The organism is bacterium, assembly GCA_040755755.1.
In the GTDB taxonomy this organism is placed as follows: Bacteria; SZUA-182; SZUA-182; order DTGQ01; family DTGQ01; genus DTGQ01.
This window is the reverse complement of the sequence record JBFLZW010000004.1, coordinates 1-57,671: the sequence shown is the minus strand read 5'-3', so window position 1 is coordinate 57,671 and position 57,671 is coordinate 1. Positions and strand designations below refer to the sequence as shown.

Annotated in this window: 52 protein-coding genes (1 of these 52 running past the window's edge); 29 read left to right on the top strand and 23 right to left on the bottom strand. The window is 47.4% G+C overall.

Annotated features, from left to right (window positions below; translation table 11 throughout):
• The 4 genes from AB1611_02135 to AB1611_02120 all read left to right on the top strand — a co-directional run.
• A protein-coding gene (locus AB1611_02135) for a CHAT domain-containing protein (GenBank protein MEW6378387.1) crosses the window boundary here: on the top strand, positions 1 to 650 show its end. The gene continues 1,588 nt to the left of window position 1, outside the view; the window shows 650 of its 2,238 coding nt (coding positions 1,589–2,238); the start codon falls outside the window, past its left edge; its stop codon occupies positions 648 to 650.
• A 62-nt stretch (positions 651 to 712) separates the two neighbouring features.
• Positions 713 to 2,740, top strand: a complete 2,028-nt coding sequence (locus AB1611_02130) for a hypothetical protein (GenBank protein MEW6378386.1) — start codon at positions 713 to 715, stop codon at positions 2,738 to 2,740.
• 26 nt (positions 2,741 to 2,766) lie between these two features.
• Positions 2,767 to 4,083 (top strand): hypothetical protein, encoded by a 1,317-nt coding sequence (locus tag AB1611_02125; GenBank protein ID MEW6378385.1) that lies wholly within the window; start codon positions 2,767 to 2,769, stop codon positions 4,081 to 4,083.
• Between the two features lie 1,266 nt (positions 4,084 to 5,349).
• Positions 5,350 to 7,041 (top strand): carboxypeptidase-like regulatory domain-containing protein, encoded by a 1,692-nt coding sequence (locus AB1611_02120; protein ID MEW6378384.1) that lies wholly within the window; start codon positions 5,350 to 5,352, stop codon positions 7,039 to 7,041.
• 42 nt (positions 7,042 to 7,083) lie between these two features.
• On the opposite strand, the gene AB1611_02115 is transcribed toward AB1611_02120, so the two are convergent.
• The 4 genes from AB1611_02115 to AB1611_02100 form a co-directional block, all read right to left on the bottom strand.
• Positions 7,084 to 7,782: an SAM-dependent methyltransferase gene (locus AB1611_02115; protein ID MEW6378383.1), complete on the bottom strand. Its 699-nt coding sequence runs from the start codon at positions 7,780 to 7,782 to the stop codon at positions 7,084 to 7,086.
• A gap of 48 nt (positions 7,783 to 7,830) precedes the next feature.
• Positions 7,831 to 8,349, bottom strand: a complete 519-nt coding sequence (locus AB1611_02110) for a DUF3368 domain-containing protein (protein MEW6378382.1) — start codon at positions 8,347 to 8,349, stop codon at positions 7,831 to 7,833.
• Positions 8,310 to 8,519 (bottom strand): hypothetical protein, encoded by a 210-nt coding sequence (locus AB1611_02105; GenBank protein MEW6378381.1) that lies wholly within the window; start codon positions 8,517 to 8,519, stop codon positions 8,310 to 8,312. Before AB1611_02105 ends, AB1611_02110 begins: the two co-directional genes overlap by 40 nt.
• Before the next feature lie 85 nt (positions 8,520 to 8,604).
• On the bottom strand, positions 8,605 to 9,132 hold the full coding sequence (locus tag AB1611_02100) for a GNAT family N-acetyltransferase (protein MEW6378380.1): 528 nt from the start codon (positions 9,130 to 9,132) through the stop codon (positions 8,605 to 8,607).
• A gap of 217 nt (positions 9,133 to 9,349) precedes the next feature.
• Here AB1611_02100 and AB1611_02095 point away from each other — a divergent pair, with 217 nt between their 5' ends.
• Both AB1611_02095 and AB1611_02090 read left to right on the top strand, forming a co-directional pair.
• Positions 9,350 to 9,688 carry a hypothetical protein gene (locus tag AB1611_02095; GenBank protein MEW6378379.1) on the top strand — a complete coding sequence of 113 codons (339 nt, stop codon included), beginning with the start codon at positions 9,350 to 9,352 and terminating at the stop codon, positions 9,686 to 9,688.
• Between the two features lie 349 nt (positions 9,689 to 10,037).
• Complete coding sequence (locus tag AB1611_02090; protein ID MEW6378378.1) at positions 10,038 to 10,952, top strand: formate dehydrogenase accessory protein FdhE; 915 nt, start codon at positions 10,038 to 10,040, stop codon at positions 10,950 to 10,952.
• A 1-nt stretch (position 10,953) separates the two neighbouring features.
• Here AB1611_02090 and AB1611_02085 read toward each other — a convergent pair whose 3' ends face one another.
• The gene (locus AB1611_02085; protein ID MEW6378377.1) at positions 10,954 to 11,457 is read right to left on the bottom strand and encodes a cupin domain-containing protein; all 504 of its coding nucleotides are present in this window, start codon (positions 11,455 to 11,457) and stop codon (positions 10,954 to 10,956) included.
• A gap of 254 nt (positions 11,458 to 11,711) precedes the next feature.
• Between AB1611_02085 and AB1611_02080 the strand changes: the two genes are divergently transcribed.
• Positions 11,712 to 12,173, top strand: coding sequence for a CBS domain-containing protein (locus tag AB1611_02080; GenBank protein ID MEW6378376.1), 462 nt, complete (start codon positions 11,712 to 11,714; stop codon positions 12,171 to 12,173).
• Between the two features lie 153 nt (positions 12,174 to 12,326).
• Here the strand turns inward: AB1611_02080 and AB1611_02075 are convergent, their stop codons facing one another.
• The gene (locus AB1611_02075; protein MEW6378375.1) at positions 12,327 to 13,217 is read right to left on the bottom strand and encodes a Clp1/GlmU family protein; all 891 of its coding nucleotides are present in this window, start codon (positions 13,215 to 13,217) and stop codon (positions 12,327 to 12,329) included.
• Between the two features lie 167 nt (positions 13,218 to 13,384).
• On the opposite strand from AB1611_02075, the gene AB1611_02070 reads away from it, so the two are divergent.
• From AB1611_02070 to AB1611_02050, 5 genes are all read left to right on the top strand, one after another.
• The gene (locus AB1611_02070; protein ID MEW6378374.1) at positions 13,385 to 15,322 is read left to right on the top strand and encodes a thioredoxin-like domain-containing protein; all 1,938 of its coding nucleotides are present in this window, start codon (positions 13,385 to 13,387) and stop codon (positions 15,320 to 15,322) included.
• 132 nt (positions 15,323 to 15,454) lie between these two features.
• Complete coding sequence (locus AB1611_02065; GenBank protein ID MEW6378373.1) at positions 15,455 to 16,051, top strand: RNA polymerase sigma factor; 597 nt, start codon at positions 15,455 to 15,457, stop codon at positions 16,049 to 16,051.
• A gap of 87 nt (positions 16,052 to 16,138) precedes the next feature.
• Complete coding sequence (locus AB1611_02060) at positions 16,139 to 16,609, top strand: zf-HC2 domain-containing protein (GenBank protein MEW6378372.1); 471 nt, start codon at positions 16,139 to 16,141, stop codon at positions 16,607 to 16,609.
• On the top strand, positions 16,609 to 17,118 hold the full coding sequence (locus AB1611_02055; GenBank protein ID MEW6378371.1) for a periplasmic heavy metal sensor: 510 nt from the start codon (positions 16,609 to 16,611) through the stop codon (positions 17,116 to 17,118). The genes AB1611_02060 and AB1611_02055 overlap by 1 nt, the downstream gene beginning before the upstream one ends.
• Positions 17,119 to 17,200: 82 nt before the next feature.
• Entirely contained in the window at positions 17,201 to 17,767 is a 567-nt protein-coding gene (locus AB1611_02050; protein ID MEW6378370.1) for a Spy/CpxP family protein refolding chaperone, read from the top strand.
• Positions 17,768 to 17,857: 90 nt separating this feature from the next.
• Here the strand turns inward: AB1611_02050 and AB1611_02045 are convergent, their stop codons facing one another.
• From AB1611_02045 to nuoE, 5 genes are all read right to left on the bottom strand, one after another.
• Positions 17,858 to 19,552 (bottom strand): VWA domain-containing protein, encoded by a 1,695-nt coding sequence (locus AB1611_02045; GenBank protein MEW6378369.1) that lies wholly within the window; start codon positions 19,550 to 19,552, stop codon positions 17,858 to 17,860.
• A gap of 206 nt (positions 19,553 to 19,758) precedes the next feature.
• Positions 19,759 to 20,220 (bottom strand): cyclic nucleotide-binding domain-containing protein, encoded by a 462-nt coding sequence (locus AB1611_02040; protein ID MEW6378368.1) that lies wholly within the window; start codon positions 20,218 to 20,220, stop codon positions 19,759 to 19,761.
• A 39-nt stretch (positions 20,221 to 20,259) separates the two neighbouring features.
• A complete protein-coding gene (fdhF, locus tag AB1611_02035) occupies positions 20,260 to 22,956 on the bottom strand; it encodes a formate dehydrogenase subunit alpha (GenBank protein ID MEW6378367.1) in 2,697 nt (898 codons plus the stop codon).
• A 16-nt stretch (positions 22,957 to 22,972) separates the two neighbouring features.
• Complete coding sequence (nuoF, locus tag AB1611_02030) at positions 22,973 to 24,820, bottom strand: NADH-quinone oxidoreductase subunit NuoF (protein MEW6378366.1); 1,848 nt, start codon at positions 24,818 to 24,820, stop codon at positions 22,973 to 22,975.
• Positions 24,817 to 25,341, bottom strand: a complete 525-nt coding sequence (gene nuoE, locus AB1611_02025) for an NADH-quinone oxidoreductase subunit NuoE (GenBank protein ID MEW6378365.1) — start codon at positions 25,339 to 25,341, stop codon at positions 24,817 to 24,819. The genes nuoF and nuoE overlap by 4 nt, the downstream gene beginning before the upstream one ends.
• A 567-nt stretch (positions 25,342 to 25,908) precedes the next feature.
• Here nuoE and AB1611_02020 point away from each other — a divergent pair.
• The 9 genes from AB1611_02020 to AB1611_01980 all read left to right on the top strand — a co-directional run bounded on the left by AB1611_02020 (position 25,909) and on the right by AB1611_01980 (position 36,867).
• Positions 25,909 to 26,508: a molecular chaperone TorD family protein gene (locus AB1611_02020; protein MEW6378364.1), complete on the top strand. Its 600-nt coding sequence runs from the start codon at positions 25,909 to 25,911 to the stop codon at positions 26,506 to 26,508.
• A gap of 523 nt (positions 26,509 to 27,031) precedes the next feature.
• Positions 27,032 to 27,856 (top strand): hypothetical protein, encoded by an 825-nt coding sequence (locus tag AB1611_02015; protein ID MEW6378363.1) that lies wholly within the window; start codon positions 27,032 to 27,034, stop codon positions 27,854 to 27,856.
• 41 nt (positions 27,857 to 27,897) lie between these two features.
• Complete coding sequence (locus tag AB1611_02010) at positions 27,898 to 28,062, top strand: hypothetical protein (GenBank protein ID MEW6378362.1); 165 nt, start codon at positions 27,898 to 27,900, stop codon at positions 28,060 to 28,062.
• Positions 28,063 to 28,289: 227 nt separating this feature from the next.
• A complete protein-coding gene (locus AB1611_02005; protein ID MEW6378361.1) occupies positions 28,290 to 29,597 on the top strand; it encodes a PqqD family peptide modification chaperone in 1,308 nt (435 codons plus the stop codon).
• Positions 29,584 to 30,780 (top strand): hypothetical protein, encoded by a 1,197-nt coding sequence (locus AB1611_02000; GenBank protein ID MEW6378360.1) that lies wholly within the window; start codon positions 29,584 to 29,586, stop codon positions 30,778 to 30,780. The genes AB1611_02005 and AB1611_02000 overlap by 14 nt, the downstream gene beginning before the upstream one ends.
• 35 nt (positions 30,781 to 30,815) lie before the next feature.
• Entirely contained in the window at positions 30,816 to 34,253 is a 3,438-nt protein-coding gene (locus AB1611_01995; protein ID MEW6378359.1) for a C25 family cysteine peptidase, read from the top strand.
• A gap of 45 nt (positions 34,254 to 34,298) precedes the next feature.
• Entirely contained in the window at positions 34,299 to 35,510 is a 1,212-nt protein-coding gene (locus AB1611_01990; protein ID MEW6378358.1) for a nucleotidyltransferase family protein, read from the top strand.
• 35 nt (positions 35,511 to 35,545) lie between these two features.
• Positions 35,546 to 36,076 carry a cyclic pyranopterin monophosphate synthase MoaC gene (moaC, locus tag AB1611_01985; protein MEW6378357.1) on the top strand — a complete coding sequence of 177 codons (531 nt, stop codon included), beginning with the start codon at positions 35,546 to 35,548 and terminating at the stop codon, positions 36,074 to 36,076.
• Complete coding sequence (locus AB1611_01980) at positions 36,073 to 36,867, top strand: TatD family hydrolase (GenBank protein ID MEW6378356.1); 795 nt, start codon at positions 36,073 to 36,075, stop codon at positions 36,865 to 36,867. The genes moaC and AB1611_01980 overlap by 4 nt, the downstream gene beginning before the upstream one ends.
• On the opposite strand, the gene AB1611_01975 is transcribed toward AB1611_01980, so the two are convergent.
• From AB1611_01975 to AB1611_01920, 12 genes are all read right to left on the bottom strand, one after another.
• The gene (locus AB1611_01975; protein MEW6378355.1) at positions 36,864 to 37,526 is read right to left on the bottom strand and encodes a hypothetical protein; all 663 of its coding nucleotides are present in this window, start codon (positions 37,524 to 37,526) and stop codon (positions 36,864 to 36,866) included. The genes AB1611_01980 and AB1611_01975 overlap by 4 nt on opposite strands.
• Positions 37,508 to 43,000, bottom strand: a complete 5,493-nt coding sequence (locus AB1611_01970) for a two-component regulator propeller domain-containing protein (GenBank protein ID MEW6378354.1) — start codon at positions 42,998 to 43,000, stop codon at positions 37,508 to 37,510. The genes AB1611_01975 and AB1611_01970 overlap by 19 nt, the downstream gene beginning before the upstream one ends.
• Before the next feature lie 131 nt (positions 43,001 to 43,131).
• Positions 43,132 to 45,033, bottom strand: a complete 1,902-nt coding sequence (locus AB1611_01965; protein MEW6378353.1) for an Ig-like domain-containing protein — start codon at positions 45,031 to 45,033, stop codon at positions 43,132 to 43,134.
• 439 nt (positions 45,034 to 45,472) lie between these two features.
• A complete protein-coding gene (locus tag AB1611_01960; GenBank protein ID MEW6378352.1) occupies positions 45,473 to 45,841 on the bottom strand; it encodes a YraN family protein in 369 nt (122 codons plus the stop codon).
• Between the two features lie 11 nt (positions 45,842 to 45,852).
• A complete protein-coding gene (rplS, locus tag AB1611_01955; GenBank protein MEW6378351.1) occupies positions 45,853 to 46,203 on the bottom strand; it encodes a 50S ribosomal protein L19 in 351 nt (116 codons plus the stop codon).
• A 15-nt stretch (positions 46,204 to 46,218) separates the two neighbouring features.
• The gene (locus tag AB1611_01950) at positions 46,219 to 46,788 is read right to left on the bottom strand and encodes an RNA methyltransferase (protein MEW6378350.1); all 570 of its coding nucleotides are present in this window, start codon (positions 46,786 to 46,788) and stop codon (positions 46,219 to 46,221) included.
• Positions 46,789 to 46,790: 2 nt separating this feature from the next.
• On the bottom strand, positions 46,791 to 47,513 hold the full coding sequence (gene trmD / locus AB1611_01945; protein ID MEW6378349.1) for a tRNA (guanosine(37)-N1)-methyltransferase TrmD: 723 nt from the start codon (positions 47,511 to 47,513) through the stop codon (positions 46,791 to 46,793).
• The gene (gene rimM / locus AB1611_01940; protein MEW6378348.1) at positions 47,500 to 48,018 is read right to left on the bottom strand and encodes a ribosome maturation factor RimM; all 519 of its coding nucleotides are present in this window, start codon (positions 48,016 to 48,018) and stop codon (positions 47,500 to 47,502) included. Before rimM ends, trmD begins: the two co-directional genes overlap by 14 nt.
• A gap of 37 nt (positions 48,019 to 48,055) precedes the next feature.
• Positions 48,056 to 48,286, bottom strand: a complete 231-nt coding sequence (locus AB1611_01935) for a KH domain-containing protein (GenBank protein MEW6378347.1) — start codon at positions 48,284 to 48,286, stop codon at positions 48,056 to 48,058.
• Positions 48,287 to 48,348: 62 nt separating this feature from the next.
• Entirely contained in the window at positions 48,349 to 48,591 is a 243-nt protein-coding gene (rpsP, locus tag AB1611_01930) for a 30S ribosomal protein S16 (protein ID MEW6378346.1), read from the bottom strand.
• Between the two features lie 5 nt (positions 48,592 to 48,596).
• Entirely contained in the window at positions 48,597 to 49,940 is a 1,344-nt protein-coding gene (gene ffh / locus AB1611_01925) for a signal recognition particle protein (GenBank protein ID MEW6378345.1), read from the bottom strand.
• A 121-nt stretch (positions 49,941 to 50,061) separates the two neighbouring features.
• Positions 50,062 to 50,832: a response regulator gene (locus tag AB1611_01920; GenBank protein ID MEW6378344.1), complete on the bottom strand. Its 771-nt coding sequence runs from the start codon at positions 50,830 to 50,832 to the stop codon at positions 50,062 to 50,064.
• Positions 50,833 to 51,712: 880 nt separating this feature from the next.
• Here AB1611_01920 and AB1611_01915 point away from each other — a divergent pair.
• The 8 genes from AB1611_01915 to AB1611_01880 all read left to right on the top strand — a co-directional run.
• Positions 51,713 to 52,396, top strand: coding sequence for a hypothetical protein (locus tag AB1611_01915; protein ID MEW6378343.1), 684 nt, complete (start codon positions 51,713 to 51,715; stop codon positions 52,394 to 52,396).
• Complete coding sequence (locus tag AB1611_01910; protein MEW6378342.1) at positions 52,393 to 53,250, top strand: hypothetical protein; 858 nt, start codon at positions 52,393 to 52,395, stop codon at positions 53,248 to 53,250. The genes AB1611_01915 and AB1611_01910 overlap by 4 nt, the downstream gene beginning before the upstream one ends.
• A gap of 100 nt (positions 53,251 to 53,350) precedes the next feature.
• Positions 53,351 to 54,259 (top strand): metallophosphoesterase, encoded by a 909-nt coding sequence (locus AB1611_01905; protein MEW6378341.1) that lies wholly within the window; start codon positions 53,351 to 53,353, stop codon positions 54,257 to 54,259.
• A gap of 28 nt (positions 54,260 to 54,287) precedes the next feature.
• On the top strand, positions 54,288 to 55,280 hold the full coding sequence (locus AB1611_01900; protein MEW6378340.1) for a metal ABC transporter substrate-binding protein: 993 nt from the start codon (positions 54,288 to 54,290) through the stop codon (positions 55,278 to 55,280).
• Positions 55,273 to 56,028 carry a metal ABC transporter ATP-binding protein gene (locus AB1611_01895; protein ID MEW6378339.1) on the top strand — a complete coding sequence of 252 codons (756 nt, stop codon included), beginning with the start codon at positions 55,273 to 55,275 and terminating at the stop codon, positions 56,026 to 56,028. The genes AB1611_01900 and AB1611_01895 overlap by 8 nt, the downstream gene beginning before the upstream one ends.
• Before the next feature lie 15 nt (positions 56,029 to 56,043).
• A complete protein-coding gene (locus AB1611_01890) occupies positions 56,044 to 56,883 on the top strand; it encodes a metal ABC transporter permease (protein ID MEW6378338.1) in 840 nt (279 codons plus the stop codon).
• A 10-nt stretch (positions 56,884 to 56,893) separates the two neighbouring features.
• Positions 56,894 to 57,472 carry a CvpA family protein gene (locus AB1611_01885; GenBank protein ID MEW6378337.1) on the top strand — a complete coding sequence of 193 codons (579 nt, stop codon included), beginning with the start codon at positions 56,894 to 56,896 and terminating at the stop codon, positions 57,470 to 57,472.
• Between the two features lie 55 nt (positions 57,473 to 57,527).
• The coding region (locus AB1611_01880; protein MEW6378336.1) for a GxxExxY protein at positions 57,528 to 57,671 on the top strand (144 nt) is incomplete at its 3' end.

Genomic DNA, 57,671 nt, shown 5'->3' with positions numbered 1-57,671 from the left:
CGATCTTTTTCCATGCTGCTCGCGGAGGAGAAGAGGCTGAAACAGAGATTCTCCTCACCAAGATTATGCTGCATCTGCAGGGGAACCAGCGCATTACAGTTTTAGAGCGTGAAAAATTGGATGTCATCCTGCAGGAGTTGGCTGTATCTTCTTCCCCTCTGGCAAATCAGGAATGTGCACTTCGTCTTGGAGAGCTGTTGTCAGGCAATTTGCTGAGCACCTGCTCTCTCTACCGAACCGGCTCAAAATTGCAGGTTATCATACGCCTTATTGAAAATGAAAGTTCGATCGTGAAGGCTGCCTTCTCTGAAGAGTGGGAAAGTGGAACATCCGCCGATGCGATAGCCGATCGCCTGGCCCAACAAATTTCGCAAGCCCTTGATAAGCATTTCCCCTTGCAAGGGAGAATCAAAACGGTGATTAATTACGATCGCGTCATAGTAAATATCGGGGCCAGGCACGGGCTGAAATCGGGAATAAAACTAAAAATCATTAAAGATCAACATATCTATCAAAACGGAGAAATCATTGGTGAAGAAAGTGTTAAAGTTGGGGAACTTGAGGTTTCCGAGGTAAAAGCAGACTACAGCTACGCAAAAGTCCTGGGTAGATCCGAAGACCTGGCAGCCGGTATGAAAGTCATTCCTTAACACCTCAAGATCAAAAATACAGAACAATGAATAGGCAAGGTAGGTTTACACCGTTGTTTAAAATGATACTCGGGACAATGGCTCTTATTTTGTTAGCCCTTCAGCCTGGATGTGCGGTCAAGCCCGGCCCGGTTTTTTCCAAGGGAGGAAAAGAATATGGCTGGATTGAAGGTATTTGGGGCGGCAATTTCTGGAATTTCTATGAGCGGGGGCTCTCCTACTCCGAAGGAGAATTCTGGACCCCGGCCATAGATGACTTCCGGCAGTCCATCCGGCTCAAGGATCGGGACCAGCGCCGGGTGCGCACCTATGGTCTCCATATTCTCGATGATTACTTTCCTCACCGGGAAATTGGAATTGCCTACTATGCAATGGCCGATTATCAATCGGCTATCCAGGAGCTTTCCTACTCTCTGGAATGTTATCCTTCCGCCAAAGCAAAATATTACCTGAATCGCTCCCGGGAGGCTTTATTACGACAAACCCGACAGGATACCGCCTCTCCCCGGATATTTATTACCTCCCATCAGGATCGGCAACTGGTTAACGATTTTGAGGCGGTCATTGAGGGCAGAGCATGGGATGACTGTTTTATCGGGAAAATCATGGTCAATGGCGTGCCTTACCCGTGTGAGCTTTCCCGGCAGGACATGCCCTTTTCAGCAACCATTGACCTCAAAGCAGGAGTCAACGAGGTTAAAATTGTGGCCACGGACCTGGTCGGAAAGGAAACTGTGGCCAGCCTGCATCTGACCGCTGACCGGCAGGCCCCTCTTCTTTACCTCGATGACCTGCAAATTCTCCAGGAGGGTAGCCGTACAGCAAAAGAAATCCAGATTGAAGGATATATCCAGGATTTATGTGGTGTCAAAACTTTTCAGATCGATCACCAGGAAGTTTCACTCCGAGGTGACGAGGGCAGGTTCCTCTTTCGCTCTCCTCTGGATGAATCCGCGACATCTCTCCCCTTCGTGGCTGAAGATCGTCTGGGCAACCGGGTGGAGGGACGGATCGGAATAGAGGGGGATCAGCACGATATTTCTTCTTCTGAACATCCGATGCAGATTGCTTCGCTGCAACTGGCAGGGCTCAGCGGCCCTGACATGCCGGGAACCCGTGATACCCAGCCACCTGCTGTCCGACTTGATGCTCCGAAGGGAGATCTGACTGTAGACTGGGAGACCCTCTTTATCTGTGGTGAGGTTCAGGATGCAGGAGGTATTCGGGACCTTCTGGTCAATGATGAATCCATTCTGTCAGGAGATGGAAGAAAGAGGATTTATTTTAACTATATTTTAAAATTGCCGATCGGAAAAACCACCATAGCCATTAAAGCCATAGACCTGGCCGGTAATGAAAAGACAAAGTCTGTGACTATCGTGCGCAAAGTCAATCCGGTCCATCAGATTGCCTCGCGGATGAGCATGGCCATTATTCCCTTTACTCAGCGAGGGAAAGAAGACCGCAATGATCACCAGGATTTTATGAATGAGCTTCTGGTCAATGCCTTCGTGACTCAAGGCCGCTTCTCCATGGTAGACCGCCAGCGGATTGACCGGGTTGTGCGTCAATTGCAGCATGCAGATGGAGGCAATCGTGAGGTTTCCCCCCTGGAACTGGGAAAGCTGGTATCCGCTGAAACGGTTCTGGCCGGCCATATTTACGAGAACAAGGGGTTCATCGAGATCGTGGCCCGCCTTATTGATATCGAAACATCCGCGATCCTGGACTCCCAGGATGTCTACGGCCCGGCTGGTCTTGAAAACCTCAAGACACTTCTTGAGGGGCTGGCTCTGAAGTTCAAGCACAGCTTCCCGCTGGTGGAAGGTGTGATCGTGGAAAAAGATGGGCGGAGCATTTTCGTTAATCTCGGCAAAGCGAAAAATATCAAGGAATTCACGAAATTTATCGTTTTTCGCGACGGCAGGACATTGAAGGATCCGGTCACCCAAAAGGTGTTGGAAAGTCTGCCCGATGTTCTGGGAGAGGCCAAGATCATGAAGGTCTTTGAGCAAACTTCACAAGCGGATATTATCGTGAAGGATCAGCAGAAAACTGTCCGGGTTAAAGATCGAGTCATTACCAAGTGAGAGAAGGGAAGATGGAGACGAGAGCGATGAAGAGAACGGTTATTTCCTGGTGGCTGATGACCTGCCTGCTCCTGGGGGCTTTGTTGTTATTTCCTGCCGGTGTCAGTCCTTTTAATTATGACCTGATCCCTACCTCACCTACAGTTCCAGTAGGCTCAGGAGCCAGAGCCCAGGGCATGGGAGGTGCCTTTATTGCCGTAGCTGACGATGCCACTGCGGCATCCTGGAACCCCGGAGGGCTTGGACAAATAGAAAAACCAGAGATGTGTGTAGTGGGAAATTATTTTTTACGCCGAGAAGACTGGGGTAATCCTCTGGAAGATGAAGGAGGGTCTCAGAGTTCGTCTTCCGATCTCAACTATCTCAGCTTCACTTATGCCAGAAATATCTGGCAAAGAAACATATTTTTTTCTATTAATTATCAGAGACTATTTGACTTTAATCGTAGTGTCCAATTTGAAATTTCTAATCCTTATGAGCACAAAAACAAGGTGGTTACCCAAAAAATAGATTTTCATCAGGAAGGCTCTCTTTACGCTCTTTCTCCAGCCATGTCGATAGAATTTATTCCCGGTTTTTATGCCGGTTTTACCAAAAATATCTGGTCTGACAGTAAGACTGGCAAGAGTCAGTGGGAGAGCAAATGTCGTAGTGTATTCACATCATCGAATTCATCCTTGGTGGATATATCTGAAGTCAGCATGAGCTATGAAAATTTTACAGGAGAAAACTGGACCCTGGGATTCCTGTGGCAAATTTCCCAGCAATTTCAATTAGGGGGAGTATACAAAACACCATTCCAGGCCAGCGTGATATGTAAGAGTCATTATCGTTTCACGAGTGGTCTCAATCTGCCAGATAAGGAGAGGACATTTCAGATTAATTATCCCGCCGCCTACGGAGTAGGGCTTTCATATAGGCTGGGAGACTCCTGGACATTTGCCGGAGATGTGACCCGAACAAGGTGGCAGGACTACACTATTGTCGAGAAAGGGAGAGAGATTGGTCCTTTTTCCAAAGGAGATGTTGTGCCAAAGAAGGACCCTGCCTATTCTATTCGTCTGGGAGTGGAACGGGCATTTATCTTGGACGATAAAATGGGAATCGTTCTTCCTCTCCGGTTTGGGGGATTTTATGACCCTGAACCATCGGTAAATGCTCCTCATGACTATTACGGCGCGAGCTTTGGCATTGGAATCGCTGACAAACACCTGGCTTTGGATTTTGCTTATCAATACCGAACCGGGCCAGCGGTTAATGCGACCGAAACGGGCCTGGTGGGGGCAAATGAGGTGAAAATTCTCCGGCATTTGTTCTTATCCTCTCTCATTTTTTATTACTAGCGGGAATTCTCGGGGAAATTTTCTATACATGAAAACAAATGCATATATGAATTTTATTTCAGGTTAATTCATGGCCTGATAGGGCCAAATAAAGATAATGAGCAATATTTACTCTCATTTTACAAGGGATTAATAGGAGAGAATTCCTTTCATATGCCTGCAATAACAGGCACTGATGTTGCAAATCGGAATTTAGGCTTGTGGCTTGGTCTGCATTTTATTCAAAAGCAAGTTGCAGCTCTTAGTTGGTGGTTAGGAAGGTAAGAGACAATGAAGGCAGCGGTTCTGAGGGGATGGGTATATACAGTTATCTTGTTGACTATCTTGGGTGGTTCGCAAAGATATGTATGCGCCCAGGCGATTAAGGATCCAGGGGGAGCAGATGCTTCCTTCGCTTCTTTTGCCGCTGCTATGACCAAGATGTCATCTGCTCAGGCGATGGCAGGTGGAATAGGAGGAGAATTTCCATCATTACTTGGTCTGGACCCCTCCATGCTGTTCGGTTCGGATCTTTCTCTGGCTATGGGGCTTAATACTATGCTCAGTCCCTTCATCTCACCTTCATCCCTTGGCGGCAATACATTGATGTCAGCGGCCATACTATCGCAGTCTCAGTCTATGCTTGGAGTGACCCCTGTGGGAGGAGGGATAGTCGGGACAGCTCCGATGAGTCCTATCGGGAGCACTCCTGGAGGAGATGCGAGTCTTTTGATGAACTTTTTCGGTCTGGGGGGAGGCATTCTTCCCGGTGCCAGTGGTGCACTCAACAATATCTCCTTTCCTCTTCAACCCAGTTTACCGTTACCGTTTCTCTCAAGCCAGGGAAGAGGAATATATCCTTTAGGTGGACTTGCTTCTACCCTTATGACGTCACCCTTTAATCCATTAGGCTTGTCAAACTCCCTTCTCTCCTCTTTACAGATGGGGGGCTATCAATATGGTAACTCCCCTTCGGGCCCAATCTTAGGAGGGATGCTCGGGATAAACTCTATGCCTGGTGGCGGGTATACATATCCCCTCTTTGGGAATTCACTTACTCTGCCAGGGGGAAGTTACCTTCCCACTATGCCTTCCTCGACGGGAAATAATGCCGCCTGGCCACTAAGATTGCCAGATTCCTTCAACCCCAATGGCCTTCTTTCCCTCCAACCAAGCAGCCTCGACCTGTATTCAGGGTATGGAGGATTTTATGGAGGGTCTTATGGAGGTGCTACCTCTGGTGGATTCTACCCTACCATCCTAAATAGTGCCCGTCCTTCTATAGCCATGATTGTCTGGCCAGCAGTTATTTTTGGAGTTGTTAAGGATCAAGAAGGAAGAGGCCTGGAATCTGCCGTTATTGATATTGCTTATTCAGGCCAGAGAGTAGCCCAATTAATAAGTAGGCTTCCTGATGGAGATTATGGGCTGAGTCCATCCTTTCTTGGTGAGGAATCTTCACTAACCATCTCTTATGGGCATAGATACACCTTCTATGAAACATTTTACGTTGTCGGTCCTACCCAGTGCGACTTTATCATGATTCCCGGCACTGTCCGTGATGAAATCACCGGCATCCCTCTGGGTCGGGTAGAGGTTTTAGCTACCTCTCTTGATTCTCCTTACCTCCAGGCAACAACAACGACCGATCCTGATGGCACGTACCAGCTCTTTCTCCCGGTCATTCGCACGGCTGGAGACCGCAGAGACTACAAAGACTACACGATAACAGCCCGTCTGCCCCTGTCCAGCGGGAGTAATACCAACCATACGGCCACTCCGGTGCGAGTTCCTTCCGAAGGAAGCAAACAGCTTAACTTTGCCTTGAATCTGCCTCAATTTTCCGGCAAGGTTGTTGATATTCTGAATCACAGTCCTCTTAAAGGTGCGGAAATCAAAATCTCTCCTGCGCCCTCAACCGTCATACTCCCCATCGCCAATACTATCGAGAGCGGGCCCGAAGGAAATTTTCACGTACCTCTTCCCCTGGGGACTTATACGCTCGAAGTTACGAAGAGTAAATATCAACCGAAAACCGTCACTCTCCAGTTCTATGCAACCATGGAAAATTATCTCATTGAACTGACAAGGGAGGAGGACCGTCCCCGTCCGCAAAATACCCGGCCGGTTATTACCTCACCCCAGGATGGCCAGGAGATAACGGTGAATGCCGGTAAAGAGCTGCGCTTTTCCGTAGTAGCCCAAGATGCTGAAAATCCCTATCTCTTTTATACGATCCAGGGGGGGGCGAAGGACTGGCCTCAAATCCCCCCGGAAGACCCGGAGGGCGGATCAGCAGGTATACCCAAAGAGTATCACCATCTTACCAGTCTGGCTGACCTCGGTGAGTATACCTTGAAGATTACGGTTAGTGATCTTGACTTAGTTACTAGCGTGCATATCAAGGTAAAAGTCCAATACCCCCTTCAGTTAAGGTTAACCAGGGGCTTAAACCTGATCAGTTACCCGGCGGGACCGGAGGGTTCTATTGACTCTGCTTTTGATTTGCTCTCTCTCCTGGGAGACGCTAATAAGGTTGAGAGCATCAGCCGGTACGACACGATCCAGGGAAAGTACATCAGTGCCGGATATACCCAGGACGGGAAAAAGAGGGGTTCTGATTTCCCCATCAGCAGCCAGGAAGGATATACCGTCTATGCCAAACAACCGGTCACCGTTAACCTGAAGATTCAACGTGCCAATCTTACCTCCTGCACGCTCAATTTAAAGCAGGGAACCAATCTGGTCGGAATACCCGTGGTGATGGGAGACCGGTATTCCTCTCATGATCTTCTGCTGGACCTCGGTCCAAATACTGCCGGAAGTCTGTACCACTATAACCCGGCAAAAGGAGCATGCGAGTTTACCTACTGGATTGGAAATCATCCGGGAGGAGAGGATTTCCCTATCCAGATGGGAGAGGGGTATTTCATCGAGGCCATTACCGACAAGCAGCTTTCTCTGCCGCTGTTGAGATAGCTCTCAGTATACCGCGCATTACATGGAGGGCCATATAAAGATTCATCTCGAAATCCTCATCATTTCATTCCCTCCGCGTTGAAACTCGTAAGGCACCTTTTCTATCCTGACGGTAAATCCGCGATGCTCAAGCTCAGGTATAATTACCTCCACATAGGGGGACCTGGTCACTTCAAGATCAATGAGCGGGAAAATGCGCACTTCACTGGCCACTCTGCACATTTCATGAATTGAGCTTCGGTGGAAGTCCAGTGACAATTGGCCGGTGTAGAGGAACAAAAAGTGAGAGCATAAGGCCAAATCAAACTGTCTGGCAGCAAAGGGCAATGAGGGAAGTTTTTCAGCACAATAGCGGCCCTCTCTCTTTCCCTGATCATAGTCATCCAGAAACTTTCTCATGGCCTCCATTCTGACCTTACCGAGCTCTTCTACCGATTTTATGGTATCCCAGACAAAATTATCCTTATTACGGGATGTTTGCTCCAGGACCTGATGGCAGGTTTCACTGATGCGGCTTTCTATCTCTTTGGCCGTAAACTGGTAGAGAGGATCGCAGGAGATAACCCTGTGGCCTTCTCTCTTCATTTCGCTATTGAAGCCCGACGGCCCATCCGCGCAGCCGAGAATACTTCGCTGCAGGTCTTCTGCGGACAAGCGAAACATCCTCACGTATTCATCAAACGATCTTCCCCACGGTACAACCTGATCAAGGGTAAATGGCATCTCTTTATCTTTGTCCATTGTGGTTATAAGCTGGAAATTGGAAAGAATGGAATACAAGACAACCTCTCACATATCCATGAGTGCTTTTTGTGCCTCTTCAAAGGTTTTGGCAGAAAGCCATAGAGAGGATCTTTTAAGGTTGTCCAGTGCCTGTTCAGCCTCCCTTCTTGATAAATATCCCTTGGCTGCATTCCACAGTACAATACCCAAAGAACCATGCACTTCCAAGCCCAGCAAAGAAGCAAACAATCGTGCAGATGAATCATCTGTCAGCAGCCAATCCGCTTTCTGCATTCTGGCTAAAATAAAGGCATCCGCTTCTCCCGTATGGAGGCCTCCAATCTTTGCCCACATTTCAGCCTCTTTCAATTCTGAAGAGGAAAGCTGGATAACTCGAAGCCACTCAGGCCAGCGATCATCAATATCTGTAATAGCCAGGACTTCGGCTGATACTCTTTGCGGCAGTAAGATTTCACCCACATTATTAAGCGAAGACAAAAATCCCGCCTCATAGAGATGAATGATCGGGCCAGCATCACAGACGGCTATTGGCATTTGATCTTCCGAGCTTCTTTTTTTGCCCATTCGATATCTTCATGGGCAAAGCGTTCCATGAGATCAATCTTATTGCAGCGGACAAACTCAGAGATTGCAGCCAGTAAAACATCCATTTCAGAATGAAACAAACCAGCTTTTACATAACTCTCCACGGCTATAGCCAAGTCATCCGGCAGATCTATTGACACAGATTTCATAAATTTTCTCCCGCAAAGTTGTTCTTTCTCTTATCTTCCTGTAAACTAGATTACCAAAGAAAGATAATCTTTTCAATATGCGCCCCTATAAACTCTGATTACCACATTTCTTCACCCGATAAATGTCAGCCCACTTTTGATCTGCAAGAACTACAGAGGTTTCGATCTGGCGGTTGTGAATCGACCAGTATTGTTTCAGCAGCCGGTCTTTCTCCTCCGGGGAGACTAACCGGAAGCCATGCTTTTCGTAGAAGCGGATAGCCCAAAGGGCGTCGGCCCAGGTGCCGATTAAAACCGGCCGGGTGGTCATGGTGCAGAGAAATTTCAATAACCTGCTCCCTATTCCCTGCTTTTGCCTGCTGGTCAGCGTATAGGCATGTCTGATAAGCGTTACATCCTGGATATGCTGGATGCCCATGATCCCGACTAAATTGCCATCTTCCTCATGCCCCCAGAAGGCGACACCATGCTCGATTTCATGCTGAAGCTCACTGCGGGGCATATAGGGCACTTTCCAGCAATCCTTCGGAATAACGCCGCAATAAGCCTGGGCTGCATCATTAATGATGGTGTACATAATCTCAAAGTCACTCTGGCTGCATTGGCGAATCATATCCTGCGCTCCTTCTTTCTTTGGGTATTTTAGCTTTGGCATTGAATTCTTAAATTACCATATTTTGAAAAATGCCGCAACAAACCCGTGTATTTTTTCATTATCTAATTAAGTAACGGCTTTTTCTATTTATAACCGAAAATATCATCACAGGGAGTTGGTATTTTTGCTTTTACCTACAAACCAAGCTTTTCCAGCGTAAACGAGGTGATATTATATGAAGCAGCAATTATTCAAATTGATGGTGATCCTTTTCCTGGCTTATGCATTTATCAGTGGACCGGGTTTCGCCAGCCGCGCCCTTGCCGGTGAGGGGAAATCGGCGGATCAAAGACCCCTGGTAAGGGCTGTTAAACAGGCAATGGGTCAAGGTGATTCATTACCGGATCTCAATATAACCATCCCTACGACGATTCCGGAATTGATCGACATGGTTATGAATTCGGAAATCGCCCAGCAGGTCAAGGGGGTTTATCAGAAAAGAATGGAGGCAAGAGCGGAAAGAGTGGAAAAGTTGAGAGACTTTTTTAACCGGAATGACCAAAGTTCAGATTGATGAGGCTAACACCTCCTCACTTTTTTCTCCTTTTTACGTAAATGATGTATTTTAATTTCATTTGTGATGCAGTATAATGCAGCCGCATAAATACCAACTCCTTATATCTTCTCCCGGTGAAGTATGCAGAATAGTTTACAGTTACCCCTCGGTTCGAGAATGACAGCTCTCAATATCAACCGAAAGGGTCCGCATAAAGAACTAGAAAGGTTTTGTAATTTCAGGCCTGACATTTCAAGCAGGTATGAGGAACAAATTTTGCAGTATCTGACACCTTGAGTTCTCAAGTTGGATAAGCTCACTGAAAAACCCTGGTTACTCAAATGATCAAAAGGGGAAAATGAATAGTATGCATTACACATTTGAACAGGTTGAGAAAGTGTTGGACCGCATCCAGAAGAAGCACCCTGAGATTGATGAAATAGTCATTTTTTACAAAGAGATATTAAAACGGCAGTTACAGGCCAAGAAGAATATCCATCTGCCATCCATTGCCCTGGCCGAAGAGAAAACCAGAGGGAAACTTGAGAAAGGCTGTCCTTTGCTTGAGTTGAGTTTCATACCTGCCAATTTTAAGGCATATGAGCCCTTGATAGGAGAATTGACCGCACTGCTGAAAAATAGAGGACCGGCAGTCAATAATCAAATAGAAAACATTCATCAGGATATCCTGAGAGACTCATATATATTCATCAGCCTGGCCCAAAATTACCTGCTGCATAATTGGGCTCCCATCTATGACTTTGCTCAGGTTCACGACCTTGATCTTGCTCTTCTTTTTTTCTTTCTCAAGAACAGTGTGAAACCCTTTGCTGAGTCTGTGGCTGAGGAGATTGTCAGCACTTGCAATCTTCCCTCCTGGACAGAGTCGTCATGCCCTATCTGCGGTTCTCTTCCTGCCCTGTCCTATTTAAAACCAGTGAAAGCTGAGGAGAGTCAAAATCAGCTCTCTTTCCAGGGAAGGCAGAGGTTTCTCATCTGCTCCCTGTGTAACCACTGCTGGTCATTCCCACGGTTGAGATGCCCTTTTTGTCAGACAGAGCAGGCAGACGCCCTCCAGTATTTTTACCTGGACTCAGACGATAAGGCTGGCAGGATTGATGTTTGCAATAATTGTAAAGGATATATCAAAACTATTAATTACGATTATGGACTGATACCAGAAGAACTGCTCTTTCTGGAAGATCTCAACACCATTCATTGGGACCTGATGGCTGAAAAGGAAGGCTACTGTAAGAAAGCCAAGGGGATATTTTCCCTGTAACTCAGGTGATACTTTCCATGCTCAATTCCTGCGGCTGATCCCTTTCTCTATCTACGATACAAAAGAAACCGAATGGCTCCTTTCCACGGTTGATAAGCTGATGAGGGGTATCGGGTGAAATATAGGCAACATCCAGAAGGTTCAAATCGTGAACTTCCTTTCCCATACGTACCTGTCCCTGCCCCCGGATACAGATTACTACATGCTCATGGTGATGTTTTTCGAGGCTGGAGAACCCGCCCTCCTCTGCTATTTCAAAATACCGCACTTCGAAACGACACGATTCCCCCCGTGCCCCGACAATAACATTCCGGACAATATTGGCAAAATTGCCTGGCTCCTGCTTATAGACCTCAGGCTTAACCCCCTCCCAGGTATAGTTATGAAAAGGATAGAGAGCACTCCGATTATCCGAGGAAGCCTCCTGGCTCTGGTGAAGTTTCCATTCACAGGAGAATTCATTCTTCCCCTCTGCCTGATGCGGTTTACGGCTGACTTGGGACATTTTTTCTTTCCACCTCACTCACTGAAAAAGGTAATTTTCGCAAAAGTGAGACAGAAATACAAGCAAAAATAGCCTGATCGCTCCGAAAAACAATCATGGCGGCAGGAGTAACTTTTTCTCCTGCCGTGTCACTCTTCCTGATCATTTCAGCCGATAATCTTTAATGGCAGGGAAACCTGCCCGGATATCTCATCGAGAGTATGTGGAATGATCGAAAGATCATGACCGATTTTAGCCATAAGGAGGATAAGGCAATGAAAGCACGAGATATCATGACCAGTAATCCGAGTTCCTGCCATCCCAAAGATAAACTGTGCAGTGCTATTGATATCATGAGAGAGAACAATGTCGGTGTAGTGCCGGTAACCGACGGGGCGGGAGGGGGCCATCTTGTCGGGATCATCACTGACCGTGATGTTGCCCTGAGTCTCGGAGCCGAAGAGAAGGCCTGTTCGCAGCTTAATGTTGAATCATGCATGAGCAAGCAGATATTTTCCTGCCAGCCGGATGATGACATTAAAAAGGTTGAACAAATCATGAAAGAACATCAGGTCCGTCGTGTGCCGGTAGTTGATCGGAATGGAACACTTCAGGGCATTATTGCTACAGCCGATATTGCCAGAGAGGCTCTCAGGGAGAAACAGAGTGGCCAGGTCGAGCTGCCTGAGACCGACCTGGCTGAGGTCGTTGAGGTAGTTTCAATGAGCTCGGATTGACCTGAAAAATTGATAGTCCTCAGGGGAAAGGGCTGTAATCGTTCCATGAGCCGAGTAAGCCTTTGCCCCTTCTGAAGGGCCGGGGAGTTTGAGAGATAGACTTTCCAATTTCATCTCCCCGGCCTTTTCAAGCTGCTGAAGATTCTCTTTTTTTTATTTCCTTGGACCCAGCTCCTGCCCGCTTGGATCCAGGCGGAGTGATCCAAACTGAATCGATCTCACCCGGTGCTTCTGCTGGAGCGGAGTCAGGCAGGAGAGATGCTTGCGCTTCAGATCTACACTCTGGATAACTCCCAGGGCAAGAGTATCGTTTATTTCATCGCAGAACCCAATAAGCAGGCCCTGCCAATTCCGTAAACTCTGAAAGTCCGGCAGGTGCCCGTGAAGCCCAAGCCCACCGAAAGTAAAGTCTGTCACTCTGGCCTCATTGAAATATCTGCGAAACTGCTCCTGGCGGTATTCCCATCGCTGCTCCATGGATTTGAGCTGAACAGCCTCCGGTATGGGAAAGCGGCGAATGGAGAGCGATCTGCGGTAAGAGAAATTTTTCAGCAATACTTCCAATTCCTTACCTCGCTCCAGAGCGACAAGGTGAGTAGGATTCACCAGATCGATTTTCTGGAATTTGAATTCAAGGCCAATCTTGCCTGAGACAAAGCCGGAAGTATCAAGGACAATCCCATCCACTCTCTGCCGGATAGCTTTATCCATCAGGACCCGGACTGCCACCAGGGTTTGCAGGAGATGCCCTACTGGAGAGGTGGAACCAACAAAGCGTAAAAATAAAGGGCTTTCCTCTCCTCCCGGCGGAGAAAGAATAGTCATTCCCACGCTGGCGGGAGGTCCAAGGATGGATTGCCCCAAATCCGCATCGATCCAGGCCACTCGTCGCCCTTGATGACATAACTGGGAAACCAGGTAACGGCAGAATGTGGATTTTCCTGTATCATTTTCCCCCAGGGTAAAAACAATAAATCGGCGCTGATAGCCTTCAATATCCTTGACCAGCATCAGCCATTCTTCAGGTATTTTATCAACAGCCATTTTACCTCACCTCACTTTTCCAAAAAAGGCCTGACCAACTATGAAATAAGATACTCTATTTTCCGGTTTTTCACAATAATAAACCGCTGACTACCATATTGCAGGTAGAGTTTCCGATTAAACATAAAAACAGGAGACGTTACTGAAACAAAAGAGGTAATCGGGGTATGAACAGACCTGACAGATTTAAAATAAAAGCTCCGGACTTTCCATCCGGCCTTACCTGGTATAATACCCGCCACCCCATCTCATTGAAGGAATTGCGGGGAAAAGTAGTGCTCCTGGATTTCTGGACCTATTGCTGCATCAATTGTCTTCATGTTATCCTGGATCTCACCCGGCTGGAAGAGAAATTTCCGAATGAACTGGTTGTTATCGGGGTCCATTCGGCCAAATTTGACGCTGAATATAGAGAAGGAAATATCCGGCAGGCTATTTTACGTCATGGAATCAGGCACCCGGTGGTAAATGATAAGGATTTGCTTATCTGGCGTCTCTATGATGTTCGGGCCTGGCCCAGCTTTGCCCTCATTGACCCGGAGGGCAACCTGATCGGCATTACCTCCGGTGAAGGAATCTACGAGTCTTTCAGCACCATTATCAACAGCATTATCCAGGAATATGACCGGGAAGGAAAAATAGATCGCCGCCCCATCCGGCGTGAGCTGGAAGCTTCACCCGTACCCGAATCGTTCCTGGCTTTCCCGGGCAAGATTCTGGCCGATAAGGCATTAAATCGGCTTTTTATCGCCGATACCAATCACAACCGGATCATTGCTGCCAGCCTGGATGAATTGGCTATCCAGACAATTATTGGCCAGGGAGAAGCTGGTTTTCGGGACGGAAACTTCCGAATCGCTCAATTTAACCATCCTCAAGGGATGGCTGTCCAGGGAGATTTGCTCTATGTAGCTGATACGGAAAACCATGCTGTCCGACAGGTGGATATGAAAAACCATCAGGTAATAACCCTGGCTGGAAATGGACGTCAGGCCCGTCGAATAAATTCGGGCTACGGGCTTACCATTCTCTTGAACTCTCCCTGGGATCTGGTTCTTCATCAGGGATATCTGTATATAGCCATGGCCGGATTTCACCAGGTCTGGCAGTTGAGGCTCCGCGACGGCTTTATTGAACCCTATGCAGGCAGCAGCCGGGAAGGGATTGTGGATGGCCCGCTCAAAGCAGCGGCTCTGGCCCAGCCAAGCGGAATAACCACGGATGGCAGAAAACTCTATGTTGCAGATAGTGAAAGCAGTGCTCTTCGCTCGGTGGACCTTCCTCCTTACGGCACCGTTTCGACCATTGTTGGCAGGGACCTGTTTGTGTTTGGAGACCAGGATGGCGAAGGAAAATCAGTCTTGCTTCAGCATCCTCTGGGGGTGGTTTTTGAACAGGGATATCTCTATGTAGCTGATACTTATAATAATAAAATCAAGCGGATCGACCCTTTGAGAAAGACCTGTGAAACCATTTCCGGGGCGGGACCGGAAGGATTTCGCGATGGAGTCGGCCAGCAGGTCCTGTTCAATGAACCTGGAGGATTAAGCATCGCCCACGGTCAATTATATATCGCCGATACAAACAATCATGTAATCAGAAAGATGGACTTGCAGGACTATGCCGTGAAAACTATTGCCTTTACTGGTCTTGAGTTCCTTCAGCAGGCAACAGCAGTCGAGGAATTTACCGGCAAGCTGATTCGGTACGATCCCAAGACGATCCATCCCGGCGAAGGAAAACTGCTCATTGATCTGGTCATTCCCAAAGGCTGCCAATTGACTCCCTATGCCCCCCATACCGTCTCCTGGCAGGCAGATAACGATCGGTTGCAGTTTCCGATCTCTCCCCCTTACCTTCAATTCGAAAGCGATAATTTACCCATAACCATTCCTTTTCAGGCTGCTGAAGGCAAATCCCATATATTTGTCGATATGCTGGTTTATTATTGCAGCAGCCAGGCAGAAGCTTATTCCCAGTGCTTTCTGGCTCAAGAGCGGCTGGATATTCCGGTGTCCGTTTCCCAAGAAGCGGAAAACTCCGAGATCAGAATCAGCTATCAGATGACAGAGCAGATTTTCAACACCAAGACCGGGAATCCCTGAAGCCCAGCATTTTATCCTTCTGCCGATCTCTTAAATCATGGCGCAAGATTTGGTTGACTTGCCTGTATATTATAGTAGCATATCTCATGATCACTGACCAGGTAACTTGTAGCACCCTATGCAATTTATGCCATGATCGATAAGGAAGTCTGCGGATTGAAAGAAATCACCGATGAAAAGCTGATGGCCGGCCTTCAGCAGGGGAATAGCCAAAACTTTGAAAGACTGGTCGAAAGATACGGTACTGCACTCTATCGGTTCATCTACCGAATTCTCAAGGATGAGGGAGAGGCACAGGACCTCGTTCAGGAAACCTTCCTCCGGGTGTATCGAAGCGCCGGCCAATACGATTCGAAGTATCCTTTCCGGGTCTGGATATTTTCCATTGCCAGTCACCTGGCCATTAACGTTTTAAACTCGGCCAGGAGGCGACGGATTTTTTTCTTCTGGAACCGCTCTGAGCACGATAGGGAACAGGAGATTTCTCAGGAGGAGGAAATTGTCGATCCCCGGAAAAATCCGGAAGAAGAATTCTCCCATCAGCAGATGTCTCAACGAGTGCAGCAAGCCATCGATAGTCTCAGCCCCAGGCAAAAGGTTGCCCTGACCCTGAGCAAGCTGGAAGGGCTGAGTTATAAAGAAATCGCCGACGTCATGGACATCAACCTTCCGGCTGTGGAATCATTGATCTTCCGGGCCAAACAGAAGATCCAGCGTGAGCTCGGATGATGAGGGTTGGGAAAATAAATAATCCCTGAATAGGCAGCGCAAGTTTTTTTTTGATATCTGGTATTAGAGATAAAGAGGGTAGCAAAGATGCACATAAAAAGACATGTAAGAGACCAGAAGATATCGGCCCTGATTGATGGGGAATTATCGCCGGAAGAGCGGGAGGCTATTATCCGGCACATCGATCAATGCCAAAGATGCAGGGGTAAGCTGCTGAAATGGCAGCAGGTTGACCATTGCCTCGTGCACTCTGAGCGCACGATATCTCCTCCTGCGTTATTAGAGCACAAGATACTGGCTCACGTACAGCGGCAGGAATCGTCCAGTGCTGCGGATAGCGCACCCTTCTGTAAACATGGCCTGAACTTGCGGTTTGCAGCCGCTTGCCTGGTGGCTTTGGGGATCTTTCTGGGGACGCTCATGGGGACGAAATTGACCGCTTGCCTGGTCAGGGAGCAAGAGGGAATCGACCTGATGGCAGTTCTCTCGCCCCAGGAGATTTATTCTCCTTCTCTTGCCGAAATGAACCTTGAGAGTATCTTAGAAGGGGAATCGTGATGAAAAAATACGCCCTGTATCTGGTGCTCATTTTTTCCGTGGCCGTCAATATTGCTGTGGCAGGGACTCTTGCCTATCATTACTGGCGGGTGAGCCGGGATGGAGCCGGACTGGTCTGCGGTCAAAAGCCTCTCGGCAGATTTATGCGGGAAAACCTTCAACTCGAAGACAAAGAGACTTCCCGCTTGCAGTCGCTTTTTAAACAGGATAGAGAGAATCTGGTGCAGTTGAGATGCCAGATCCATCAGCAGCGGCAGATCCTTTTTGATCTGCTCGACAAGCCTCAGATTAACCAGGTCCAGGTTGATCAGCAGATTGAAAAGATCGCAGCTCTTCAGGCTGCCATGCAAAAGGTGGTTACTCATCAGATTATCAACCTGAAAGCCAGTCTTCCGGAAGAAAAGCAGCGGAGGTTACTGAAAGCCATCCGTCAACGATCGGGGTGCGGTCCCTTTGGCCAGGGACCCATTGGCCCTGGATTTGGGAAAAAGCAAAAGGGGAGGTGGTGACGGTTTATCGCAGTTTCGGATATGGCCAGAATTTGTTGACCGGCAGTTTCTTCAGAACAACATCACCATGAAAGGGACAAAAATGAACAAGAAATCTTTTATTACCAGTCTTCTGGTTGCTTTCACTCTTATGGCTATTCTGGTTTCCTTTACATCCCCCTCAGCCAATGCTTTCTGGGGAAGCAAAGGCCAGTGCATGACCGGACCGGGTCCTGGTCAGGGGATGGGGCCAGGCGGCGGGGGACCGGGCAAAGGACGCCATCTTGGTCAGCTTCTTGACCTGTCTACCCAGCAGCAGCAGAAGATGCATGATCTTCAGTTCGCCTTTCAGAAGAAAACCCTCAATCTCCGGGATGAATTGGGGAAAAAGAGACTGGAGCAAAAGACGCTTTTGGAAAACAGCACGGTAGATTGGAAAAAGGTCGATGAGTTGACCGACCAGATCTCCAAGCTCAGGGCAAGCATGGAAAAGGAAAGAATGCGGCACCGGGTGGAAGTGAAAAAGATTCTCACTCCCGAACAACTGAAAAAATTCGAGAGCATGCCCTACTGGCACGGAGGGCCGGATGGAGACGATCTTCCCCCGGCGCAAGGATCAGGATGCGGCCTCGGAAAGGGGCCGGGAACGGGACCGGGCCGTGCGTTATAAAGAGCATCGGCAGGCTTAAATAGCATAAAGGGGCAAAGGATGCATATTTTGTGTATCCTTTGCCCCTTTTTTACCATTCACCGCCAATCATCAACTCCCCACTCCGCCAAGCTCAGCCCGAAGCTTGTCACGGAGTTTATTTTTTCGCCGAATCAATCGCTTTCTTTTCAGGCAGGCAATCCAGTATCGGATAAGGTTTACCAGCCAGGGGCGGGACTGCATGACCCAATGATAAAGCCTTTTGATCTTTCTGCCGAGAATAATCAGGAAGGTACGAAGGCCCTTGCGGTTCTTATGTGAGCGTATTCCTTTCTCCTGCTCTTCCTCCAGGGTTGTGATTCCCTCCCCCTGACGGGCAAAATTCTCCAGGATCGAGACGAACCAGGAATCTTTCAAAAGTATTTGCTTGATTCGGATAAAATGATTAATTTCCTGCCTGATTTGCTCCTGCATTTCCTGGGATGGTTTGCGGCTCAACAGATTGTTAAGATATCTGATCATGAAATGAATGCGATGATATATCTCGGTTTTTTCCGGAATAGATGAATGCTGATGCTGGTTTTGCTCCAGCGTTTTTCTGTACTCGATAATCAGTTCAAGCTCATAGGCATTGAAAAGGTCGAATTTTTCCCCAAGTATCGAAGGAAGGGGAATGAAAGTATCAACTATCTCCTGAAGCTGGTAAACTTGAGCCAATGCCAGTAAGATCTCCATCTTCCGCAGCATCTGACTCCGCTGGGGAGTCAATTTGCTCTTTCGCAAGGCTTCCAGATTCTCCCCCGGATCCGGGAGGGATAAGCCATTTCTATCGAGGTTCCAGGCGCTCCAGAAGGCCGGCATTTCCCTTGGTTTGTCATCCTGTCCAGCCAGGTCCCAGGCTGCACGGTCAGGGTAGAGTTTCAGCACCTGATCGATATCCAGGCCGCAAATCAGGATCACATGCAGCTTGATTCCACCGAGAAGCTCGCGCAGATTTTCAGGGATGGGTCCAAGCCCATCAGTGATGACCAATATTTCAGCCTTCTCCATCCGGGGATCCCGCCGGATATCCTCGATGGCCTGTAAAATGGCCTTGCCGATTTCGGTCTGGTAGCAATCGGCGGTATGCAGATGAGCTATATGTCTTATAATCTTCTTGATATCTTTGGCTCTCTCCGACCGGATCAACGGGCTGACCTGGTCGGTAAACGAACGAAAATAAATTTGTGGATTTTCCGGCTGAGCCCGCCGTAAATACTCCAGTGATATAGCTTTGGCTGCATAAAATTTATTCAGCTTCTCCCCGCTCATTGATGAGGAATTATCAAAGAGCACATAGATTTTTTGCGCTTTGTTGACTCTCTGATCCTGTCCGTGCACAAGCTCAGTTGTCGAAAGGGTCTCTTCTTCCGGAGCCTCGAATCTCCGGCGGTTCAACTCCTTGTTGATGAGCTTTTTGTAAAATATGGTATCATGGTTAATGACAAACTCCCGCGGCAAAACAGAGGCGATCTGGTAAACCCAGGAAACCTTGGCGATATCCATATTATCGGATAACGGCTGCGGCCGCCACCGCGGGCTTTGCGAGCGCTTCTGCACGTCTTTCGATGATGGCAAGGACGGCTTCTTGCGGTTGAGGATGGGAGCCATCGACTCTTTGATCGAATACACGCTATGACTGGAAAAAATGCTGCGGGCAAGAAAGAAAATCTCCTGGATTTCTTTGGAAAAGCATTCCGTGCCCAGCATAGCCCGAATCCAGTCTGCCGGCTCAAAAAATTCCAGATGTTTTACCAGCTCGTTCATAACCCCCTCCTTCTGGCTATCAAATCCGGTACATGGTACTCAGATCGGGTAATTCCCGGAAAATCTCCTCTCCATCCTGCCCGAAAAAAAAGCCATCTGTCTATCCGCTTGAGGTTTCCAGATGGCTTTTATTACCGGAATCTGAGTATCGGCTTTCAGTTATACTATAGTAACTTTCCCAGAAGAATGTCAAATATTTCTCATTTTCAATGCCACATATAACCCATCATGTCGATAAACCGGTTATTCATCTGCTTGAGCAGTTCACTGATTTCCCCGATAATAACTTTGAAAATCTTGAATCCGGCCTGGGGGGTCGCTTCAATGAACCGATCAAAGTCAATTTTACTGATGACCATTACCCTGGTATCTTCCATGGCCTCGGCTGTAGCTGAATGGGCTTTCTGGGTCAGAAGCGACAACTCTCCAAAGAAACTTCCCTTTTTCAGGGTAGTAAAAGTCACCTTCTCACCCGCTGCAATCAGTTTGCTGATTCTCACCGATCCTTCAATAACCGCATACAGATGCTTGCCAATCTCATTCTCTTTGATGATTATCTCTCCGGCCTTAAAGGTTTGCAGCCTGGCGATGCTACTGACACTCTCTAATTCTGCAATACTTAAGTCTTTAAAAAGCTTGATTTCCTTTAATTGCTCGATATCCCACATACTTTAAAACCCCCTAAAATGTGGACGCACAGCAGATAATCAATCTCCCCTGGCAAGCCTTTCAATCTTTACCGCACAGACCTTCAATTCCGGAATCTTAGCTACAGGATCGATAGCTGAATTGGTCAAAGCATTTGCCGGGGACTCATGAAAATGGAAGGGAAGAAACACCACTCCTGCAGGCAGCCTGTCAGTGATCAGGGCTTTCACCCGCACCTCTCCCCTCCTGGACTTTACTAAAACCTCATCATTGGAGGTAATACTGATAGCCTGGGCATCCTGCTCACTGATTTCCAGGTACCCTTCCGGATAAATTTCGTGCAGGGGAGCTACCCGCCGGGACATCGACCCCGTATGATAGTGAAACAGCCTCCTTCCCGTGGTCAGGGTAAAAGGATAGTCAGCATCAGCCAGCTCAGCCGCAGGTGTGTATTCCACCGGCTTGAACTTGCCCAGCCCCCTGGCAAAGCGGCGATGGTGCAGGAACTTTGTTCCCGGATGCTGGATACTGGGGCAGGGCCACTGGAGGCCTCCCGATTGCTCTATCCTCTGGTAGGTCATCCCTCCATAGCTTGGAGTCAGGTCGGCTATTTCCTGGAAAATCTCCTCAGCGCAGCGGTAGCCCAGGGGATAACCCATCCGGGCGGCCAGCTCACTGATGATTTTCCAATCCTCCATCCCCTCTCCGGATGTCTGCACGGCCTTATTCATCTTCTGGACCCTTCGTTCGGTATTGGTTACCGTACCCTCCTTTTCGGCAAAGCTTACTGCCGGTAAAACAACATCCGCCAGTTTGGCGGTTTCAGTCAGAAAGATATCCTGGACTACCAGAAAATCGAGAGCATGGAGCGCTTTCTCCACCTTGTGAAGATCGGGGTCGCTCAGCATCGGGTTTTCACCCATGATGTAAAGTCCTTTGATCTCACCGCTCAGGGCTCCATGAAATATCTCGGTAACTGTCAGGCCCGGTTTATTGGATAACGATACACCCCATTTTTCTTCAAACTTACCCAGAATCTGAGGATCGGAGATATTCTGATAGCCCGGCAGGACATTGGGCAGGCATCCCATGTCGCAGGCACCCTGGACATTATTCTGCCCCCTGAGCGGATTGACCCCGGCATTTTCTTTGCCTACATTGCCGGTCAACATGGCCAGATTGGCAATGGAAATAACCTGATCGGTGCCGGAGCTGTGCTGGGTGACCCCCATAGCGTAGAGTATGGATGAGCTTTCAGCCTGTGCATAGATGCGGGCAGCGTCCCGGATCAGGGAAGCGGGAACGCCGGTTATCTGCGAAACCCTGTCCAGGTCATAATGGCCGATCGTCTTCTGGAATTCCTCGTAGCCTTCGGTACGCTCGGCAATGAATTGCTGATCGGCAAGCCCTTCATCGATAATCACCTTCATCATCCCGTTGAGCAGGGCCACGTTTGTTCCCGGCCGCAGCTGCAGCCAGATATCGGCTATCCGGGTCAGGGGAATAGGCCGTGGGTCAGCCACGATCAGTTTGCCGCCATTCTTTCTGACCGCTTTTTTCACCTGAAGGCCGACGATGGGATGGGCTTCGGTTGTATTGGAACCGATCACCAGAATCACCTTGGCCTGACCGATCTCGGCGATTGAATTGGTCATTGCTCCGCTGCCGAATGATGTGGCTAGACCAGCCACGGTAGAAGCGTGTCAGAGCCGGGCGCAATGATCGACATTATTGGTGCCAAGGACCGCCCTGATAAATTTCTGAAAGAGATAATTTTCTTCGTTGGTGCACTTGGCCGAGCTTAAGCCTGCCAGGCTCCTGTTTCCATGCTGGCTTTTAATGTCCTGAAATTTTGTGGCCACCAGATTCAGGGCCTCATCCCATCCTGCCCGGACGAGCTGGCCGTTCTTTCTGATGAGAGGAAACTGCAAGCGATCGGGATGGTGGACAAATTCATAGCCAAACCTGCCCTTGCTGCACAGATAGCCCTCGTTTACCGTGGTGCTGTCTGAATGAAGGCTGACGATCTTATTGTCCTTGATATGAAGGGTCAGATTGCAGCCGCATCCACAGTAAGGACAGACAGTTTTAACCCATTTGGTCTGCCATTTCCTTCCTCTCTGCCGTGAAGGCTTATTCGTCAGGGCACCCACGGGACAGGAGGCGATACACTGACCACAAAACTCACAGTTTAATTTCCGGTCAAAAGGAGTACCGATCCGGGTCTGAAATCCCCGCCCGACAAAACCGATAGCTGAAACTCCCTGCACCTCGTCACAGACACGGACGCACCGTCCGCAGAGAATGCATTTGCTGTTGTCCCGCTCGATAAACGGGTTGGAATCATCGATTATGCCTGCTCTTTGCTCCCCTGCCAGCCGGCTGTCTTTTAAACCGTATTGATAGGCCAGATCCTGCAGCAGGCAGTCACCGGATTTTTCACAAAACATACAATCCGGCTTATGATCGGAGAGGAGCATTTCAACAATCAGCTTTCGATATTTATCGATCTTTTCCGATTCGGTCCTGATTTTCATTCCCGGCGCGACAATAGTAGAGCAGGCCGGAACGAGCTTGGGCAGCCCTGCCACTTCCACCAGGCAGAGCCGGCAGGCGCCGAATGGGCTCAGGTCCCGGCAGTCACACAGGGTGGGAATAAAGATAGTATTCTCTCTGGCAACTTCCAGAATGGTCTGGGAAGGACCGGAGGCAACTTCTTTGCCGTTGATGGACAGGTATATTTTTTTTTCTTCCATGTGCTGTTTCCTTATGTTACTGTATTGCCTGGGCAGGACAGTTTTCGATACAGGTTTTGCATTGAATGCAGAGATTTTTGTCAATGGCCGCTACCGTTTTCGGCATCCAGCTGACCGCACCTGCCGGACACATTTTTTTACAAATGCCGCATTTTTTGCAAAGATCCTGAGCGATTTCAAACTTGATAAGTGCACTGCAAACGTGAGCCGGGCACCGCTTTTCGAGAATATGAGCCCGGTATTCATCCGCAAAATACCGCATGGTACTCAAAACCGGATTGGGTGCCGTCTGCCCAAGTCCACAAAGGGCAGTAGCTTTTATCCCTTCCGCAAGCTCCTTGAGTAATTCCAGATCCGATTCCTCCCCCCTGCCCTCGGTAATTCGGGTGACGATCTCGAGCATCCTTTTGGTTCCAACACGGCAGGGCACACATTTTCCACAGGACTCGCTTTGGATGAACTCCAGGAAAAACCGGGCTACATCAACCATGCAGTTTGCCGTATCCATGACCACCATACCGCCCGAACCCATAATGGCTCCCAGGCTGATCAGAGAGTCATAATCGATGGGAGCATCGAGGTTGTCCTCGGCGATACAGCCGCCCGATGGACCGCCAAGCTGTACTGCCTTGAATTTCCTCCCCTTCGGGGGGCCGCCGCCGATATCGAAAACGACCTCCCGCAAGGTAATGCCCATCGGAACTTCCACCAGTCCCGTATTATTGACCTTCCCTGCCAGGGCGAAAATTTTCGTCCCCTTGCTCTTCTCGGTGCCGATTTCCGCATACCACTGAGAACCTTTAGTAATAATAAAAGGAACATTGGCAAAGGTTTCGACATTATTGATATTCGACGGCTTACCCCATAATCCCTTATGGGCTGGAAATGGCGGTCTGGGCCGGGGCATGCCCCGTTTCCCTTCGATAGAGGCCATCAGGGCCGTCTCTTCACCGCAGACAAAAGCCCCTGCCCCTTCTTTTATCAGGACATCAAAAGAGAAGTCTGTCCCCAGGATATTCTGCCCCAAAATCCCAAGTTCTTTGCTTTGGGCTATAGCTGTCTTGAGATTGGCAATAGCCAGAGGGTATTCAGCCCTGACATAAATATAGCCGTGGTGTGAGCCGATAGCATAGCCAGCAATCAGCATCCCTTCGAGCACCAGGTGAGGATTGCCTTCCAGCAGGCTCCGGTCCATAAAAGCACCCGGATCTCCTTCGTCAGCATTACAGATTAAATACTTGGGCTCTCCCTTGGCTTTCGAGCAAAATTCCCACTTGAGGCCGGTTAAAAATCCCCCGCCACCCCGGCCGCGAAGGCCTGACTTTTTTACTTCCTCGATAACCTGCTCAGGAGTCATCTCAAAGATAGCTTTTACGAAGGCTTCGTATCCTCCAACACCGATGTAGTCCGTAATCCTGGTAGGATCAATGAGACCGTTGTGGTGAAAAACTATCCTCTTTTGCTTGGCGTAAAAGGGAACGTCGTGGGTATAGACATATTTCTGTTTTGTTCTTGGATCCTTGTATAATAATTTATCGATAAGCTCACCCTTTTTAATGGTCAGCTCAATGATATCAGGGACATCTTCCACCGATACCTGGTGATAAAAGATATCCTCAGGCAGTATGGCTACAATGGGGCCTTTTTCACAAAAACCATGACAGCCGGTCTTTTTGACCTCCACCATGTCCGATAGCCCCGCTTTTTCTATCTCATGCTCAAAGGCTTCAATAACTTTGGCACTGCCAAAGGCACTGCATCCGGTGCCTTTGCAAACGATGATCCTCTTTTTGTTCTGGTTAAATAGCTCTTCCAGCTCTTTTTTTATCCGGTCAAATTCCTCTCGGCTCGTAATTCTTCTCATAACTCACCTGCTGCTTCCGCTTCGGCAGGTGAAGCATGAGATTGTTGCCCGGCACTCTGAGAGAGCCGATGTAAAATATCGTCTATCTTCTGGGCAGTAACTTTGTCATAATACGTGCCATCAATCACTATCACCGGAGCCAGGGCACATGCACCCAGACAGCCTACTGTCTCCAGCGTGAATTGCAGATCCTCGGTGGTATCTCCTTCCTTGAGCCCCAGTTTATCTTTGATGATCTCCAGGACCGTCTTGCTCCCCTTTACATGGCATGCTGTTCCCCGGCAGACCCTGATCACATGCCTGCCTCGCGGACGGGTGTAAAATTGGGCATAAAAGGTAATAACTCCATAGATTTCACTGGCCGGGACGTTTAATGTCTCGGCTACAAGGTCAACGGCAGCCTCGGGAATATAGGTGTAATATTCCTGAATTTTTTGCAGAACGGGGATAAGTGCTCCCTTCTTCTGCTTATAGTCCTTTAACAGGGTGGCTACATTGGTCAAATCTAATTTGGGATTCATTCTGGCACCTCAAATCAAGTATCATGCCTGCTGCTCAAATACAACTGTTTCTATTTTAAAACGTCGTTATTTTTCCATTCTTAATAAGCATTGTAAAAACGCCCTCTTACCGGGAGAGCCAATCCCTTATCGGAAAAACTTTGGTAAAATAGAACTCTATTTTACCAGAAAAAGGTTGAATGTAAAGAAAAAAACGACTGGGTAGCAATATTACTGAAATTTAAAAACCGTCTCACGTCTATTTGAAGTTACGACAATCGTGCCCAAATAAAATTTTTTTATTCTCAACCCTTTACTCGCAGGGAAGGAAAAACTACGGCTCCTTCATACCAAGATTTTTCACCGAAGCCACGCCGAATTTCTGTTTCCCGTACACGTGCTATACCCCTGAAAGAATAAATGTTTCTTCTTCTTTTTTCGATGAATGATATCTCAGGAAATGCCGATACATTTTAAGCATAATGCTATGGTTGGAGATGTGCTCCCGGCTTTTCCGTACCGACTGGTTTTCAGAGCCAGGAGAAAACCCAGAGACTGGAATGTACAAGTAAAGGTTCCCGGTTAGTGATGATAAAGGATAATATGATACTTCAGCTCAGAAACTTGCAGCTTTTCCTGAATGGCTCTGAACTTGCCTCCCTTCGCCTCGAATATTACAAAGTCTACGGTCAGCTCCTCGAATCTCCGCCTGAGAAATTAATAAATCTTGTGGACATTGAGGAAAATGTCGAGGCATTAAACAAGGAATACCTGGATTTATTTATCCGCCCCAATGTCAAATACGTTCCCTCCTGTGGTTCGGATTACCGGAAAAAAAGGAAGGGGAAGAAGGGGAAGGTCCTTCATTTTCTGACAGGCAATGCCAGGGAAGACAAAAAACCGGATGATCATTTTCTGATCGGTTTGAACTATATGCGGTTTTTAATCGAAAGAGAAAAGCGGCAGTGGCAGAGAAGAAATTACCTGATGGCGGTAAACCTTCTACATCAGCAGCAGGACTATCTTCTCGGCCACCTTAACTGGCTGCCCGATCTGTGTGCGGAGATTCAAAAGAAAACGACATCCCGGTTTTACCATGATCTTGCCTCGAACCTTGAAAACTTTTTTCAACTCGAAAAGCTCCTTCTGGAGATCATCCTTCTGAAAAGAGCTGGGGTACTGAATTGACCGGGAGAGCATTCTGTGTTATCAATCACATACACCTGGAGATTGGACTAATGGTATATTATTTTTTAAGTAATGTATTTTTATGTTTGACATATTTGTGGAATTTATACTAGAATAATAAAGGTGGTAATGGTTGGTAAATCCGAAATAAATCTATACTCCAAACTACCGAGCCCGGTGAAAGCATAAAGGCCGGAACCTGCTGTCTATCTTAAAACCGCTAGAGATTCTCCTGCAAGACACCATTATCAAACTGCTCGTAAAGTGATATTTTGGGTATCATCCGGTGGGAAGAGCTTTAATGATTTGTCATACTGGAAAGCACGGCACGGATCCACACTACATCTGAAAGCGGAATTTTTATCTTGCTGATTTTGTTAGAAAGGAGGCGCAAAATTGTCAAATATCAAAATCAGCAAAAGATCCCATATCTCATGCTTTCCTGCTCAACTGGACCAGTGCTGATCCCACAGGGGTTAAGTCTGGAAAAAAATAAGAAATTAAGAAATAAGGAGGCTCAATAATGAAAAAATTTCTCAACTTTTATCCAGGGAAATCAATCTGGGTTTTAGGGTTGGTGGTAACAGGGGTTATATTGGCAGTATCGATGGCTTATGTCCGAGGGGCAGAAGCCGATCCAGTATGTAAGGCACATGCTTTGGCCAAGAACAGTCCGATAGTGATATACATTGATAATTGTAAGGAGTTTACTCTAACTCCTGAGGTAGTGGACAGAAATTCACATTGCTCCGCCCACGAAAACTCCGGCCATTGCGGTCCCGTCAGGCTGTACGTTAAATTAAAGGATGAGGATCACGGCCTCACCTTTGATTGTAGTGACATAGGTAAAACATTCGATGTCACCCTGATGGCCATCTGCGGATCAAGTCCAGACACAAGCTCAGATGTTGCCAAGGCCAGTATTACAATACTGCAGCACCCAGATGCCATTGAATTAGATACATTTACTGCAACTCCCCAAAATAACCAGATCACCATTTCCTGGAGCACTGGATGTGAGCTCGATAATGCAGGCTTTAACATCTTGCGCAGTGAATCGGAAGATGGCGAGTACATCATGATCAACCCTGCAATCATCAGGGCCCAGGGTGGCGCGGTAAGTAGAGAGTATTCTTTTAATGATGTTACGGCCGTAGCCGGAGTTATTTATTATTACAAGCTGGAGGATATAGATACAAGGGGCGTCAGTACCGTGCATGGGCCCGTCTCAGCTAGTATTCCGGCATTGTGGCCAATATACTCGATAGACTGGTATCGGGGGTATTCAGCACCACAGCTATGGCCGTATTGGTACTATTCGCAGCTATGGCCGTATTGGTACTGGTAATTATGATTGATATAAGCCATTGAGAAAGTGGAGGGAAAAATATGGATATGAATACCAAGAAAGAGGAAAAAGAGCTTGCCAATGAAACAAAACCGGTGGTGAGGTACGAGCCACCCGCCATGATCAGCTTTTCTGAACGGGACCTGGCCGAAGAGCTTGGGCCTATTCAGGCATGCAGTCCGTTTGGCAATATAGTTGGTTGTTGATTTCAAAGCATTCATTTTTATAGAAAAACCTTCGAGGGGGATGAAGAGTTTTTAGCCATTAAGAAAAACGGCTAAAATTCTCTTCCCCCTTTTTTTGTATTTTCTCTGTAATCAAAAGGAAAATGATGACTGAAGATTTCAAACCTCACTATAAAGGGGTATGTATCGCTTCAGGTGATAAAAACCGCGCAATCCTGGTGCACGCGGATCGAGCCGTATGGAGAGTAATCAATGAAGCGGGATATTGTATTGTATCCCTGTGCGATGGTCACACGAGTGTAAAGGAAATTGCCCAGCTAATCAGCCGGCAGTATGGCATATCCTTTGATTCTTCATGTTCGGATGTAAAAACATTTATCAGGCAGTTGGCTCAAGATGGCTTTTTATCGGCTTCTGATCCAACTCACAGAGAGAACAATCTTTTTGGAAAGCTCTCCCCTGGCCTCCGGAAAATAAATTTGAATATCACGGAACGGTGTAATCTCCGATGCAGACATTGTGCGGTAACAGATGGCAGAGAAAAGAGAGATTACCTGAGTACAGAGCAGATTTTCAGAATCATAGACGAAGCCCAAGAATCCGGGAATTGTTTTTTAACTCTTGGCGGGGGAGAGCCTCTCATGCGAGAGGACTGCATCAAGATACTTTCTTATGCAGCCCCAAGAGTCAAAACCGGTTTGAATACCAATGCAACCTTAATAGATGATTACCTGGCCGGTGTTTTGGCCGATCTTGGTGTAAGTCTACAGATCAGTCTTGACGGCCCCGGGGAGTTTATCCATGATTTCATACGGGGTAAGGGTGCTTTTGGTAAGACATTACAGGCTATAGACCTTCTCATCGGCAAGGGTGCCGGAAAAAGAATCGCTTTTTGTGTAACGATCAGCAGGAATAACATTGAGTATATCCCTGATATTCTCGCCCTGGCCTCCGAGAAAGGGATATCCTCTTTACGATTTGTCCCGATCCAGGCCATGGGTTCAGCCAGGGTGCACTGGGATAAGTTAGCCCTGTCCACGCGGGATTACACAAAATTTTATACCTATATGTATCAGAAGGTCCCCTCTCTGTTCCCTGGGTTTCACATCAGCCCCGGGTTTCACGGCTTCTTGCTTTATTTTTCGGCAGGCCAAACCATGTGGTGTCAGATTGGGGAAATACTTGCCCTAGACGCACAGGGATGGCTTTATCCCTGTCCTTTGCTCATGGAGCCGGAATTTAGATTGGGTAAAATCCAGAAGATGAGCTTGCAGCAAGCTGTTGAGTCAGAAAAGATGGCAGAAATACAAGAGGTGTGCCGCAGGCGTAAGGATGATATCTCTCGATGCAGGGCCTGTGCATGGCACCACTTCTGTCAAGCGGGATGCGCGGGCACAGTTTATCAATCAAAAGGCACATTCCATGAGGTTGACGATCTTTGTGAATTAAGACAGAAGATGTATCCGCAGACAATTTTTGGCCTGGCTGCCGAAAAGTGCAGCTCATCAGGATCAGGTCATAAATGGGAAAATATACGGGAAAATGCGTGTAATTGATCTATCATCCATCAATACCGTGGCAAATTTGAGTTATACTTTTCATTTTCTGGATCACACCTTTACCATTTCCACGAATAAATCTTCAGCCTTGATCTACTTTGAAAAGATGTACGCAAACTTCCTGGTGAAGACATCAACGGGAGGTGGGCACATCGGAAGATATTATGTGATTGATGAACCGGCTCTTTCTGAACAGCCGTTTATCCTGGCAGACGATAAGATTTATCCTTGCCCAAAGGCTCATATGCTGCCGGGTTATGCCCATAACCTCATCATCAATTCTGTCATGGCTAAGATAAAATCTCATCTTCTCTTCCATGCAGCGGCTGTATCATGGCAGGGACAGGGTGTCATCATCCTGGGTTCCTCCGGGCAGGGGAAGAGCACCTTGGCTATAGAATTAATCAGGCAGGGCTTTAAATTCTTTACCGATGAAATTACCTGTATTCATCGGGAAAATCATCTCTTGTACCCCTTTCCAAGAACCCTGGGAGTTCGAACAACCGCCCTCCAGTTATTCAAGGATTTTAACCTGTCCAATCTCGATTCCTTACCCATGATTTCTGGTGAAGGAAAAACTGTTATGCATGTATCAGATGTTCCCGGCATACAGCTCAGTGATCCCTGCCTGCCAAAATATGTGATCATTTTGTCCTCATTCGCTGAAGAGGGATCTGAGGATAGGGCAAATCCGCCCCATCCTGCAAGGCAGGATTATACATCCTTATATCTTGCTGTAGACCGATTTGATGAAAAAATGATCTCAAAGCTTCAGGATTTTCCCGGAATAACAGAGATTAATAAAATAGAAGGAGGGGCATCGCCTGTTATACAACTCACGGTTAAAACCGGCTCCTGTTTATTGCCCGAAATAAAAAATCTTTGTTATCACCATCAAGTTGCCCTCTTTGATATTACCAAAGAAAGGAAGAAACGGAAAGCTGACTTCTCCCAGGAACCTCACCTGATTGAAATACGTAAATCAAGAGCGCTGTTCGAGCTTTTAAGGAGCTTTCGGGGCGGGCAGGAGTCATCTATTTTCAAAGATAATGGGGCCGGCATAGCCTCAATGACGCTGCTCATAAGCTCTCTTCTGGAGAATGCGAAGTGCTACCGGCTAACTGCGGGCAGACTGGAAGATATGGCAGGATTACTCAAGAATTTAGTGTCTGAAAATTAGTAGTGCTTGAAAGCCGTTACTCTGTATTTGATACCATGAAAAATCATCTCCTTTTTATCATCTTATTGAGTGTTCTTTTCGTTTTTCCCGCCAATTACAGTAAAGCGGGTGAAATAAAAATCGTCGAAAAAGGGCCGCAGGGTCTGACGATTGAATTTTGTCCCGCCGAGCTTCAAATCAAGAAGAAAAAAATACAACGGGAATTTTATTCCACTGTCGCTCTCGCTGATGCAGGAGTGACTCAGGAACCAGGTAAACCGCAGCTTCCCGTGCAAGGGGCCTTGATCGCAGTGCCTCCATTGGCCAGAGTCGGTTGGGAAATCCTGGAAGAGAAGATAGAGACTTTCGATAACATTCTTATTTGTCCTGCTCCCAGGCGGATTCTTGAGACAGAAGATAGTGCATCTTTCCTGCGGGAAGAATTTACTCTTGACCGCACATGCTATGCCCAGGACCATTGGATGCCGGAGAAGCCGGTTATTATTGAGCAGGAAGGATATCTCAGGTACCAGAAAGTTGCCCGCTTATCTATCTATCCTGTTCAGTATAATCCTGCCTTACAAAAGATGCGGTTTTACAAAAATCTCAAAATAAAAATCACCTTTGACAATATCCCTCAAAGACTCAGGAGATCAATCACCGTAATAAGAAATTCTGATTATCAGCCCTTCTGGGGAGAATTCGAACAGGTCTTGGAGAATACTTTACTGAATTACTCGATGGAGGAAAGCAGGCAATTATTGTCTATTTCCCCGGAAGAAACGATAAGAAAAAGAAAAGAGCCTTCTTTTTCCGAGTTGCCTCCCCTGAAAATTGCGGTTGAGCAGGAAGGACTCTACCGAATTTCCGGAACCGACTTACACAGCGCGGGATGGGACCTTAACCTGATTATTCCGCAAAAATTAGCTCTCTCCAATAAGGGACAGCAGGTCCCCATCAAAATCATCGGGGCGAAAGATGGTGTATTTCATCCCGATGATCAGATTAAATTCTGGGGATGTCCGGTTGATTCCGAGTTTACCAGAACAAATATCTATTGGTTGTATCAGGAGAATACAGCAGAAGGGCTGAGAATCCAATGCCGTAACGGTGCATTCGGCAACGCCGGAACAGCGAAGGATTACTTCACGGAGCATCTTCACTGGGAAGAAAATAACCTCTATTGGCAAACCATTCCCGATGGAGAAGGGAAAGACCATTGGTTTTGGGAACAGCTTTCACCTCCGGCCAGCAATAATTTCCCCATGCAACTTTACCATATTGCCCCTGGCGATATGAATTGTGAGTTACAGCTTTTTTTTCAGGGGAAGACTAATACTTCCTTCTTTCCGGATCATCATCTGGTCATTTCCCTGAATGGCACAAAAGTAGACGATTTTTCCTGGGATGGGCAAATCGAATATTTACGACGGATAGAAATTTCTCAGGGAATTTTACAGGAAGGAAGCAATACAGTCACCATCGAAGCCTTGGCGCAGGCAGGGAATCCGGTCGATATCATCTATGTAAATTGGATTAAGCTTGCTTATCCAAGACGTTTCATGGCCAATGATAACCAGTTGATTTTTTCTCTGCCGGGAGAGGGGGTGCAGGATGTCCAGATAGACGGGTTCACTGAAAAGGAACTGTCTGTCTTTGATGTCGATGATCCCTGCAATATCACCGCACTAGAAGACATTACCGTTGAAAAAACCGGTCCTTCACAATACCGGGTGAAATTCACTGATACCCTCAAAGGGGCTCAACGGTATGCAATACTCGGTATCGGGAGAGAAAAGAAACCCCTTTCCCTTGAACTGGATCACGTGAGCAGCTTACGATCGGAGCGACAGGGTGCAGATTACATCATGATAACTCATTCTTCCTTGTATGAAAGCATTCTGCCCCTGGCTGAGCATAGAAGATCTCAGGGACTGCGGGTGAAGGTGGTAGATGTGCAGGATATATACGACGAATTTTCCGCCGGGATATTTACCCCTCAGGCAATCCGGGATTTTTTGAAATATTGCTTCCAGAATTGGACTCCTCCAGCCCCATTGTATGTATTACTGGTAGGCGATGCGAATATGGATTATCTGGATCATTTTCGAAAAGGAAGAATGAACTTTGTTCCCACCCACATCTATCATACTCCTGAAATTGGAGAAACTCCAAATGATAATTGGTTTGTGTGTGTCAATGGCGAAGATATTTTGCCAGACATGTTCTTAGGCAGAATATCGATCCGAACCCCGGAAGAGGCTCAAAAAGTCGGCGAAAAGATTATCTCCTACGAACAACAGGAAAACCAGCCCTGGCATCAAAGAGCGCTTTTTGTGGCGGGAAGTGGAGATTCGTCGTATACCGATATCCCCGATAGCCTTGCTCAAAAATTTTTGCCCGGCAATTTTGAGCTTCAGAAAGTCTATAAGGGTAATTATGCTGATGTCTCCCTGGCCAAAGAGGATTTAAAGCAAAAAATTTCTCAAGGGTGTTTACTTACTACCTATACCGGCCATGGCAGTACCGATCAATGGTCAGGTCTATTTACGATAAAAGACGTCGCAAGTCTCCACAATATCGATAAGCCTGCTTTTGTTCTTACCTTTACCTGTTTGAATGGTTTTTTCCCCCACCCCGAGGCAGATTACTGCCTGGCGGAAGAGCTGCTGCGGGCGGAAAGAAAGGGGGCTTTGGCCTGTTTTGCTCCCATCAATGTAGAATATCCTGCAAATCAAAGCAATTTAAGTGCAGAGCTGTTTGATCTTATTTTCAAACAAAAGATAAGACGGTTGGGCGTTTGTACTACATCCGCCCGTATTAATTCATATGTCCAGAATAAAGTTTCGGCGAACACGCTTCAATCATATATGCTTTTTGGCGACCCCGCTACTGAACTGAAAGGCAGATTGGGACCATCGGCAGAGACACAGATACTGATTAAACCCGGGATTAATGTATTCTGTTTACCCGGCAAGATGGAAAATTCATGGAAGGTGTCAGATCTTCAGGCATATGCGAATACTCAGGGAATCGAGCTGCAAAAAATTTCAGCCTTCGATTCTCTTCACCACCGATGGCAAATCGGAGGTTGGCAGAACGGAGGTTTCCAGGGGGAAGATTTTGAAATTATACCCGGACAAAGCTACATCCTTTACGCTGAGATGAAAAATGACCTGACCCTACCCCTTACCTGCTCAGATATTTATCCCCGCTATACATGGGGAATAGGCTCTCATTGGATAAATTTCCCCGCACCCCTTCATGCTTTTACCTCATATGATCTTCTCGAAGAATTAGGCGAAAAATTTATTTCGAGTCTGCAAACCCTCGATGCTCCAGGAGGAAAGTGGCAGGAAAGCTATTACTTCTTCGGTATGCCTGCTGGAAAAAAATCCCGGATTCTGAAAGATACAGGATACCTTATTGAAATTATCGACCCGAAAAATAATTGGCGGCCCAGTGTGTGGGATGAAGATAAGGTATTGAGGTGAAATGCCATGAATCTATCTCCTGAATGTGAATTTTTGCTCTCTTGCATGAGAGGGGAAACAGATACCGGGATATATGACAAAGTCAAGAGTATTCCCAATTCCGGTTTCAACTGGAACGAAGTCATGATGAAAGCCCAGTTGAATGCAGGTATTCCGCTCTTGTATCATAAGCTGAAGGGAATCGGAGGCAGCATTCCCCAAAGTGTGCTCCAGACGTTAAAAGCTGGATATTATCTGAACGCCTTTCGGAATGAGCATCTCTATCATGAGCTTGGCAACATATTGAAGGTTCTTAAAGAGGATGGAATCGAACCTATCGTTCTCAAGGGTGCTGCCTTGACTGCAACTGTCTATCAGGATAAGGCTTTGCGTTTTTTTCACGATATCGATCTTTTAATCAGGAAAAGGGACCTGGCCAGGGCCGGGGAAAAATTGCTTGAAATAGGTTATAAGCAAAACATACAACTCAGCATTGAAAAGCAGTGCAAAATCCAAAAACATTTAGTTCCATTCGAAGGACCGGATAAAGAAATATTGGAGCTGCATTGGAATATCAGCAATTTTATTCATGGTTACACAATTGATATCGAAGGGTTTTGGAAAAGGGCCCGGCCATGTACCATAGCCGGTGTTGAAGCGCTCATTCTCTGTCCTGAAGATTTGATTTTACATCAATGTCTTCATACTGCGGCCCATATATTTTCCGGTGGACTCAAACACCTGTATGACATTTCCCAAACATTGTGGTATTATCATGATGAGATTGACTGGGAACAGGTAACGCTTCGTACCCATGAGTGGAAAAGCGAGAAATGTGTTTACCTCACACTTCGTCTTGCAGAGGAAGTGCTCCAGGTAACCATACCCCCGGCGGTCTTGGAAGATTTAAAGCCGGATAATTTTGATCCCCAGATCATTGACCTGGCGATAGAGCAGCTTTTTAGTAATGCTGTACCACGACCGAATATCATAGCTCGATTATGGGTAGCACCGCACATGAAAGCCAAGATAGCCATCTTCCAACAAGGGTTGTTTACCTCGTTGAGAGCTGTATCGGGAATATATGACCTGGATTTAAGCTCTAAAAAAGCTTTGCTCTATTACCCGTTGTATTTAAAAAGTAATATATTTTTGTATATTAAAACAGCCTGGCGATTACTCTCCAATAAAGAAGAACTGATGAACTATAAGACTTCTCATAACCAGAATAAAAAAAGCGACATCTTACGGAATTGGTTCATCTCACCTGAAGTTTAGGGGGATTTTAAGAACTATAGGGAAAGGATAATCCTTTGAACAGTCCAGAACTTACACACTTTGATGAACATGGGCAGGCCCGGATGGTTGATGTCAGTTCCAAAGAGGCAACGGTCCGCGAAGCGTCGGCCCGCGGGACTGTCTTTATGCAGCCTCAGACTCTGAACGCTATCATGCAGAATGAGATAAAAAAAGGGAACGCTCTGGAAGTAGCCAAAATTGCCGGCATCATGGCCGCAAAGCGCACTTCATCACTGATTCCGCTTTGTCACCAGATTCCCTTAACTGCCATTGACCTTGATTTTGCCATTGATCAGACACAAAGCTCGATCATCATTGAGTCCAGGGTCAGGACCATCGGACAAACCGGGGTCGAGATGGAAGCTCTTGTTGCCGTGTCTGTCGCTGCTCTCACCATCTACGACATGTGCAAGGCCATAGACCGGGCCATGAGCATTTCCAATATTGTTCTCATGAAAAAAAGCGGAGGCCGCAGCGGAACCTTTATCCGCGAAGGGAGTGAAGCGGCGGTGACTGGAAAGGAAGGAGCAGAGAAAAACCCGTGAATGAAATCCCGCTGATTGATTCCCATGCCCACATGGATATGAAGCAGTTCAACCAGGACCGGAGCGAGGTTATCCAGGCTGCTCGAAAGGCCGGGGTGAAAAAAATACTCACCGTAGCCCTCAGCATTCCTTCAGCCCACCAGACTCTGGATATTTGCCGTCAAGATCCCGATTTCTTTCTGGCAGCCCTGGGCATCCATCCCCATGATGCTCAAAAAGTCACTGATGAAACTCTCGAGCAGATGAGCCGGTTTTTGACCTCGCAGCCTTTCTTTGTGGCTCTGGGAGAGACGGGACTTGATTACTATCGGGACCTTTCTCCCCGGGAGGATCAACAGCGCATATTCCGTGCCCAGATTCGTCTGGCCAGGGAATTAAAGCTTCCGCTCGTGATCCATTGCCGGGATGCTCAGGCCGATACCCTTCGTATCATGAAAGAGGAGGATGTATCCAGCATCGGGGGAATTATGCACTGCTTTTCCGGCGATCGCTCCTTTGCTCATGATTGCCTGAAGCTTAATCTTCTCATCTCGTTTGCCGGACCGCTGACCTATCCAAAGTCCGCAACTCTTCAGGAGGTCTGCCGGGAAACCCCGCTTGACCGCATCCTGACCGAAACGGATTCCCCTTACCTTGCCCCTTCACCCCATCGAGGAAAAAGGAATGAACCTTCCTATGTGGCTGCCGTAACCAGCAGGATCGCTGAAATAAAAAAGGTTCCTCTCCCCGAAGCGGCTTCCCGGATCGCTGCCAACTTCAACCGGCTATTCCCTCAATTCGGACCTGCTTAAAATTCCACCAGAAAGCCAAGAGAAATCATAACTCCTTTAGGGTCCAGATATCCTGTCCCCGGTACACCGGATTCAAATTCCTGATCAGCATAATCTGCATTGAAAAGTTTCAGATATCTGGCCTCAAGTACCAGGTAGCTGTTATTGACTCCGTACTTTTGATCAAAAGATTCGGCATCTTCACCAGCCAGTGCGTCCAGGAGCAGCCGCATTCCGGCGACCGCATGGTAGCCCGCTTCTTTCAGATAGGATGGCTCGATGTTACCCTGGTGTATGCGCCCTGTCTTTCCGTAGACAAAGTCGACTCCTCCCCCCAGGTAGGGGACGAAAAGCTGATCCTGATAATAGCGCATGGCATAGGTCAGGCTCAGTCCCAGGGGAACAAAGTAAACGGACCACTCCCTCGCCGTTTCGTGCAGATAGTCTGCACTGAATCCAATGTCGATGTTTGTGAGAAGTTCCTTACCGATTTTCAGACCCCCGAATCCGGAAAAACTCCGGCCAAAAGCGATATCCCACTTATCATTGTCCGAAGGACGGTAATAGCCGCCTCTCAGTTCCAGGGAGGTTCCTCTCCGCAAAGTTTCAGCCTTGGCCCCAAGCGGCAGCGTAGTACACAGAACAATGAATATGGTAACAGCTACTGTCTTTCTACCCATGAATATCTCCTTACACAAGAGAGGAATGCGGCACCTGCGCCGAATATAATCACCACCCCAAAAATCCGTCCGAAGAACCAGAGTGCACGGAACCTCGTGACTGAATTTCGATTGAAGGGATTGGCAAGGGAACTGATAAAACAGCCCTTGTCATCGGGAAAAGCAAAGCGATTATCGGCATTAAAATATGAATCGACTTTTTTGTCATCACCGGGACCGGTCCCATAGCGGCTCAAACCTGCCGGGGTGCCGATCCAGACATCAGAACCCTGGACTGCAATAGCGTTAATGCGATTATCAACCAGGCCGTCACTCGTAGTGAACCGTGCCCAGGTATTCTTATTGTAGTCATACCGGCTGACACCTCCGGCAGCCTCATCTGTTGTGGGGGGCCAGGTTCCAATCCAGATCACGGAGCCATTTACCGCCAGGGCATTGATGAAATTGCTGCCCAAGTTTACATCCGGACTGCCTTTACTCAGGTGAGCAACCCACTTGTTATCTTCGATATCAAACTGGTAAAGCCCTCCATTCGTTCCTCCGGTATCGGCTGAATCCGTGCTGATTCCGCTAATCCACAGGAAGCCGGGATCACTTCCATTAATTCTTTGAATGTAATCCGTCTTCAGAGTTCCCCCTTCATTATTTACCGTCGTGGAATAATGGGTCCATTCCTTCTGCTCAACCCTGAACCGGGAAAGCCCCCTGTATCCCGGCTGTTCGGCAGTTCCCGGGACAGCAGTGGAAACCCAGAGGTCTCCGTTACTGTCAACGCTTATGGCACCGATTTGATTACCCGGAAGCCCTCCACCTGCATGAGTCGCGGTGTTGAGCTTGGTATACGAAGTCCAGGTGTTTGTCTCTATATCATATTGAATTAACGTGGCCTGGATTGAAGGGTCATTAGGATCGCTCTCCGAGGCTGATGTCTGGTCTGATCCCTGACCGCTGCTCGTGGGGGGGACAACAATCCACAATCTCCGGTTTACCTCATCAAGAGCCAGGGCACCTATGTAATTTTTATCCAGTGTCTCATCAGTGGTTGCCTTGTCGTATTCTTTCCAGGAAGTGCCATTGTAGCTTTTCAGTCCGGAGGGAGTCCCAACATACAGGTTATCGGAGGAAGATTCAACAGCCAAAGCAGTAATCATTGAGCGAGCCGTATCAGGATCGGCACCGACTTGCACTATTGACCATGTATCCGGCTCATCAAATCTGCTCAAGCCGGTCGCGGTACCCACCCAGAGGGTATCTTGTTGAAACGCCAGGGAGGTAATATAATCTCCGGCCAGATTTGGTGTATTCCCGGTTGTGTAAGTTGTCCAGGAAGAAGGACCGCCGGAAACAGTAAACTTCTGGTCATCTTTTGTCGGCTCTCCCAGTGCCTGCCCGCCCTCCGGATGTTCGAAGTAGAACCGATAATTATATTCGCCAGGTGTATTTCCCGTGAATTTATACGAATATGCTTTCCCATCCATATAATTCTGGTCATTCGAGTCCACCTGGCTCAAGTTGTATTTTTCATTCGACTGATATTGCCCATCATGGTTAAGGTCAATCCAGAGTTGGGCAATCCCCGGTTCTGGACCATATTTTTGAGTATCTGAAGGCTGGTAGTAATAGGTGACCGAAAATTGGAACGAAGTACCGGGAGCTCCGGTTGAAGGGTTAACTCCCTGCTGACCTTGCGTCCAAAACAGCCTGGGATAATTTACCTGAATGGTTTTAGTCTGATTGGCACTTCCGGCTGCCGGGGAGAAGTTTGTATCCTCGAAATAAAACCGGTAGTTGAGTCTGCCGTTTCCCAGATAGCTGTCCGGTGATAAGGCCAGAGAGATGCTCTTGCTGTAGGTCCTTCCATCGAGAGGATCTGAATCCTGAGTGTCAGGAGTCAAGTTGTACTTTTCCTGGGCACTATACTCGCCATCTCCATTCAGATCGATCCACACCTGGCTGGTTTTCGGGTCTTTGCCGTACATATCCAGATAGTTAATTTTAAACGTATAGTTCTTCCCGTTACCTCCGATGACCGGATTAACGCCGGACATGAAATCTTCATCCTCCAGCCAGCCCAGAAAGGATTTAACCGGAGTACTGTAGATATCGAAACTGTACGGTAAGGATAGGGAATAGGGAGAGATGTTCCGGTTATCCATCCATACCACCTGGGAAAGAAGGTCGTTACCCGAAATTGCCGGGAATTTCTGGATTCCCTGGATGGCACAGATTTCAAATCCTGGGCTTGTGGCCGCACTGCCGATTAACGCCCCGTCTTTATCAATTCGCAATCCACGGATATCAGTGTCATACCAGGCTACGGTATCACCTTTGGCATCCTTATAGAGGGGCTGTGAGTCCCAGACCACCAGGTAGCTTGCCGTGGCCTTGTCCCAGGAAACCCGCGGGCTGGTCTGATCGCCTTGCATGGTGCAGATAATGAATCGCTGTTTGACAATTGAGCCGTTTGGCCCTACGATGGCACCGTAGATATCCTTGCCGAAGAAATTATTGACCGTGGCTTGGTTTTCCCAGACAACCAGAAAGTTCGTTCCATCCGAAGCTATGGCCGGATTCTCCTGAATGGTATTAGGGTCTGTGCAGACGGGATTGCCAAGGATCTGATTTTGCAACTTTGGACGGTAGCCATCCATAACCTGCCCATTGGGGTCCACCGGGTTGGCATAGAGATGGGAATTTATATCTCCATCCTCTTCCGGCCGGTAATCCTGCCAGACAACCAGGTAATTGCTTCCTCCCCAGGCCACGGCCGGATTGGTCTGATGTTCATGATAGTCTTCGTCATAGATGATAAAATTGTCGTTTGCAGCCGTATCCTGCGGGATTACCCCGGCAGTGGAATATGCCGGATCATAGGAAACAATGGCCCCCTGGATATTCTTTCCGGTATTATCGATGTCTTTACTATCCTCCCAGACTACCAGAAACCGGTTATTGGCCCCCGCGGCCACAGCCGGTTTATTCTGATTACTGGACAGTGTGTCGGTGGAGTAAGTGGCGATTGGTATTTCAATCACCCTGTCCAAATCCGTGGCATCGATGATCTGGCCATAGATATCAGTATTCAAATAACCAGGATTAGTGCCTCCGGTTTCGACTCTACCGTTTCTCAGATCCTCCCAGACCACCAGATATACATCCCCCTGGCCCGCAATACGCGGTTTGAATTTGGCCTTACTCTGGTTTCCGATTTGGATTTCCTCTTGATTCTCCAGGAGAGCCCCTTCCTTATCCAGAAAGCGGCCATAAATTCTGGAACCCTGATAAAGCTCCGGATGCTTCTCCTTATCTACCAGCTCCGCGTCACGCAGGTCCTCCCATATTACCAGACTTCCTCCGGATAAAGAAGCGATATCTGGAAACGCCTGGGAATTCAGGCTGCTGTGGATGCAGGTTTCAGCAGTGTTGGTGATAACCAGACAGTGAACCTCTGCCGGCTCTCCCTGGGCCACATTAGCACCGTCGTCAAAGACGAACCGGTAAGGGATGAGCCCTGCACGATTCACCCGCATGAGTTTGGAAAGCTGGAAAATTGCACCTTGGGCATAATTTACGCTGCCTTCTGTTTCCAGGGAGAATTTTTCGTTCTCTTCAAACATGTTGCTGCCATCAAGGTCAATCCATACCTGGTGAGTTGAAGGAACGGTCCCATCCATATCCTGATACTTGACCTTAAAAGTGAAGGTTATTCCATCCTCACTGCTGTCCGGCTCAACTCCATCCTGAAGATACCCTTTTCCCGCCGACCAGCTCAGCTTCGGCACCTGGTTATGGGGACCGATAGTGAAGGTGTGATCTTCAGCCGGAGGCCCTTGAGCCACATTATGTTCATCCCTGAAATAAAATTTGTAGCTGATCGTTTTTTCCCCGGTTTGCTCCCCATCGTATAAGATTTTAATTTTTTTCTGATAAATATCATTGCCGGAGTTCGCCAGGTCAAAAACCTCATTTCCATCGTAGGTTCCATTATAATTGATGTCGATCAGTACACCATGGGCAAGCGGCTGGCTTCCTCCACCCTCGGCTTTGATATATTTCACCTTGAAGGTAAATTCCGTGCCCCCTTCTCCCGGATCCGGACTGACTCCGCCGTCCCCCTCTACCCACTCTAACTGGGGTGATGGAGGCAATTCATAAACAACTCCGGAAATATCCTTGCCCTGGGACTGCCCTGCATCAATAACCCAGGTAATCAGGCCTCTGGCGTCAGGGCCGCCGGAAGCAACCGAGGGCATGCTGGCACTCTTGGCCGTATCGCTGAGAGAGACAGGCTTTGGCTGTCCGGTTTGACTATCAATGTCTAAAATTTCTCCTTCCAATGATACCCTGTGCCCATACACTGTGCTCTTATAATCCCAGACTACCAGATAATTATTCTGAATACAGGCAACGCTCGGCTGAGTCCCCGGTATTCTCCCCTCATAAGGTTCAAGTCTGGTAATCGGAATCTCCATCCTGGCCGGATTCAGGAGTTGCCCGCCGAAGGAAATACGGGCACCGAGGATAAAATTACCATAGGAATTTCCCTGATTGTCCTTGGTATCCCTCAGCCTTCCATCCTGCCAGACAATAAAAAAACCCTGTGGCCCGGTTGCCACGCTCAGGGATTTCTGGTCCTTTTCCACAGTGCAGACAGGGAAGCTCTCTGCCGGGGAAACCGTACCGTCAGCATTCTGCTGAATCACAGCAGCATAGATATCCTTCCCTGACGATGGGTTACGCTCATCAACCCAGGCCACCAGCCAGCCCCTTTCTTCCGGCCCTCCTTCAGCCGATTGCCGATGGTAGCCGGTGATTACAGGGGCAAGCTGAGATGATGTGCTGGTGCAGATCGCAAAACTGTTGGGATCCAGCACCGTGCCATCCGCATCAATGCGCGTCCCGTAGATGTCAGCACCCGCAATACCCGTTAACTCATGATAATCATACCAGACAATCAGAAATTGCTCGCCATTCCAGGCTGCCTTGGGAAATGACGGATTCCCCTTTACCGTATGGATAGCTGATATCAGGTTTTTGGTGATCTTCCCATTTCCATCAAAAGATACAAGAGAAGCGTAGATTTTTGTAGAGGAAGGATTGTCGGCATCCTTATCATGCCAGGTAACCAGGTATTGGTTTTTCGCGGGATTACAGGCGACGCTCGGATAGTAAAGATCGCCGCCCCGAATAGGGCTGATAATATATGGCGTGGATGAGCCTCCCGTAATACCTCCGCTGGGATCAAGCCGAAGGCCGCAGATGCTCCGGTTGGGATCCGTATTCTGGCCGCTCTGCCAGACGGTCAGATACTCGGCCTGCTCTTTATTCCACACCGATGCAGGAGAGATTTGCGAACCGCTCATGGTACAGATATTCAGGTAATCCGTGGCTTCAACCTCTGGATGAGAAGCAAAAATCAGGAGAAAGATGGAAATGATCAGCAGAAAAAGACAGGTATTTCTTTGCCTACTCATACGCTTGGCCCTCGTGTTATCCAAAATGAAAGATTAACAACAAAAACGAGGCCAAGCCTCACTCCGTAGTGAGGCTTCAACCTCGTTTGTTAACCGTATGTTCACCGCAGAGGTCACTATCTGCCAGTATGTTATGACCAGAGAAGTTCCACAACCCGCCTGAGCCAGGACCACGGTTTATGGCTCACCGAATCGATAAAGCATCCGCTGCCGCTCAGGTTAACGTCATCATCATACGCAGGTGAAAATCGAGTATTACTTTGCTGATTACCTTGTGTGGAGAAAGTAACCTCATACCCTGTGGTGGAAAGAGAGTTGCCTGCCAGATCTTTTGGAAGGACTGAAGTAGCCATGATGATTCTATAGGTCTGATCGGCATCCAGAACACCCTTCTCCGGAGTAAACTCCAGAGTCCTTTCATCAGTCCAGGAAAATTCTCCTGCAACGGTTGTTGCCTTGACCGCATTCATCAGGGTAAAAGCGTTTGTAGCCGCATCTTGCCTCATCGGCTCACTAAAGACGATTCGGATTTTCACCGTTTGATCTACCAGGGTCTCATTCGTGGGAGAGCTCTCCTCCACTACGATATAGGGTCTGATATCATCCCGTTTCATCAGCCCGTCATCTGTTCCAAGCCAGACTTCACCCCGCGGGTTGAGGGCCAGGGTATTGATTTTTTGGTCTGATAGCTCACTGATATTGGTCACTGCAAAATTCGTCCATTGCGTCTTGCCGTCAAACTTCCCAAGACCGGACGAAGTCCCTGCCCATATTGCGCCGCTCTTCGGATCAACAGCCAGGGAGGTTATATCGTTACTCGGCAATCCCGCACCGGTATTACTAGTGGTATAGCGTGTCCATACGCCGGGTTTTCCAATGGATGGATCCAATTTCAGGAGCCCGATCGTTGTTCCGATCCAAATATGCCCGGCAGGATCGATCCCCATGCCTTTCGTAGAATAAGGTCCAGGGGCGTCATTGTAACTGTAAACTTCCCAGGTATCCTTTCCCTTCGGCAGTTTGAAGGCACCGTTAACCGCCGATCCAACCCAGACATTATCCTCCCTGTCGATCACCAGTGCACCTTCGGAAAGATCGTTTTTCGCATAGGTGATTACCTGCCTATTGCTATTGTTGTAGTTAATGACCTTACTTCCACTGGTAATCATCCAGACGTTATCACTGGAATCGAAGGCAATTTTGAGAATGACCTCGTCCTCGAGGAGGCTGAGGTTTGCGGCAGAAAATTCTTGCCAGGTATTGTTCTCCCATCTGGCTAACCGGGGAGCATCGAGACTGGTCTCTCGCGATGTATCGAGTGCTACCCACAGGCGGTCCTGCCCGTCAGCAGCCATACAGAGGAAGTTATCTATCATTTGAGAGTCATCGAGAGAGGATGTTTTATTCTGCCAGGCATTCCCATCAAAGTAGTAAATGCCATCTTCATCATTGGTTGCTGCCCAGAGATTATCCCGGCTGTCAACGGCCATACAGCAAATCTTTCCGTCAATGCCCTGGCCTGGACCATAGACTTGACTCCAGTGGTCCTGGGCAGGAGGAGGAACTTCTATGGCTGCGGTGGTGAACATAATCTTCCAGTCATCATCCTCTCCCTCTTCACCAACGCCGTTATTATTCCCATCCAGGGAGTTCCGCGGCTGATTCATGTCGGTAGCCGTTGATTTAATCTTAATCCAGTATGTCGTTCCAGGCTCCAGATCATGGAGAGGAGTAAAGGTCAAAGTGGCATTCTCTATATCGAGGTAACCGGAATCCTTGAGGTTGTTAAAGACCTCGTCGGTTCCTTCAATGTAGAAATGAAAGGCCTCAGCCGTAGTAACAGGGTCCATGGGGACAGTGAACAAGATGGTTATGGCACTTGATACAGGCACATCAGTTTGCATTGACTCAGGGTCGGACTCAAGTACCTGAGGATAAATCTCCTGTGCAAAAACTTTTACTCCAGAAAGCTGAACAACCAGTACGACCGCCAGGCAAATCCAGAAGAAGGAATATATAGGCTTACCCTTCATCACTCTCTCCTTCAAAGTGATTCTGTTGTTAATAGATAACTCTAACAATACATAACCAATTCCGTCAGAGACATGAAAAATTCAGATTCGGGCTGTTTTGTTTATTATGTTTATTAATTGAACACCCAGAGCATACCCCAAAACCTTTCTCACCCTTCCACGCCGGATGAATGCTCCGGTATCTGTGGCCTTCCAGGAGAAATGGAAAGCACAAAACATGCCATTATAATAATATAATACCTTTGGATTAATAAAGCCAGAAAAATAAACTCACTGAGCAGAAGAATTTGCCGAATACTACGAATACTACTTTGAGGGAGGGATTAAACCTGGAGATATAAATCACTGCTCACGAACCTTCTTGACAATCCGATACTGCCTTTGGCCATACTTTGTTTTTATGCAAAAGGATAGTTCCCTCTGACCTTCCATAATTTCTTCAAGCTGAGAAAGCATTCATAATGTGTTCAATTTTCTCAACTGTGTTGTTCTTCATGATAATGGATACCACATCGAAGCGGCAGCTTCTATTTTCCAATCGCTCCTTCTGAAGGTAATGCATGGCCACCTGGATAAGCTTCTGCTGCTTGGGGTAACCAACCGCTTCTTCTGGCAAGCCATAATTTGTAGTGCTCCTGGTTTTGACTTCGATGAAGACAATGACATCCTCCTGCTCGGCAATGATATCGATTTCTCCGAGAGAGCAGCGAAAATTCAGCTCACGGATCGAGAGATGCTCCGATTTCAGGAGCTGAACCGCCATCCGTTCACCTTGTTTCCCCAGTTGTACTCGGTGAGTTATTGCCATTAAACCACTTCTTACCTCGTAGTTCTTTCCTTGATTCTGGCTCTCTTGCCTATACGCTGCCGCATATAATACAGTTTTGCCCGGCGGACCCTTCCCTTGCGCGTAACCTCGATTTTGTCAATAATGGGAGAATGAAGGGGGAGGGTTCTCTCAACTCCCACTCCGTACGAGATTTTCCGCACGGTGAACGTGGACCGGTTATTCCCCCGGCGAATGCGGATAACTACCCCTTCAAAGACCTGAATTCTTTCCCGGTCACCTTCAATAAGTTTCAGATGCACCCTGAGCGTATCACCTGGCCCGAAACCGGGAATATCTTTTTTAAGCTGTTCCTGCTCCAATGCGTTCAAAATGTTATTCATGTCGCTTCTACCTCTTTACCTGTTTTCGTTAGTTAATCTATCCAGAATTATAGCTACCGCAGCTCTTACGGAAAGATGATTATACCTTCCCTGTCCATAGATTGGTTCGATGGTAAAGTCCATGGTTTCCATCAGGCTCTGTTCAATACCCCAGCCGGTTCCGAAAATAATGAAGTATAATTGCCTCTCCCGCCGTATCTTCTCACGAAGATCCGGATAAGAGATTGCATTTCTGCGCGCCCGGGCGCAGGTTACAACCGTGACAGGGTCTTTCTGGTACTTCTCTTTCAGGCTCCGAAGACATTCTCCAAGGCTGCTCATGACAATAACGTTTTCAAGGGCATCCTTGCGCGTCGGGTTGTAATCGGCTCCATAGCCTGTCTGCCAGTGCTGGATCAGTCGGTTGACCAGCTCCTTATGTGCCTGGATCGGAGTTATGATATAAAAACCTTCAACCCCAAAGGTTCTGGCTGTTCTCGAAATATCATGAAGACTGGAGGTAGTTATTGAGGTGGTAACGACCTCCTTGTTTTTGTTATAAACAGGGAAATGGAGGAGCCCGATAGAGATCAGTGATCGTTCCAAGGTCAAAGATCCTTCAATAATTCGATATCCTCAGTAGTCAAAACTGCCTTCCTGAAAAGGTCCGGCCTCCTCTGGGCGGTTCGTAAGAGAGATTGCCTGCGCCTCCACTTCCGGATTCTTTCATGATGTCCGGAGAGCAAAACATCGGGAACTTCCCTGCCTTCAAAGATTCTCGGTCGTGTATACTGAGGATAATCAAGGAGATTATCCGAGAAAGATTCAACCTGCAAAGACTCCTCAGAACCCAATACTCCAGGGATCAGTCTGACTACAGCATCCAGCACAACCAGTGCCGGCAGCTCCCCGCCGCTTAAGACATAATCTCCAATCGAAATCTCTTCATCAATCAGGGTATCCCGGACTCTTTGATCGATTCCTTCATAATGGCCGCATACAAGTACCAGATGACTTTCCTGAGCCAACTCCTTAGCCATGTGATGACAAAAAAGGGTGCCCTCCGGAGACAGATAAACCCTCTTGACCAGCGAGCTCTCCTGCATCACTGCCCTGATGGCTCGACAGAGGGGTTCGGCCTTGAACACCATTCCCGGGCCGCCTCCATACGGAGAATCATCGACTTTTCGGTGCCTGTCTTCAGTAAAATCCCGAAGGTCATGGATCCGAATGCTTACCAGGCCCTTCTCCTGGGCTCTCTTGATAATGCTCTGCTGAATGATCCCCGGAAACATTTCCGGAAATATGGTAATGATATCAAAGAGCATCAGCGGGATTCAACAATCCTTTCAGAAGATGAACGGTAATTCTTCTTCTTTCCAGATTTACCTCTTTAACCACCTCTTTGATTGCCGGGATAAGGTACTCCTTGTGTTCATCTTTAATTACATACACATCGTTACTTCCTGTCGGAAAGATATCCTCTATTACTCCTAAAAATAATCCTTCCTCCGTGTAGACCTCCATGCCTATGAGCTGGAAGCAGTAGTATTCATCCTCTCCCAGAGGATAAACTTCCTCTTCGGGTATGCAGATCGCAGCCCCTTTGAGTTTCTCCGCATCGCTCATGGTGTGAGACTCCTGCGGCTTCAGAATTACATAGCTCTTATGGAACCGGACACTTTCAACAGCCAGGCTTCTTCGCCCCGAAGGAGTTACTAAAAAGACCTCTTTCAGAGACTGAAATCTTTCCGGGAAATCCGTCAGCAGATAAACCTTTACCTCCCCCTTGTTACCATGGGTGCCGATGATTTTACCGATCTGAACGAGGTCCATTATATCCTGCACAAATGCGTGAGGTTTTCCCTGGATACTATTCAAGTATCTCCAGTACCGCCCTTTTGCCGATCTTGGTGGCCGCTGCACTTAAAACCGTCCGCATGGCCCGTGCAGTCTGCCCCTGTTTGCCGATTACCTTGCCCAGATCAGTCTTGGCAACCCGTAACTCCAGCACCGTAGTCCGTTCGCCATCAACCTCAGTCACACTAACTTCTTCAGGATAATCAACCAGTGCTCTAGCGATATCTTCGATTAATTCCTTCATGCCCATTTTCCCTACCTCCGTAATTTAATAACTCCCTGTTTGAGTTGGAGATTACAATACAACTAGATTACTCCCTGACTGCTAAATAGCTGTTTAACGGTGTCAGATGGTATTGCGCCTTTCTGCATCCAAGAGACGGCTTTTTCCGTATTGATTCTGATCTCTGCCGGGGCTTTCAGCGGGTCATAGTTTCCAATCAGATCCAGATATTCGCCACTGCGTGATCTTCTGGAATCTATTACCACGATCCTGTAGAATGGCCGCTTTTTCGCTCCCAGTCTCGTTAACCGTATCCGAAGCGCCAAATAATTCACCTCCTCTTCTTTCTAAATGGATTTCCGCCAAAACCAGGAATCATGCCCATTTTCTTCATTTGCCGCAGCGCTCTCTGCATCTGGGTAAATTGTGAAAGCACCTGGTTGACATCCTGTACTGTCGTGCCACTTCCCCGGGCGATCCGTTTCCTTCTGCTGCCATTGATCAGTTCCGCATTGTTGCGCTCTTCCATCGTCATCGAGTTGATAACCGCTTCAATCTGAACCAATTTTTTTTCGTCCGCCTTAAGGTCTGTTTTTTTTGCGATTTTTTTGGCTCCGGGGATCATGCCGATGACCTGCTCCAGAGGCCCTAATTTCCTGATTTGCCTGAGCTGGTTGCGAAAATCTTCCAGGGTAAATGCATCCTGGGCAATTTTTTTCCGCAGGTCTCTGGCTTTTTCTTCAGAATAGGCAGCCTGCGCTTTCTCGATCAGCGAAAGCACATCTCCCATTCCCAGAATCCGGGAGGCCATCCGGTCCGGATGAAAGGGTTCAATAGCCTCGATCTTTTCCCCGGTACCCACATACCGGATCGGCTTTCCAGTAACGGCACGGATCGATAACGCCGCCCCTCCCCGTGCATCCCCGTCGATCTTGGTCAGGATGACACTGTCAATCCCGATCTCCTGATCAAAGGATTTGGCAATGTTCACCGCGTCCTGACCGGTCATGGCGTCAGCCACCAGAATTACTTCCTGGGGAGAGACGATCTTCTTGATTTCCCGCAGCTCCTGCATCAGCTCATCGTCAATATGGAGCCTGCCTGCAGTATCCATGATCATATAGGTATATCCGCCGGAGCGGGCAGCCTGATGGGCATCCTGACAGATTTTTACCGCATTCCTGGCCTCCCGGTCTGTATAGACCGCAATGCCTAATTGCTGGCCGAGGATCGCCAACTGGTCGATAGCCGCAGGCCGGTAAGGATCGGCAGCCACCAGAAGAACCTTGCGTCTCTCTTTGTGAAAAAGGTTCGCCAGCTTGGCTGCCGTTGTCGTCTTTCCTGACCCCTGAAGACCCATGAGCATAATGCTGGTCGGAGGATGAGGAGAAGGGGCCAGATTTTTACACTCTCCCCCCATGAGCGCGACCATTTCCTCATGGACAATCTTGACCACCTGCTGGCCGGGGGACAGACTCTTCAGAACCTGGTCACCAACGGCCTTCTCTTTTACTTTCTCAATAAATTCCTTAACCGTCTTGTAATTGACGTCCGCTTCCAGTAAGGCAAGCCTTACTTCCCGTAAGCCTTCCTGAATATTGCTTTCAGTAAGCTTTCCATATCCGCGCAGCTTCTTGAAGACTGTCTGGAGTTTATCTGATAAATTATCGAACACTGAATATCCTTATTGATATCTTGCCTGCACTTTTGTATAATTTTTATACAATTAGTTTATATGGCAGGCACTATAAAGTCAAGTACCAAAGGTATAGTTTACTAGGGAAAATCGTTGGGGGCTAATCTTTGTATTCCTTATCCTCATCCCCGATCCGCTCAATCGACTGATCGATATCGAGCATCTGAATACCGGCAATGTACTCCATACTGACAACCTTGGTCGCTCTGGACAGCTTTTCAATCACCCTTTTGATCCGATCAACCTCATTCAGTATGGAATCAACCTTGCCATTCATCCGCGCAGGTTCAATTCCCTTGGCCAGCATCATTTTAATAATTTCCGCATTGGCGGAAATAGCACACAGGGGATTATTAATCTCATGGTTCACACTGACCGCCACCTGGGCCAGGGTAGCCAGCTTCTCAGCCTGAATCAGCCGATAGTGCAGGCTGCGCAATTTGAGCAATGATTTTACCCTGGCCAGAACTTCTTCCCGGCAGAAGGGCTTTACGATGTAATCATCCGCTCCCAGCTCAAGGCCCATGATCTTCTCCTGAGGGCTGGATTTACAGGTGACAATAATGATGGGGATATAGCGCGTTTTTTCCGACTCTTTCAGCATTCTGCATACGTCGTAGCCATTAACCTTGGGCAGCGAAAGATCCAGAAGAACCAGGTGAGGCTCTTCCTCCTTGACCATTCGCAGGGCTTCATCACCGTTTTCAGCCGCAACAACCCGGTATCCCTTGGCTTTCAGCATGCAGCGCAGCAGCTCCAGAATGTCCTCATTGTCCTCTACGACCAGGATCTTTTCATTTTTCGCCTGCTCCCGATCGATATAAACATCCTGAATATGATTACCGATTACCATGTGTTCACCAACTTCCATTCGCGTTGATTGTCCCCCCCACTGAGACAAAAATACTCCTCTCATGCGATAAGGCTTTAATTATAGATAAGTTTCTGTAAGTGTCAAGACAAAAATGCACTCACAGCGGGTCCCCCCGGGGATTTGGCCCGATAAATTTCTTGCCTGCTTTTCTCATAATCCCTGCATGATCCTTATAATCCTCAGCTTATGCCCTGTCTTTCGGACCGTGTGGCTGATAAATGCACAAGACGGCAAACATTACGGGCAGGTCAATTTTATATTGATATATTCTACCATATTGAACAATTTCCATAAAGATTAAAATTAAAAGCGGCACTCTGCAAGTAATGCTGGAAACCCTTATTACTTTGAGTAACTGGTTGATACCGGAGAGCTTAAATTCTATAAGCACTATTTTTTGTAACACTACTAAAATTATTACCTTTGAATTTAGATATATAAAGCGATTGACTTTTTAATGCCTAATTGTTAAAATTCCGATGTTGGTATTATCTGTTTTCACTCATAGAGGGTGAGTAATGCTATTCCACATACTTTTCATAAATTCGCTCATAGACGATAACTGTCACCTCGTTCGTCATTCCCTCTAAAGGTGGGAATCCAGGGATTGCGATCACTTCTGGATTCCAGTTTACGCGGGAAGACGGGATTGATGCCTTTTAAAAATGGTAACTATTGCTCCAGTAATAATCGTACCTCATTATAGACTCCCAAATCAATGGTTACTTCTATAACTATCATTGATAAAAAAGGGCCGGAGCATTTTCATACATCCATGAAATTTTTTTCAACTACGCACACCGTACAAAAATAATCGGAACTCCGAATATATTTATGCAAAGCAAAACAATACCCAAAATTAGGAACGTTAAAAAATATGCCGATTCAACTAAAACTAAGAAAAGAGCAGATTGAGGGATTAAGCTTTATACGAGACCTTGGTGCCAGTAAAATACGGGAAATTATAGAAAAGTTATCAAGCCTTGATCCTTCCCCTCTTCGGCCATCTGCTTTATATAATGCTCTTAATGATATATTATCGAATTCCTTTGAGACCAATATTATTTTAAACCAACTAATGTCTCTTTACACTCTGAGGAGACGCCGCGATTTAAAAGTGCAAGATTTATTGGAAGGACTCTTATATGGTATTAAAACAGGGGAACCACCTTGGACTGACGAACAGATATCCCGATGGGAAGAATTAAACCCTGACTTACAAAATTTACTCACAATACCGAATGTCTGGACTGTTGTAAAAGCATTGGATTTATCGTATGATTATACTAACCTGCTTCAAAACGTAAAAGTACTTACTGACATTCGTCCAGTCTTTAATGAAGATGCATCGCACATTCAGGGAACGATTATTTCATATACTCTTCGCCTTTACTATGATAGTCTCGAAGGAAGTAAAAGCCTTAGTATTGCCTTAGATCATAACGATATAAAAAGACTTTTAGAAATCTGTGAGCGTGCTCTTAGGAAAGGTGAAACAGCACAAAAAATGATGGAAGAAGCTGGTTTAAAAGCAACCCATATTTGTGGTGAAGAAGAATGAATACAACCATAGAACGGGTAGAGGAAATACCGCCTATTTGTTGGGCCAGGGGACTTTATGGTGATTTTGAGTATTCAGAAGAAGAGGATGCATATACTTTAAAAAGGCAAAAAACTCAGAGATTCAAGGAGATAATCGAATCAAGAGCCGAAAGAAAACCTGAGCCTAAATTCCTTCAATTTGTTCATGATACCCAATATTGCCAGCCCAATATTGGCCGGATTCTTACTGAATTTAAAAGAATTTACCTTAAGCGACAGGAAGTATGGCGGTTTCGGCGGGAATCTTTCAATTTATCCCCTTTTTACGTTAAAACAATTCGAGAATTTCGGAAGAATTTACAGTTTAATCCCTATGAAAAGTTTATCCCAAGCCAACATCTTGTAAATCTTGTCCAAGAGCACATGATTCATCCTTATGAAGATGAAGTACTCAAATTGTTGGAGGATATAGAAAAAGCAGCAATAAAAACGAAAGATACTTGTTGTCATATAGACAAGAGCCATAATATAGCGAATTTAATTACAGAACAAGTTGAAGGACTCATTACTAACCTGGCAAAACGCAGCTATAAAGCTAAGAATCCTATAAAAATTTCCAACGGCAATAGATTTACTCCTGAAATTTGCGGGGAGTTAACCAAACGATTGGGATTAGATCCATATGATCTGCGTCCAGTTTTAGACTGTTTATATAACGAGCTTTTTAACTTTATATCAATAGGTACTCGCGAACGTGTTTGGGGTAAAGTTAATATTACAAATTCAGAAATTAAACTAATCTTAACTGACAATGCATTCTCCTTGCCGAACTTTGATGAAATAGAAAAAGATGAAAAGTGGACTATTACCTAGTAAGTACACGGTGAAAGTTCAATACCTACTATCATTATGAAAATAGAGGCTTATTAACCTGTCTCTTCGTGTATGTATCAGTTTTTTCCTCACTCATAACATGTCAACCTTACGAGTTTTGCATATATCTGATCTACATTTGGCAGGAACTTATAGAGCATGGTACGAAGCACTTCATAAGAACACCAAATCATTATCAGTCCATAATATTGATGCCTTAAACGCCCTGACAGAAATTATTTATAACTGGCGTGATCACCTTGATGCTATCTTGATAACTGGCGATATTGCGGTAACAGGATTAAAATCTGACCTCCAATGTGCACAAGAGTTTCTTGAGTCCCCCCCCCTTAAAGCTTTTGACAAGCCTATTATATTAGTACCTGGAAATCATGATCGCTATCGTAATATATTGGGTTTTCCTGGAAATCGATTCTACAGCTATTTAATATCTTACTGGAATGCTGGAGAAGGTGGGGTCCAATGCTCTCTACTACCAAATGAAAATACTCCAATGTTAGCAATCATTTGTTGTGATTTTTCGCTAAATAACACTTCGGATAGTAATACATTGCGCGGCATTTGGGGCCAAGGCAGAGTATACAAAGAGAGGCTGCAGAATCTTGTTCAACACACAAAAAATACACTCAAATTGTATCCTTCCTGTGCTGTTATATGGATGGTCCATTTTGCACCTAAACTTGAAGACTATTTTAGCAGCCTAAAATTTAAAAAGCATTTGAAACTGATTAATTCTGAAAAATTAATTGAACAGGCTGAAAAAGCTGGAGTTAGATATATTTTTTGTGGACATACCCATCTTAGCAAAGAATATCAGATTATAGAAAGTTCTGTTTGGGTAATTTGCGCTGGAACATCGACTTGTACTGGACAAGATGAGGATACAAAAATTCATTTGCGAGAGATTCATATAGAAAGTGGAAAAGTTATCAAAATAAGATCAAGGCAACTTACCTATGACCAAGAACGGCAACTTTTTCAATTATAAGGGGAAAATTTCAGTAAGGGAGGCAGAAATGGCAGCGAGCACAAGGGATGCTCATGTGATTAACAAGAAAACAGCAATAATAAAAGTACCCATCCTGATAGCTTTAACTTTCATGACCGCCTTCATCGGGTTAAGTCATCCGCCAGTCTGTCTGGCCGGGCAGAAATTACGAGTCGTAACCAGCCTTTTTCCGCTTCAGGAGATGGCCCGTGCTGTTGGCGGTGACCGTGCCAGCGTCGATCTTCTCCTGCCCCCCGGTGCAGAGCCTCATGCATGGGAGCCAAAACCCGGTGATATTGCCACTCTGACCAGGGCTGACATCTTTATTTACCTGGGGGCTGGTATGGAGCCCTGGGTCCATGATCTCCTGAAAGGTATCAATCGCCCCTCTTTGAAGGTGATTGAAGCCAGTCATGGACTATCGGTAATAGACAGCGATCATGAGGAGGAGACAGAGGCCGGAGAAGGGAAAAAAGACCATCATCATGGGCCGATGGACCCGCACCTTTGGCTTGATTTCTCCTATGATCAGATCATGGTTTCCCAAATAGCCAGGGCATTTTCAGAGCACGATCCCGCCGGTGCCGCCGTTTACTCGCAAAATGCCGCGCAGTATCAAAAGAAACTGGCTGAGCTTGATCGGAAGTATCAGAAGGGACTGCACAATTGCAGCAGCCGAAAGATCATTATCGGCGGGCACTCCGCTTTTGCCTATCTGGCTAAGCGCTATCATCTTGAGCAGATCACCCTCTATGGGATCAGCCCCGATGCTGAGCCAAGTCCCAAAAAGTTAGCCGAAACCGTGGACCTGGCCAGAAAACTGCACATCAAGACCATCTTCTTCGAAGAGCTGATCAGCGACCGGATGGCCCGGGTTCTGGCACAGGAGGTCGGTGCTGCCACGCTCACGCTCAATCCGGGAGCGAATCTCACCGGAGAGCAGGTCAAAGCCGGGGTCAGCTTTCTTTCGCTGATGGAAAAAAACCTGGAAACCCTGCGGAAAGGCTTGCTCTGTGAGTGATAATCATCCTTTGGTTTGCGTACAGGATGTTGACTTTGCCTATGGTTCAACCAGTGTTTTGTCCGGAATCAGCCTGGATATCAAAAGGGGTGATTTCCTGGCTGTCATCGGTCCCAACGGCTCCGGAAAGACCACGCTGATCAAGATCATCCTCGGCATCCTGCGGCCCGGCAGCGGCCAGGTCAAGCTCTTCGGCCAGGATATCGGCGGCTTTTCCCGGTGGGACAAGCTTGGCTATGTGCCCCAGAAAGCGAGTCACATCGACCCCTTTTTCCCGGTATCGGCGCGTGAGGTAGTGGCTATGGGCCTGCTTTCGGGTAAAAAATTCCCCCGTCTGGTAACGCGCTCCGATGAAAAGGCCATTGATGAAGCGCTGGAGCTGGTGGATATGAAAAAATTCAAAACCAGGAGAATCGGAGAGCTTTCCGGCGGGCAGCAGCAGCGAATATTCATCGCCAGGGCCATCGTCAGGAAGCCCGACCTTCTCTTTCTCGATGAACCCACTACCGGTGTGGATGCAGTTACCCAGGCCCGTTTTTATGATCTGCTCGGCTCCCTGAACCAGATCAGAAATATTACGATTGTGCTGATTACCCACGACATCGGTGTAGTCAATAAATACGTCAACAAGGTCGCCTGCCTGAACCAGAAATTGATCTTTCACGGTAATCACGACGAGTTCTGCCAGTCCTCGGTGGTAGAGCATTTTTTGCGCGGCGAGCAGCACCTGATCTGCCACCGTCACTAGAGAGAGGGAGTAGCCGTGCTATCGATTCTTTCGTATGGCTTTATGCTGCGGGCACTCCTGGTTGGCCTGCTGATCGCATCGGTCTGCGCCACCCTCGGAGTTTTTCTCATTTTGCGGCGTGACGCCATGGTCGGGCATGGGCTGGCCCACTTGACCTTCGGCGGAGTAGCGCTGGGGTTGTTTCTCCATATTCAGCCCATGATTACCGCCCTTGGGGCAGCGGTTCTTTCCGCTTTTGGCATTATCAAGCTAAGGGAAAAGGCTGGTCTTTACGAGGATACAGCCATTGGCATCCTGAGCAGCGTCGGTATGGCCGCAGGGGTAATCCTGGCAAGCATGGCTCAAGGTTTTAACGTCAGCCTGATGAGTTATCTTTTCGGCAACATCCTGGCCATCGCTCCCTCCGAGCTCTGGATATCGGTAATCCTTGCCGGTGCCGTATTCATTATTATTATTCTTTTTTACCAGGAACTGCTGTTTGTTACTTTCGATGCTGAATCCGCACGCTCCAGCGGGATAGCGGTCAGCCGGCTTGAGACCATTCTGGCCGTTCTGACTGCCGTAACCGCTGTCCTGGGCATGAAAGTGGTGGGCCTGCTTCTGGTAGCAGCCCTTCTGGTAATACCCTCGGCCGCCGGGCTGCAGGTGGCCAGGAATTTTCGGCAGGCCATCGGCGTGGCTATCCTGATAGCCGCCATTTCAGTAATTCTCGGCTTATGTATCTCTTTTTTCTGGGATATTCCAGCCTCCGGGTCGATTATCCTTCTCGCCTCCCTGTTTTTTATCATCTCCCTTGCTGCCCGCAGACTGATGGCTGGTTTTGCCCGACCTGTCAATCCTGTCCAGAAGGAGTGAACCATCTGTCATGAGGATAATAGAGAATCTGCTTTTCGGGAAAAATATTCTCGATATCATTATTGTCATCACCCTCATTTTCAGCGGCATTCGGAGCTTCCTCAAGGGAATTGTCCACGAAGTTTTCTCTCTTCTCGCTCTGGTGCTGGGGATAGTTTTTGCCCGGCGGCTCTTCCATCAGGCAGCCCAAATCTGGGGAGGCGCAGATAGCTCCTGGATAATCAATGTCGCAGTCTTTGTTCTGCTTTTTCTGGCTGCCTACATCATAATCACTCTGCTGGGCATGCTGCTGCGCGGGATTATCAAAACCGCCCAGTTCGGCTGGCTGGATCACCTGGGAGGGATGATTCTTGGCCTGGCCAAAGGATATTTTCTGCTCTGCCTGCTGATTGCCATTCTGGTCCTGGCTCTTCCTTCCGATAGCCACTTGATTCAGACTTCGCGTCTGGCCCCGTTTCTCTTCCAGAGCACATCTTTCCTGATGAAGTATGCGCCCTCGGCTGTCAAGCTCGGGTTTCAGAGAAAACTTGAAGAAATACAGCATCCAGAGAAAAACCTGAGAAAGAAAAAAAACAATAACCCGCTATAACACTGTATGAGTGAATGGGGGAATGATCTCCCGCAGAGACGCAGAGGCGCAGAGAATGACCGAAAATGACATAGGGACAATTATAGTTGATTGTGCCATTGCCGTACATCGCGAGCTTGGTCCGGGGCTCCTTGAAACCGTGTACGAAATCGTCTTGGCTCGAGAGTTGCAGGATCGAGGGCTAAAGGTGGAACGGCAG

What these genes read in the sequence shown, in the direction of transcription:
- AB1611_02130 (MEW6378386.1), top strand. Translation starts at nt 713, where the DNA reads ATGATACTCGGGACAATGGCTCTTATTTTGTTAGCCCTTCAGCCTGGA.
- AB1611_02125 (MEW6378385.1), top strand. Translation starts at nt 2,767, where the DNA reads ATGAAGAGAACGGTTATTTCCTGGTGGCTGATGACCTGCCTGCTCCTG.
- AB1611_02120 (MEW6378384.1), top strand. Translation starts at nt 5,350, where the DNA reads ATGATTGTCTGGCCAGCAGTTATTTTTGGAGTTGTTAAGGATCAAGAA.
- AB1611_02115 (MEW6378383.1), bottom strand. Translation starts at nt 7,782, where the DNA reads ATGGACAAAGATAAAGAGATGCCATTTACCCTTGATCAGGTTGTACCG.
- AB1611_02110 (MEW6378382.1), bottom strand. Translation starts at nt 8,349, where the DNA reads ATGGGCAAAAAAAGAAGCTCGGAAGATCAAATGCCAATAGCCGTCTGT.
- AB1611_02105 (MEW6378381.1), bottom strand. Translation starts at nt 8,519, where the DNA reads ATGAAATCTGTGTCAATAGATCTGCCGGATGACTTGGCTATAGCCGTG.
- AB1611_02100 (MEW6378380.1), bottom strand. Translation starts at nt 9,132, where the DNA reads ATGATTCGCCAATGCAGCCAGAGTGACTTTGAGATTATGTACACCATC.
- AB1611_02095 (MEW6378379.1), top strand. Translation starts at nt 9,350, where the DNA reads ATGAAGCAGCAATTATTCAAATTGATGGTGATCCTTTTCCTGGCTTAT.
- AB1611_02090 (MEW6378378.1), top strand. Translation starts at nt 10,038, where the DNA reads ATGCATTACACATTTGAACAGGTTGAGAAAGTGTTGGACCGCATCCAG.
- AB1611_02085 (MEW6378377.1), bottom strand. Translation starts at nt 11,457, where the DNA reads ATGTCCCAAGTCAGCCGTAAACCGCATCAGGCAGAGGGGAAGAATGAA.
- AB1611_02080 (MEW6378376.1), top strand. Translation starts at nt 11,712, where the DNA reads ATGAAAGCACGAGATATCATGACCAGTAATCCGAGTTCCTGCCATCCC.
- AB1611_02075 (MEW6378375.1), bottom strand. Translation starts at nt 13,217, where the DNA reads ATGGCTGTTGATAAAATACCTGAAGAATGGCTGATGCTGGTCAAGGAT.
- AB1611_02070 (MEW6378374.1), top strand. Translation starts at nt 13,385, where the DNA reads ATGAACAGACCTGACAGATTTAAAATAAAAGCTCCGGACTTTCCATCC.
- AB1611_02065 (MEW6378373.1), top strand. Translation starts at nt 15,455, where the DNA reads ATGATCGATAAGGAAGTCTGCGGATTGAAAGAAATCACCGATGAAAAG.
- AB1611_02060 (MEW6378372.1), top strand. Translation starts at nt 16,139, where the DNA reads ATGCACATAAAAAGACATGTAAGAGACCAGAAGATATCGGCCCTGATT.
- AB1611_02055 (MEW6378371.1), top strand. Translation starts at nt 16,609, where the DNA reads ATGAAAAAATACGCCCTGTATCTGGTGCTCATTTTTTCCGTGGCCGTC.
- AB1611_02050 (MEW6378370.1), top strand. Translation starts at nt 17,201, where the DNA reads ATGAACAAGAAATCTTTTATTACCAGTCTTCTGGTTGCTTTCACTCTT.
- AB1611_02045 (MEW6378369.1), bottom strand. Translation starts at nt 19,552, where the DNA reads ATGAACGAGCTGGTAAAACATCTGGAATTTTTTGAGCCGGCAGACTGG.
- AB1611_02040 (MEW6378368.1), bottom strand. Translation starts at nt 20,220, where the DNA reads ATGTGGGATATCGAGCAATTAAAGGAAATCAAGCTTTTTAAAGACTTA.
- nuoF (MEW6378366.1), bottom strand. Translation starts at nt 24,820, where the DNA reads ATGAGAAGAATTACGAGCCGAGAGGAATTTGACCGGATAAAAAAAGAG.
- nuoE (MEW6378365.1), bottom strand. Translation starts at nt 25,341, where the DNA reads ATGAATCCCAAATTAGATTTGACCAATGTAGCCACCCTGTTAAAGGAC.
- AB1611_02020 (MEW6378364.1), top strand. Translation starts at nt 25,909, where the DNA reads ATGATAAAGGATAATATGATACTTCAGCTCAGAAACTTGCAGCTTTTC.
- AB1611_02015 (MEW6378363.1), top strand. Translation starts at nt 27,032, where the DNA reads ATGAAAAAATTTCTCAACTTTTATCCAGGGAAATCAATCTGGGTTTTA.
- AB1611_02010 (MEW6378362.1), top strand. Translation starts at nt 27,898, where the DNA reads ATGGATATGAATACCAAGAAAGAGGAAAAAGAGCTTGCCAATGAAACA.
- AB1611_02000 (MEW6378360.1), top strand. Translation starts at nt 29,584, where the DNA reads ATGCGTGTAATTGATCTATCATCCATCAATACCGTGGCAAATTTGAGT.
- AB1611_01995 (MEW6378359.1), top strand. Translation starts at nt 30,816, where the DNA reads ATGAAAAATCATCTCCTTTTTATCATCTTATTGAGTGTTCTTTTCGTT.
- AB1611_01990 (MEW6378358.1), top strand. Translation starts at nt 34,299, where the DNA reads ATGAGAGGGGAAACAGATACCGGGATATATGACAAAGTCAAGAGTATT.
- AB1611_01975 (MEW6378355.1), bottom strand. Translation starts at nt 37,526, where the DNA reads ATGGGTAGAAAGACAGTAGCTGTTACCATATTCATTGTTCTGTGTACT.
- AB1611_01970 (MEW6378354.1), bottom strand. Translation starts at nt 43,000, where the DNA reads ATGAGTAGGCAAAGAAATACCTGTCTTTTTCTGCTGATCATTTCCATC.
- AB1611_01965 (MEW6378353.1), bottom strand. Translation starts at nt 45,033, where the DNA reads ATGAAGGGTAAGCCTATATATTCCTTCTTCTGGATTTGCCTGGCGGTC.
- AB1611_01960 (MEW6378352.1), bottom strand. Translation starts at nt 45,841, where the DNA reads ATGGCAATAACTCACCGAGTACAACTGGGGAAACAAGGTGAACGGATG.
- rplS (MEW6378351.1), bottom strand. Translation starts at nt 46,203, where the DNA reads ATGAATAACATTTTGAACGCATTGGAGCAGGAACAGCTTAAAAAAGAT.
- rimM (MEW6378348.1), bottom strand. Translation starts at nt 48,018, where the DNA reads ATGGACCTCGTTCAGATCGGTAAAATCATCGGCACCCATGGTAACAAG.
- AB1611_01935 (MEW6378347.1), bottom strand. Translation starts at nt 48,286, where the DNA reads ATGAAGGAATTAATCGAAGATATCGCTAGAGCACTGGTTGATTATCCT.
- AB1611_01920 (MEW6378344.1), bottom strand. Translation starts at nt 50,832, where the DNA reads ATGGAAGTTGGTGAACACATGGTAATCGGTAATCATATTCAGGATGTT.
- AB1611_01915 (MEW6378343.1), top strand. Translation starts at nt 51,713, where the DNA reads ATGCCGATTCAACTAAAACTAAGAAAAGAGCAGATTGAGGGATTAAGC.
- AB1611_01910 (MEW6378342.1), top strand. Translation starts at nt 52,393, where the DNA reads ATGAATACAACCATAGAACGGGTAGAGGAAATACCGCCTATTTGTTGG.
- AB1611_01905 (MEW6378341.1), top strand. Translation starts at nt 53,351, where the DNA reads ATGTCAACCTTACGAGTTTTGCATATATCTGATCTACATTTGGCAGGA.
- AB1611_01900 (MEW6378340.1), top strand. Translation starts at nt 54,288, where the DNA reads ATGGCAGCGAGCACAAGGGATGCTCATGTGATTAACAAGAAAACAGCA.
- AB1611_01885 (MEW6378337.1), top strand. Translation starts at nt 56,894, where the DNA reads ATGAGGATAATAGAGAATCTGCTTTTCGGGAAAAATATTCTCGATATC.